The sequence below is a fragment of the Dyadobacter sp. SRI_021 genome (assembly GCF_057586235.1).
In genome coordinates this window covers 57,672-115,342 of record NZ_JBYCZM010000008.1, presented here as the reverse complement: position 1 = coordinate 115,342, position 57,671 = coordinate 57,672, and the positions used below count along the sequence as shown (strand labels likewise).

At 50.6% G+C, this 57,671-nt stretch carries 44 protein-coding genes (2 of these 44 cut by a window edge); 10 read left to right on the top strand and 34 right to left on the bottom strand.

Features of this window, described 5'->3' with window-relative positions; genetic code table 11:
- The 14 genes from AC2YIT_RS23565 to nirB form a co-directional block, all read right to left on the bottom strand.
- Nucleotides 1-344 carry the beginning of an arylsulfatase gene (locus AC2YIT_RS23565; protein ID WP_430843638.1) on the bottom strand. It extends 1,996 nt beyond the left edge of the window, so 344 of the gene's 2,340 nt are visible here — the first part of the coding sequence; it begins with the start codon at nucleotides 342-344; its stop codon lies off the left edge, out of view.
- Between the two features lie 23 nt (nucleotides 345-367).
- The gene (locus AC2YIT_RS23560) at nucleotides 368-1,843 is read right to left on the bottom strand and encodes a sulfatase (RefSeq protein ID WP_430843637.1); all 1,476 of its coding nucleotides are present in this window, start codon (nucleotides 1,841-1,843) and stop codon (nucleotides 368-370) included.
- A 20-nt stretch (nucleotides 1,844-1,863) separates the two neighbouring features.
- Nucleotides 1,864-3,291, bottom strand: a complete 1,428-nt coding sequence (locus tag AC2YIT_RS23555; protein ID WP_487280791.1) for a RagB/SusD family nutrient uptake outer membrane protein — start codon at nucleotides 3,289-3,291, stop codon at nucleotides 1,864-1,866.
- A 182-nt stretch (nucleotides 3,292-3,473) separates the two neighbouring features.
- Nucleotides 3,474-6,503 carry a SusC/RagA family TonB-linked outer membrane protein gene (locus AC2YIT_RS23550; RefSeq protein WP_487280790.1) on the bottom strand — a complete coding sequence of 1,010 codons (3,030 nt, stop codon included), beginning with the start codon at nucleotides 6,501-6,503 and terminating at the stop codon, nucleotides 3,474-3,476.
- Between the two features lie 320 nt (nucleotides 6,504-6,823).
- Nucleotides 6,824-7,504: a hypothetical protein gene (locus AC2YIT_RS23545; RefSeq protein ID WP_487280789.1), complete on the bottom strand. Its 681-nt coding sequence runs from the start codon at nucleotides 7,502-7,504 to the stop codon at nucleotides 6,824-6,826.
- Between the two features lie 57 nt (nucleotides 7,505-7,561).
- Entirely contained in the window at nucleotides 7,562-8,935 is a 1,374-nt protein-coding gene (locus AC2YIT_RS23540) for a sulfatase family protein (protein WP_487280788.1), read from the bottom strand.
- Between the two features lie 18 nt (nucleotides 8,936-8,953).
- Nucleotides 8,954-11,275, bottom strand: a complete 2,322-nt coding sequence (locus AC2YIT_RS23535; RefSeq protein WP_487280787.1) for an arylsulfatase — start codon at nucleotides 11,273-11,275, stop codon at nucleotides 8,954-8,956.
- Nucleotides 11,276-11,344: 69 nt separating this feature from the next.
- Nucleotides 11,345-12,277, bottom strand: coding sequence for a type 2 periplasmic-binding domain-containing protein (locus tag AC2YIT_RS23530; protein WP_487280786.1), 933 nt, complete (start codon nucleotides 12,275-12,277; stop codon nucleotides 11,345-11,347).
- A 364-nt stretch (nucleotides 12,278-12,641) separates the two neighbouring features.
- Nucleotides 12,642-13,289, bottom strand: a complete 648-nt coding sequence (locus tag AC2YIT_RS23525) for a hypothetical protein (protein ID WP_487280785.1) — start codon at nucleotides 13,287-13,289, stop codon at nucleotides 12,642-12,644.
- 312 nt (nucleotides 13,290-13,601) lie between these two features.
- Nucleotides 13,602-14,510 (bottom strand): ThuA domain-containing protein, encoded by a 909-nt coding sequence (locus AC2YIT_RS23520; protein WP_487280784.1) that lies wholly within the window; start codon nucleotides 14,508-14,510, stop codon nucleotides 13,602-13,604.
- Between the two features lie 76 nt (nucleotides 14,511-14,586).
- Nucleotides 14,587-15,249: a response regulator transcription factor gene (locus tag AC2YIT_RS23515; RefSeq protein ID WP_487280783.1), complete on the bottom strand. Its 663-nt coding sequence runs from the start codon at nucleotides 15,247-15,249 to the stop codon at nucleotides 14,587-14,589.
- Between the two features lie 28 nt (nucleotides 15,250-15,277).
- Entirely contained in the window at nucleotides 15,278-16,705 is a 1,428-nt protein-coding gene (locus tag AC2YIT_RS23510; protein ID WP_487280782.1) for a sensor histidine kinase, read from the bottom strand.
- 130 nt (nucleotides 16,706-16,835) lie between these two features.
- Nucleotides 16,836-17,189: a nitrite reductase small subunit NirD gene (gene nirD / locus AC2YIT_RS23505; protein WP_430843626.1), complete on the bottom strand. Its 354-nt coding sequence runs from the start codon at nucleotides 17,187-17,189 to the stop codon at nucleotides 16,836-16,838.
- A 313-nt stretch (nucleotides 17,190-17,502) separates the two neighbouring features.
- Nucleotides 17,503-20,019: a nitrite reductase large subunit NirB gene (gene nirB, locus AC2YIT_RS23500; protein ID WP_487280781.1), complete on the bottom strand. Its 2,517-nt coding sequence runs from the start codon at nucleotides 20,017-20,019 to the stop codon at nucleotides 17,503-17,505.
- A 275-nt stretch (nucleotides 20,020-20,294) separates the two neighbouring features.
- Between nirB and cobA the strand changes: the two genes are divergently transcribed.
- The 6 genes from cobA to AC2YIT_RS23470 all read left to right on the top strand — a co-directional run bounded on the left by cobA (nucleotide 20,295) and on the right by AC2YIT_RS23470 (nucleotide 29,713).
- The gene (gene cobA / locus AC2YIT_RS23495; RefSeq protein ID WP_487280780.1) at nucleotides 20,295-21,053 is read left to right on the top strand and encodes a uroporphyrinogen-III C-methyltransferase; all 759 of its coding nucleotides are present in this window, start codon (nucleotides 20,295-20,297) and stop codon (nucleotides 21,051-21,053) included.
- A 37-nt stretch (nucleotides 21,054-21,090) separates the two neighbouring features.
- A complete protein-coding gene (locus tag AC2YIT_RS23490; RefSeq protein ID WP_487280779.1) occupies nucleotides 21,091-22,449 on the top strand; it encodes an alginate export family protein in 1,359 nt (452 codons plus the stop codon).
- Nucleotides 22,450-22,485: 36 nt separating this feature from the next.
- The gene (locus AC2YIT_RS23485; RefSeq protein ID WP_487280778.1) at nucleotides 22,486-23,796 is read left to right on the top strand and encodes a NarK family nitrate/nitrite MFS transporter; all 1,311 of its coding nucleotides are present in this window, start codon (nucleotides 22,486-22,488) and stop codon (nucleotides 23,794-23,796) included.
- A 232-nt stretch (nucleotides 23,797-24,028) separates the two neighbouring features.
- Nucleotides 24,029-27,571, top strand: a complete 3,543-nt coding sequence (locus AC2YIT_RS23480; protein WP_487280777.1) for a molybdopterin-dependent oxidoreductase — start codon at nucleotides 24,029-24,031, stop codon at nucleotides 27,569-27,571.
- A 187-nt stretch (nucleotides 27,572-27,758) separates the two neighbouring features.
- The gene (locus tag AC2YIT_RS23475; protein WP_487280776.1) at nucleotides 27,759-29,231 is read left to right on the top strand and encodes a rubredoxin; all 1,473 of its coding nucleotides are present in this window, start codon (nucleotides 27,759-27,761) and stop codon (nucleotides 29,229-29,231) included.
- Nucleotides 29,232-29,233: 2 nt separating this feature from the next.
- The gene (locus tag AC2YIT_RS23470; protein WP_487280775.1) at nucleotides 29,234-29,713 is read left to right on the top strand and encodes a nitrate reductase associated protein; all 480 of its coding nucleotides are present in this window, start codon (nucleotides 29,234-29,236) and stop codon (nucleotides 29,711-29,713) included.
- A gap of 16 nt (nucleotides 29,714-29,729) precedes the next feature.
- On the opposite strand, the gene AC2YIT_RS23465 is transcribed toward AC2YIT_RS23470, so the two are convergent.
- The 5 genes from AC2YIT_RS23465 to AC2YIT_RS23445 form a co-directional block, all read right to left on the bottom strand.
- Nucleotides 29,730-30,059, bottom strand: coding sequence for a TlpA family protein disulfide reductase (locus tag AC2YIT_RS23465; protein WP_430843618.1), 330 nt, complete (start codon nucleotides 30,057-30,059; stop codon nucleotides 29,730-29,732).
- On the bottom strand, nucleotides 30,041-30,745 hold the full coding sequence (locus AC2YIT_RS23460; protein ID WP_487280774.1) for a hypothetical protein: 705 nt from the start codon (nucleotides 30,743-30,745) through the stop codon (nucleotides 30,041-30,043). The genes AC2YIT_RS23465 and AC2YIT_RS23460 overlap by 19 nt, the downstream gene beginning before the upstream one ends.
- Before the next feature lie 89 nt (nucleotides 30,746-30,834).
- A complete protein-coding gene (locus tag AC2YIT_RS23455; RefSeq protein WP_487280773.1) occupies nucleotides 30,835-32,889 on the bottom strand; it encodes a metallophosphoesterase in 2,055 nt (684 codons plus the stop codon).
- Between the two features lie 42 nt (nucleotides 32,890-32,931).
- Nucleotides 32,932-35,166 (bottom strand): M1 family aminopeptidase, encoded by a 2,235-nt coding sequence (locus AC2YIT_RS23450; RefSeq protein ID WP_487280772.1) that lies wholly within the window; start codon nucleotides 35,164-35,166, stop codon nucleotides 32,932-32,934.
- A gap of 105 nt (nucleotides 35,167-35,271) precedes the next feature.
- Nucleotides 35,272-35,937, bottom strand: coding sequence for a hypothetical protein (locus AC2YIT_RS23445; protein WP_430843614.1), 666 nt, complete (start codon nucleotides 35,935-35,937; stop codon nucleotides 35,272-35,274).
- Between the two features lie 572 nt (nucleotides 35,938-36,509).
- Between AC2YIT_RS23445 and AC2YIT_RS23440 the strand changes: the two genes are divergently transcribed.
- Complete coding sequence (locus tag AC2YIT_RS23440; protein WP_430843613.1) at nucleotides 36,510-36,701, top strand: hypothetical protein; 192 nt, start codon at nucleotides 36,510-36,512, stop codon at nucleotides 36,699-36,701.
- Between the two features lie 7 nt (nucleotides 36,702-36,708).
- Here AC2YIT_RS23440 and AC2YIT_RS23435 read toward each other — a convergent pair whose 3' ends face one another.
- Complete coding sequence (locus AC2YIT_RS23435) at nucleotides 36,709-36,903, bottom strand: hypothetical protein (protein WP_430843612.1); 195 nt, start codon at nucleotides 36,901-36,903, stop codon at nucleotides 36,709-36,711.
- A 123-nt stretch (nucleotides 36,904-37,026) separates the two neighbouring features.
- A complete protein-coding gene (locus AC2YIT_RS23430) occupies nucleotides 37,027-37,581 on the bottom strand; it encodes a hypothetical protein (protein WP_487280771.1) in 555 nt (184 codons plus the stop codon).
- A 219-nt stretch (nucleotides 37,582-37,800) separates the two neighbouring features.
- Between AC2YIT_RS23430 and AC2YIT_RS23425 the strand changes: the two genes are divergently transcribed.
- The gene (locus AC2YIT_RS23425; protein WP_430843610.1) at nucleotides 37,801-38,577 is read left to right on the top strand and encodes a DUF899 domain-containing protein; all 777 of its coding nucleotides are present in this window, start codon (nucleotides 37,801-37,803) and stop codon (nucleotides 38,575-38,577) included.
- A gap of 205 nt (nucleotides 38,578-38,782) precedes the next feature.
- Nucleotides 38,783-40,960, top strand: a complete 2,178-nt coding sequence (locus AC2YIT_RS23420) for an outer membrane protein assembly factor BamB family protein (protein ID WP_430843609.1) — start codon at nucleotides 38,783-38,785, stop codon at nucleotides 40,958-40,960.
- Nucleotides 40,961-40,962: 2 nt separating this feature from the next.
- Here AC2YIT_RS23420 and AC2YIT_RS23415 read toward each other — a convergent pair whose 3' ends face one another.
- Entirely contained in the window at nucleotides 40,963-41,334 is a 372-nt protein-coding gene (locus AC2YIT_RS23415; protein WP_487280770.1) for a DoxX family protein, read from the bottom strand.
- Nucleotides 41,335-41,434: 100 nt separating this feature from the next.
- Here AC2YIT_RS23415 and AC2YIT_RS23410 point away from each other — a divergent pair, with 100 nt between their 5' ends.
- Complete coding sequence (locus AC2YIT_RS23410; RefSeq protein WP_430843607.1) at nucleotides 41,435-41,845, top strand: winged helix-turn-helix transcriptional regulator; 411 nt, start codon at nucleotides 41,435-41,437, stop codon at nucleotides 41,843-41,845.
- Here the strand turns inward: AC2YIT_RS23410 and AC2YIT_RS23405 are convergent.
- The 12 genes from AC2YIT_RS23405 to AC2YIT_RS23350 all read right to left on the bottom strand — a co-directional run.
- Nucleotides 41,820-42,731 carry a hypothetical protein gene (locus AC2YIT_RS23405; RefSeq protein ID WP_487280769.1) on the bottom strand — a complete coding sequence of 304 codons (912 nt, stop codon included), beginning with the start codon at nucleotides 42,729-42,731 and terminating at the stop codon, nucleotides 41,820-41,822. The genes AC2YIT_RS23410 and AC2YIT_RS23405 overlap by 26 nt on opposite strands.
- A gap of 379 nt (nucleotides 42,732-43,110) precedes the next feature.
- The gene (locus AC2YIT_RS23400) at nucleotides 43,111-43,641 is read right to left on the bottom strand and encodes a hypothetical protein (RefSeq protein ID WP_430843605.1); all 531 of its coding nucleotides are present in this window, start codon (nucleotides 43,639-43,641) and stop codon (nucleotides 43,111-43,113) included.
- Nucleotides 43,642-43,841: 200 nt separating this feature from the next.
- Complete coding sequence (locus AC2YIT_RS23395) at nucleotides 43,842-44,342, bottom strand: hypothetical protein (RefSeq protein ID WP_487280768.1); 501 nt, start codon at nucleotides 44,340-44,342, stop codon at nucleotides 43,842-43,844.
- A gap of 234 nt (nucleotides 44,343-44,576) precedes the next feature.
- On the bottom strand, nucleotides 44,577-45,107 hold the full coding sequence (locus AC2YIT_RS23390; protein ID WP_487280767.1) for a hypothetical protein: 531 nt from the start codon (nucleotides 45,105-45,107) through the stop codon (nucleotides 44,577-44,579).
- A gap of 65 nt (nucleotides 45,108-45,172) precedes the next feature.
- A complete protein-coding gene (locus tag AC2YIT_RS23385) occupies nucleotides 45,173-47,041 on the bottom strand; it encodes a T9SS type A sorting domain-containing protein (RefSeq protein WP_487280766.1) in 1,869 nt (622 codons plus the stop codon).
- A gap of 244 nt (nucleotides 47,042-47,285) precedes the next feature.
- Entirely contained in the window at nucleotides 47,286-48,545 is a 1,260-nt protein-coding gene (locus AC2YIT_RS23380) for an ankyrin repeat domain-containing protein (protein ID WP_487280765.1), read from the bottom strand.
- A gap of 204 nt (nucleotides 48,546-48,749) precedes the next feature.
- Nucleotides 48,750-50,678: a CotH kinase family protein gene (locus AC2YIT_RS23375; protein ID WP_487280764.1), complete on the bottom strand. Its 1,929-nt coding sequence runs from the start codon at nucleotides 50,676-50,678 to the stop codon at nucleotides 48,750-48,752.
- Nucleotides 50,679-50,854: 176 nt separating this feature from the next.
- Entirely contained in the window at nucleotides 50,855-53,821 is a 2,967-nt protein-coding gene (locus AC2YIT_RS23370) for a glycosyltransferase family 117 protein (RefSeq protein WP_487280763.1), read from the bottom strand.
- A gap of 463 nt (nucleotides 53,822-54,284) precedes the next feature.
- Nucleotides 54,285-54,935: a response regulator gene (locus AC2YIT_RS23365; protein WP_487280762.1), complete on the bottom strand. Its 651-nt coding sequence runs from the start codon at nucleotides 54,933-54,935 to the stop codon at nucleotides 54,285-54,287.
- A gap of 82 nt (nucleotides 54,936-55,017) precedes the next feature.
- The gene (locus AC2YIT_RS23360; protein ID WP_430843598.1) at nucleotides 55,018-56,331 is read right to left on the bottom strand and encodes a sensor histidine kinase; all 1,314 of its coding nucleotides are present in this window, start codon (nucleotides 56,329-56,331) and stop codon (nucleotides 55,018-55,020) included.
- Between the two features lie 380 nt (nucleotides 56,332-56,711).
- The gene (locus AC2YIT_RS23355; protein WP_430843597.1) at nucleotides 56,712-56,918 is read right to left on the bottom strand and encodes a hypothetical protein; all 207 of its coding nucleotides are present in this window, start codon (nucleotides 56,916-56,918) and stop codon (nucleotides 56,712-56,714) included.
- A 381-nt stretch (nucleotides 56,919-57,299) separates the two neighbouring features.
- Nucleotides 57,300-57,671, bottom strand: the end of a protein-coding gene (locus AC2YIT_RS23350) for a zinc-dependent metalloprotease (RefSeq protein WP_487280761.1). It continues 2,166 nt past the right edge of the window; only the last 372 of its 2,538 coding nucleotides appear in the window; the start codon falls outside the window, past its right edge — the gene reads right to left on this strand; the stop codon is at nucleotides 57,300-57,302.

Here is a 57,671-nt window from a genome sequence, read left to right as displayed (position 1 = left end):
CTGCCAGTGAGCAGGGCCGCGCGTGTAGGCGAGCAAATGGCCGTGGTATGGAAGTTGGTAAACCGCAGCCCATTATTCGCCAACTTTTCGATGTTCGGGGTTTCTACCAGCCCGCCGAATGCCGTCGTGGCGCCGAAACCCGCGTCGTCAATGAGAATCCACACCACATTGGGCGCACCTTTCGCGGCCTTTTTATTGTATTGAATATGAAATGGCGTCGATTCCTGCAATGTCTTGCCGACCTTTCCATGCCAGGGTTGCTGAGGGCTATGCTGCGCCGTCACCGAGTGAACGGTCAGGCCCACCGCCAGTATTACTGTACTGATTTTAAACAGGTTCTTCATCTTATTGCGATATTAAAAACTGATTACTCCTCGCCTCGGACGCCGGGTGTATCCACGTTACTTGAAGCGTTTCCAGGCTTTCCGGGTGCGTATTCCGGATTCAATTGAGTGGGGATCGGCGCGTTGGTCTTTTGCTTCCAGGCTTCGAGCTTGTCTTTCAACTCTTTGGTTTTGGCCGGATTGGTTTTGGCCAAATCTTTCGTTTCACCGATGTCCGCGCGGATATTATACAGTTCCACATGCCCGTCTTCATAAAACTGGTGCAGCTTAAAATCGCCGGAACGAATGGTACTTGCCGGCCTCGTGCGGAATGCGTCCTTATTGCGCTTGTCGCCCTTATAAGCTTCGAGATAGGCCGGGAAATGCCAGAAAATGTCACGCTGTGCGGCCGTTTTGCCTGCCAAAAGCGGGGCGAAACTTTGTCCGTCCACATCCGCATTCAACGGTTTTTGAATATGAGCCACTTCCAGCAACGTCGGGTAAAAATCAATGCCGATCACGGGCGAGTCAGTCTGTGAGCCTGCCTTGGTTTTGCCCGGCCATTTCACGATCAGCGGCACGCGTACGCCCCCCTCATAAAGCATTCCTTTGGAGCCGCGCAACGGATGCTGGGCGGTCACGGCACCCATCCCGCCATTGTCCGAGAAAAACACGACGAGTGTATTCTTTGCCAGGTTTAAAGCGTCGAGCTGTTTCAAAACACGGCCTATTCCCTCATCGGCACTCTGGATCATCGCCGCATAGACGGGGTTATGATGGTACGCGTTTCCTTTTTTGGATTTGTATTTGGAAATGATATCCGCCTTGGCCTCAATGGGCGTATGCACGGCGAAGTACGACAGGTATAGAAAAAACGGCTTCTGCTTGTTGGCATCCAGGAATTTCACCGCCTCATCGGTCAGCCGGTCGGTGAGGTATTCGCCTTCCTGGCCGCTGGTAATGCCTTCGTGCGGCGACGCTTTACCATCTCTATTATAAGGATAAAAATAGGCACTCGTACCGCCGGTTCCGCCTATCACGTGCTCAAATCCCTGTGCATGTGCATCGGCGCCTTTGGCTTTCCCACCCAGCTGCCATTTGCCGATCAGCCCGGTACTGTACCCGGCATTTTTAAGCTCCTCGGCGATGGTCACGAATGCGGGGTTTAACACAGTATTGTTTTCGACAGGGATCAGCTTGCGGTCCGCCGAATTGCCGCGATCGGCATTACCCACGGTGTAAATACCGTGGCGCGGCGTGTACTTGCCCGTCATCAGCGACGCACGGCTCGGCGCACAGTTCGGACCGACGGAATAGGCCTGTGAAAACCACATTCCCTCTTTCCGGAGCCGGTCGATGTTCGGGGTTTCGTAGTATTTGCTCCCTGCCGAGCTCAGGTCGGTCCAGCCCCAGTCGTCGACCAGGATGAAGAGGATGTTGGGCTGGTCTTTCGCCTGCGCGAAGGCACAGGCGGGTAACAGGCTCAGCAAAACCACGATTTTCAGAATGATCTTTTGCATATTTCAAATGTTTAAGACCGTTATTCCCAGCCCGGGTTCTGCACGAGTTTCGGGTTCAAATCCATTTCACGCTGCGGGATCGGGTGCAGGTAATGCTTCTCGGCGGCATTGGTTTTGCCGGCCGCGTGCAATGCGGTGATCATCCGTTTCGTGCGGATCAGGTCGAACCACCGCTGGAATTCGAACATCAGTTCCAGGCGGCGCTCCAGATAGATCGCTTCGCGAAACGCGTCTTTGCTCAAACCGGACAATGCATCGAGTCCCGCGCGCTTGCGGACGCGGTTCACGGCGGCATAGGCATCGGAAGTGGGGCCGTTACCCTCGTTCAATGCTTCTGCGTAAATCAGCAGTATCTCGGCAAATCGGATTACCGGTATGTTCCTGGCCGATTCCGTCGGATTAGCGATCTGCGCCGGGTCGAAATACTTGAAAAAGCGCGGCGGGAATGTGATCTCCTTTCCGGTGGTAGGGCTTACAAGCGAGGTAAAAAACGTCACATCCCGGCGCTTGTCCTTCTCGCTGAACAGCTTGTATACATCGGCATGAGGCTCGTCCGTCCCCGCCGAAGCCACCCCGGGTATCCCTACCGGCGTGGCCGACGAAGCGAGACGGTTACCCTGCCCGTTGACATTGGATTTACATTGTACCGAGAAGATATGCTCTTTCCCGTTCTTGGTGGCCACATTGAAAACATCCGCAAAGTTCTCGAACAAATCGTAGCCATAAGGCCCATCGATCACTTCGAGGCTTTTTGCAGCAGCCTTGTCCCATTCCTGGCGCGTCAGGTAAACCTTCGCCAGGATCGATTTGGCAGCGCCACCGGTAGCCCGTCCGGCATTGGCACCAGTGAAGGAGTTAGGCAATGCCTCCGCATCGGTCAGATCCTGGATAATCTGCTTGTACACATCCTCTTTCGGTGTGCGCGCCACCTGAATCGCCTCATTACCCAATGAGCCATTTTCTTCAAGGATGAGCGGGACGTCGCCCCAAAGCCGTACCATATTGAAATACAGTAGCCCGCGCAAAAATTTCGCTTCGTTCACGAGCCTGGTGCGCAATGCGGCGTCCATTTCAATGTGTGGAATGCGCGCTATGGCGATATTGGCCCTATTAATAGCCAAATAACTTTCTCTCCACAATTCATCCACGCGGTCGTTGGTCGTGGAATGCGCCAGTACAGAAATCGTGCGCACGTCGGCATTCGTCACACGCAGGCCCGCGATGGCATCGTCGGACATAATTTCGAATGCGAGGTGAAACAGCCGGTTGTACATCGTAAGCCCGCCGTTATTTAGCGCCGCATTGTACACGGCAGTCACGGCGGCGAGCGCGTCGCTTTCGGTCTTGTAAAATTGTTCGGTGGTAATGAGGGAGGCTGGATCCTCGTTCAGGTCCGTGCAGGCCGTGAAGCTGGAAATGCCCATTATCAGTAATAGTATCTTTTTCATATATGGTCAGATGTGGTCATGGAATGTCAGATGTGGTCAGGGATAGTCAGATGTAGTCAGGGATGGTCAGATGTGGTCAGGGATGGTCAGGACTGTCATTTGTTGTCAAGTATTGTACTTCAATGACAATACATGACTATGAATGACTACAAATGACAGGGTCCGACACTTCACAAAAATGTTTAGAACGAAATACTGAGACCGCCGAGAAACGACTTGCTGCCGGGATACACGCTGTAATCGATTCCCTGCGTGAGCGTACTCTGCTCGTTGCGGCTCACTTCGGGGTCGAAACCGGTGTATTTGGTCCAGGTAAGCAGGTTGGCCGCCGATACGTACAACTTGATCTGGCTCGCGTGAATTTTGGAAGCGATGGCTTTGGGCAAATTGTAGCCTAGCGTCACGTTTTTCAGGCGCAGGAACGACGCGTCCTCCACGTACCGGCTGGTATTCACAGCCGCGGGGTCTTCGAATGCCCGCTGGATTACATTGGTCGGATTGGTCGGCGTCCAGCGCTCCAATGCGGTTATAGAAGCATTCTGCTGGCCGGTCAGGAGTTCGAGCTGCTGCCTGTTCTGGTTGAAAAGTTTGTTACCATAGGTCCCTTGGAAGAAAAAGCTGAAATCGAAGTTGAGATAGGACAAGGTGTTGGTAATCCCTCCCTGAAATTTCGGCTGTGCATTACCAATGAGCGTCCGGTCGTCGGCCTGTGTGATTTTACCGTCGCCATTGATATCGACGTAGCGGCGGTCGCCCGGTTTGGTAGTCGCCGGGTTAATGGTCGGCAGGTTGGCGATATCGTCGCCAATCTGGAACAGGCCGTTGGTTTGGTACCCGTAAAATGACCCGAGTGGCTGGCCCACCTTGGCGATATTGGCACCGGAAATGATGTAATTGGCCCCGTCACCGAGGGCTAGCACTTTATTACGGTTAATGGAAAATACAAAGTTGGTATTCCAGGTAAATGCACCGGTGAAGTTCTCGGTATTAATTCCCAGCTCAATCCCTTTGTTCTCTACCGAACCGTAGTTCTGCAATGCGGTCGACTGCCCGGTCGTGTAAGGGATCGGTACATTCAGAAGCAAGTTTGTCGTCTTTTTGTAATAGGCATCAAACACAAAATTGACGCGGTTTTTGTACAATGAAAGATCAATACCGGCATCGTATTGTGCGGTGGTTTCCCATCCGAGATCGGGATTGGCAATGCGGTTCGGCGCGAAACCAGTGTAGGTCTGCCCACCGAAGAAATAGGTGTTGGAATTCAAAGTCGCCAGCGAAAGGTACTGCCCTATCTCCTGGTTACCCGTCACCCCGGCGCTCAGGCGGAGTTTCAGATTGCTGATGGTTTTATAGTTTGAAAGGAAATCCTCTCTCGAAATATTCCACGCAAATGCCGCGGAAGGGAAATAGCCCCATTTCTTATCCTTCCCAAAGCGGGAAGATCCATCGGCACGACCACTCACGGTAAAAATATATTTCTGATCGATGGAATAGTTGATACGCCCTAGCCAGGAGTTCAGTGCCCAGGCCGACGAGCCTGACGACGGCTGGCTGTACACGGAGCCACTTCCGAGGTCGTTGTATTCCAACTGGTCGGTCACAAACGCCTCGGACGCAGCTATGGCGCTTTCGGTTTCAAATGCCTGCTGTGTGTACCCGACTACAATGTTCAGTGAATGCTTCCGGTTAAAAGTTTTGGAATAACTTAATGTATTCTCGTTCAGCCAGGTCGACGAAAACTTGGTTCCCACCGAAGCCTTGCCCGTCGGGTTGGAGTTTGCTCCCTGGTAAATATCCGACGGTACATAGCGGTTCTGCTTGTTGTTGATCACATCGGCGCCAAACGACACCTTTCCCACCAGACCTTCCAGAAAGGTATACTCCCCATACACATTGCCAAGCACACGATAGGTTTTGGTCCGGTTCACTTCTCTTTCCAAAGTGGCGACCGGGTTACCCAGCGGCGTCTCGAACTCGCTTTGATAGGTATATTTTCCGCTGGCATCATACACATTCACCGTCGGCGGCATGGCGAGCAATGCATTTACGACACCGTTGTTAGCCACCTGCGCGGTGATTTTACTGGCCGTGAGGTTTACACCTACTTTCAATTTGGAAGAAAAATCGCGGTCGAGGTTGATCCTCCCCGAATACCGCTCAAAATCGGTATTGCGCAGCACGCCGTTCTGTTTGAAGTAATTCCCGGAAATCGAGTAGCGCGTACGGTCATCCCCACCGGTTAACGACAGCTGGTGGTTCTGGATCGGTGCCGGGCGGAATGCTTCGCTTTGCCAGTCGGTCCCCTCGCCTAATGCATCGATCTGCGCCTGGGTATAATACGGTGCCTTTCCCGAATTGGCACGCGCATCGTTTTTGAGCAATGCCCAGTCCCTGGCGCTGGTAAGCACATCCACTTTTTTCAATACCTTTTGGGTACCATAGTACGCATCGTACGTCAGGGTATTTTGCCCTGCTTTTCCCTTTTTGGTGGTAATAATCACCACGCCGTTAGCGCCGCGCGAACCGTAAATCGCTGTGGCGGACGCGTCTTTCAGCACTTCAATGGATTCAATATCGCTGGGGTTCAGGCTGGAAAGCGCATTGATACTCGGCCCGGCGGTCACACCTGCACTCGCGTCGGCATTGCTATTGTACACCGGAAAGCCGTCGACCACGTACAATGGTTCGTTCCCACCGGTAATGGAGTTGCCCCCGCGTATGCGTATGCTCACGGCCGCGCCCGGCTGCCCCGACGTTTGCGTTACCTGCACGCCCGCCGCTGCGCCCTGCAATGCACGATCGAAAGAGCTGATCGGCTGTTTCAAAGCCAGCTGCGGCACCGACGCTACCGAACCGGTAATATCGCCCTTTTTCTGTGTCCCGTAGCCAATCACGACTACTTCGTCGAGTACATTGGCTGTTTTCAGAACAACTTCCGCGGGCTCGCCGGTCAATTCATAAATGTCGATTTCCTGCTGCTGGTAACCGGTCAGGTTTACTTGCAGCGTGAAGGGAAAATCGTCGGGTGCAGGAATGGAAAACTTGCCGTCGAGATCGGTAGCGGTATAGCGGGCTGTGCCCTTGAGGACGACCGTCGCCCCGGGTATCGTCTGCCCGGAGGCGTCCTTCACCACACCGGTAACCGTTTCCTGGGCGTAGGAATAATGCAAAAAGCCTGTCAGGAACAGAACCACGTAAAGGTACTTTCTCATTGATTAGTGTTAAGCGGGTTTAGTAAATACTCAAAGGCATGGCACGGAGCTACCCCAATTGCGGGTACCGGCGCAGAAACATAACGCTAATTCATATACGCAATTCAACGTACATGCGAAACCCTGCCCCTGTGTTTAAAGCATTACAGGCATTTGTAGATGTACCGTCTGGAAATGGTGGTTATTTCCGGTCGACTGGATTTCAATAAAATAGTTACTCTATAAATTTGATCGGCAAAGTAAACTTACATATCTCAATAATGCAAGCATAATCCCGCATTATTGAGATATTTTGAACGGTTACTTTCAATAGGAACCGATTAATCCAGTTTGGTTACTTTCAAATCGGTAAAGTGCCCGAGTGTACCCGGCCCGATCCATAAACCCACGCCTCCGCGCAAGTCTTTGCCCTGTTTGAGGTCGTTGACGATCAATGCCGGTTGAGGGGCACCATTGATGTAGAATTTAGCAGTCTCGTCCTTCACCTCAATTTTCACCCTGGTCCACTCAGCGGGTACCATGTCGGCATAGGCTTCGTATTTTTCCGGGGTTTCCTTGCGCAGCTTCTCCCAGGGGAACCCGGGCATGGAAACGTATTGCGTGGAATGGTTGCGGCGCACCTGGTCGTTGGCACGGCCGTTGGTAGGGCGGATGTAGAAAAGCTCCATTTTGGAAGTGTCCGCAGCTACCCTGAACGCGATCCCCACAAACCCGCGCGCGCCTTCGCCCGCATTCGCCTGCGGCTGGCCCGAAATTGTTGCTTCGATAGTACCGTTATGAAAATCTATGTCTTTCAACACGGCCAGCGTCTTTTCGTTCGTAGCCATTTTGGGCATTTCCAATGCGACGGCGGATTTCCCTTTGTAATCGGTGGCAGTGACGGTCACCTGAAAGGGTGTAAGCAATGAAGGTTTGAGCGCAATGTCCTGCGCCTGGGCAGAGGTGAGCAGAGAAAACAGGGCAAATGAAAGCCCCAGGGCGGTGGTTGTGATTTTTTTCATGGCTGTTTAAATTAAAATTGGAATGGCTATCAAAATGCATAACCATTCCAAAACTACTTATTTGCCAGTATTTTTTCCAGCGGCCCGCTCAGCTCTTTTTTTGATGTGGCTATCGTCCGATGGCATCCGCTGCACGAGCGGCGGCGGGGTATCGCCTATCTTCTTTTTGTAGGCTTCCAGCGAGGCCAGCAGTTCCTTTGCTTTCGCCGGATTGGATTTCAAAAGATTATGCTGCTCCCCGATGTCGTTTTTGAGGTTAAACAGCAATGTATCCGCAGCGGCAACGATCACCGTATTGCCGGCTTTCACATCCTTCTGCGGCAGCCGGATCTTCCAGTCGCCCTTGCGATATGCTTCGATAATGCCGTTGGAATAGTAGGCAAATTCATCGCCCTTCCGCTTCCCTATATCAAACAGCACCGGGCTGATGTCCTCTCCGTCAAGCGGCTTTTTGGTTTGCGTTTTCTGACTGCCTGTGAGGCTGATAATCGTCGGATAAAGATCGAGTTGCGATGCCAGATCGTCATAAACCGTTCCCGGCTTGATTTTACCCGGCCAGTAAGCTACGGCCGGTACCCGTTGCCCGCCTTCGAAAGTGGTTCCTTTCCCCTGCCGCAACGGCCCGGCCGAGCCGCCTTCCACATCGAATATCAGCCAGGGACCGTTGTCACTTGTGAATACAACCAGCGTATTTTCTTCCAGCCCGTTCTTTTTCAATGCGTTCACCACCTCTCCCACGCTCCAATCCAGCTCCTCGATCACGTCACCATACAAGCCTCTTTTCGATTTTCCCTCAAATTTAGGCGAAGCGTAAATCGGCACGTGGGGCATGTTATGGGTAATATAGAGAAAGAACGGCTTATCCTTATTCTGGTCGATGAAGCGTACCGCCTCTTTGGTGTAGGTCTGGGTGATGTATTTCTGATTAACCTTAATGCTGTCCACATCGTTTCCACGCAGGTACACTACGCCCATCATGTCGTTGCTGTACGGAATTCCATAATATTCATCGAACCCATTCTGTAAAGGCAGAAACTGCCTGTGATGGCCCAGGTGCCATTTCCCGAAGATCGCCGTGCGGTAGCCGTTGCCTTTCAATGCCTCGGCGATGGTGACCTCGTCGGAAGGAATGCCGGTAAAGCTTTCGGGGAAAAACACATGATCGATCCCCATCCTGCGCGGGTACCGGCCCGTGATGAGCGCAGCACGCGTAGGGCTGCACACAGGCGAAGTGGAGTAAAACGATGTCAATTTGATACCGTTCACGGCCAGCCCGTCGATATTCGGCGTGCGGATATCCGTCGCACCGAATGTGCCGATATCACCATACCCAAGGTCATCGGCGAGGATTACGACGATGTTGGGCCTACGTTGCGCCTGGGTCGTCAGGGCGGCCACCAGCAGCGCGGCAGCTATCAGTAATTTTCTCATGGAAGGATCATCAAAATGTTACTTTTCCTTTTGTAATAAACCCACTTTCTCCTGATTCTCCTTGTGTTGTTCGATGACCAGCTCCTTCACCCGACCATTGAAGGCAAAAGTTCCGGGATAATCTTTGGTAACCGGGGAATTGAGGTCCTTCCCAACGCTAAACCCGTCGGAGGAAGCCGAAGCGAGGTATTTGATACCGATACCCGCCTGCTCTGCCGCCTTTTCGCCGTTTACAAGCAAGGTCAGTTTTTGATCGGCGGCAAATTCAATGCGAACAGTGTTCGGGCCTTCTTTCAAGGGTTTGGTGGATGTCAGTACTATCTCTTTCAGACCGTTGTTGAGCAGGTAATGTAGTTTGTTCTCTTTTATATAAAGGCTGCTTCCGCCCAGCAAGCCGCCATTAGCGAAAATCACCCCCTCCGCATTACTGCCCGTCTCTATTTCCGCGGTGATATCCACCGGCCCTTTTCCAATATAAACCCGTGTCTTAATGGTCGTACCTTCATAGATCACGGTTTTGAGCCGAACGGGAGGCGGGGTAAGCCCTGCGCGGAAATTTTTAAGCGGGTACACATTATATTTCTCTGCCTCCTCGTCGAACAACTTTTTCAATGCTTCCAGTTTTTCGGGATATCGGGCGGCGAGGTCGTTGATCTCGTTCCAGTCTTCATTGATATTATAAAGCTCCCATTTGTCACGCTTGAAATCCGTGATGAAATTGACATCCGTCGTTTCCTCCCCGAATGTATTCCTCGGGTGATAAACGCTTGCTTTCCAGCCATCCTTGTAGATGGCCCGACCGCCGTGCAGCTCGTAATACTGCTGTGTATGCCGCGCCGCGGCCTTTGCGTCATTCAGCGAATAGGCCAGCGACGTGCCGTGGAATGGCCATTGTTTGTATCCGTTGATTTCGGTCGGAACCTTCACACCGGTGAGTTCGATGGTCGTGGGCAAAATGTCGGTTACATGCGTGTATTGCGCACGAAGCCCCCCTTTATCGGTAATGCCTTTCGGATAATGTACAATGAGCGTGGTATGCGACGCGCCTTCGGCATTCACATCACTTTTCCAGTAACGGAATGGCGTGTTGGTAGCCTGCGACCAGCCCAGGGGATAATTGGGATAGCTGTATTCGGTGCCCAGTTTGTCGTATTGAGCTAACAGAAACTTGATATCGTCTCCGGCCGACTTCTCGGCCGTGCCCGTGGTACCTGTGTAGGTTCCTTCCTTGCTACCGCCATTATCTCCCACGACGAGGAAAATCAGCGTGTTATCCAACTGGCCAATTTGTTGCAGGTAATTCACTACCCGGCCCACTTCGTAGTCGGTATAGGAAAGAAAGCCTGCGTACACTTCCATAAAACGGGCGTAAATCTTCTTCTCATCGGCAGAAAGTGAGTCCCATGGTTTGATACCCGTCTGCCGCGGAGGTAATTGCGTACCTTTGGGCGCCAAGCCGCCTGCAAGTTGCCGCTGGAAGACTTTTTCGCGATACTCATCCCAGCCTCCGTCGAACTTGCCTTTGTACTTGTCGCTCCACTCACGTGCAACGTGATGCGGTGCATGGGCGGCGCCGGTAGCCAGGTATAGAAAGAAAGGTTTTTCCGGGTCGGCCGACTTCTGGTTCGCGATATAGGAAATGGCCTTGTCAGAAAGAAGCTGGTTCAAATGCTTCGTATTAGGCTCGATATCGATCGGTGAAGTTTCTTCCACCAACTGCGGGTGCCACTGATCGGTAGCGCCGCCGAGGAAGCCGTAGAAATGCTCAAAGCCCCGACCGGTCGGATAGCGATTGTACGGCCCGGCGATCGTGAGGTCACGCGGCTGGTTTCCATGCCATTTACCTAATGCAAAGGTGTTGTAGCCATTTTCCTTGAAAATCTCGGCCACGGTCCCCGCTTCGAACGGAATATTGCCATTATACCCGGGTGCGCCAATTCCCAATTCGGCGTGATGCCCCATCGCTACCGCGTGCGGGTTCCTGCCCGTGAGCAGGGATGCGCGCGTAGGGCTGCAAATGCCGGTGGTGTGGAAGTTGGTGTAACGCAAGCCTCCCCGGGCCAGCTTTTCAAAATTAGGGGTATCGATCAACCCGCCGAATGCGGAGGTGGCACCGAAACCGACGTCATCGAGCAGTATCCATACTACATTTGGGGCACCTTTGGGCGCCTTAGGCTGCTCCTGCCACCATTGTTCGGTCTCTTCGATCGTCTTTCCGATTTTCCCCCTGAATGGTTGAACGGGGTCGTGTTGGGCCGATGCATGGCCAAAAACGGCAGTGCCGAGCACAAAGAGGCTCAGCCGCTGCCTGGTCAGGGCGGATAATAGTCGTTTTGTCATAAAGGTTTTGGAATGAATGGAGTAGAAGAAGCGGGCACGACGTACGTCGTGCCCGCGGGCTTGCAAACCTTATTTTACAGCCTGAAATCTTTCCAGTTTCTCTTTTTCGTCGGCCAGGCGTTTGGCATCGGCTTTCAGATAACCGAATTGGTGGAGGTCCTTGTCGGCATTCGCCGCTACCCAAAGCAGGAATTTCTTGGCCTCAGGATTGGAGTTATTTTTTGCGATCGAAAAATGGATGTTTTCAACCGGTACATTCTTCACTTTTTCGGCTTCCAGCGTCGCAATCACCTGGTCCAGGTTTTCCAATGCTTTTTCCTCTTTGGAGACCCGGCCGTTGCCATCCAGGTCGACAGGAATGATCGTCAGCCCGTCTAGCGGCTTGCGGCTTTGCAGATCATAAGCGAGGCCCGGCGTAGTGTACGTAATGCCCGTCTCGTCTTTCAGGAGCGCCTTGATCAAATGCTCATCGGCGCCGGCAATGGCTTTGCCTTTGATATTCTGCTGCTCGTAACCGAAATATTTCGCGAAAGTGAGCGGTGCCCCGGCCTTCTGCAAGCGTGTGTAAATAGTGTATTGCGTCGTCAGCGACTTGTCTTTTTCTGCGTAAATATCGTGGAAGAAGATTTGCTTGTATGTTTTCTCATTCAGTCCTTTATCTGCATATTCTTTCGCGAAAGCGGATTTCACATTCGCTACCGGCAACAATGCATAGCGACCGATCGAAATATATTCGCGGGTGTCCTTCACTTCCTTGTCCTGATCATAAGCCTCGATCAGCAAGTCATATTTCGCCGGATCCGTGATCGTGCGCGTTTCGATCACGATCTGTGCCTTGGGATTGGCAGCGGTATATTCTTTGATCCATTTGTCAACCAGCGGATAAGCAAACCGCACGCCGGTGATGATCACCTTGTTATCGTTCGCTTCCTGTGCAATTGCATTTGGGAAAGCAGCCAGCGCCAGGCCTGCCGCCAGAAAGATTGTTTTAAAATTCTTCATACTATAAAAAATGGTTGGGAGTATGGACCAGCCGGCCCACAGCTTAATGGATGATGCATAACAGAGTAAAAATCAGAACTACGGCACAAACAACCGTCAGAAGCAGCTCAACAACAGCAACAGGTTGCAAGAGCGAAGGAATAACCGAAAGGGCCCACCATAGGCATACCAATACTGCGCGAAGAATAACGATCCATCGATTTCATGTTTGAAAAAGATTGTGGTATTGATCTCGTCTGCTGGTGGTTAACAGACAAAATCTACTAATTTGATAGACAAAGTAAATTTAAAGAATTTGAAAACGCAAGGGATTGGTTGAAATTCGTGGAAATTTGGGTTTGACACACCACCAGCAAACCCACGCCTAATGTCCAACCGGCTGGGACGCATTATCGAGCGCCTGCGATTTTGATTTTCGCTTGCTCCACTTCTTGAAATCCTGCCAGATCGCCTCAGGATAAAGGTTAATTCCGTAACTGTAATAAAACCCGCTGAAACGTTCGCGGAATTCGCCGGAAGAGAGGGCGTTGCGGTAGCCGATCTGGGAATTGATGCCCGCCCAGCGCAATGCGCGGTATTCGGCGTATACGCCTACTTGCAAGGGAATAAAATAGTCTTTTCGCGAGCCGGATATAACGCTGTCGAACAGGTCGCGGAAACGGGTGCTTTCGTTACCGATGCCAATTTCCAGCGGAGTAGATAACACCCAGCGTTTGTTGCGGATCGCGGTGTGCCAGTAGGCAAAGTTGGCGAAACGGACGTCGGTGGCGGTGTAGTAAGAGAGATTGAGAGGATTCGGAAACATTTTCCGCCAGTTAACCAGCCGCCGCGCTGCATTATACCCCAGCCAATAGTAGCCCGCCGTCAGGCGGTTGCGTTTCTCGCCGAAAGTAATCCCTGCATTGACTCCGAAAACGTTGATATGCTTATGCTGGATAAATGTCCCCCGCGCATCAAAATTGAAAAAGAGCTTGACCTTGTTTTGTGCGGAAACCCGGCTTAAAGTGCCCATTGTGTCCGGTATAGCCTCAATTTTTGGTAAAATAATTGTGGATTGCGTAGGAATACGAGACGGTACTGCGACTGTGGAATCGGTTTGGGCATAGACAGGCCATTGTCCGGCAAAGAGCAGGGTGAGCCACAAAAAAATAGTATTGTTAGGGCGCTTACGCGGTTCTTGGAAACCGTATTTCATCTTGACTTCAACACAAACAGCAATGGGCCTGCTTCGTTTCCGTCGCGTGAGGACCACCGGGTTATTACAGCAAGTAACGCAAAACCCGTGAAAGAAATTTACGGATTAAAAAAATTTAATCCTGACTGCTCAATTCACTCGCTTCGTGAGCGCATTCAACTCATTATCAGTAGGAGTTGCAGAAGGGATGCCATCAGCCGGAACGTCGATTTTTGCCGCCCATGCGATGGCATTCAGTACGAGTTTTCGGAAGTTGTCGTTTTGCCAGTTCTTATGCATATGCCCGCCGGTAAAACCAAATCCCCGGCCGCCATCGGGCCGCTCGAAGGCCCAGGCGAGGGTTTGTAGTTCTTTTCTGGTGATGACCGCCTCGCGTACTGCGGGGTTGTTGGAATGGGTGCCATCGGGCTTGTCCAGTGTGGATTCCGGCGGTAATGCCTGCAAAATGGGCGTCACACCTTTCATACCGGGCGCGAAACGCATATGGTAGTACCATTCGTCGAGAATGCTGAAAGGTTTTACGCCACGCGCAACGGGATGGTCGGGAAAGCGCGCGAAACTGGCTTCCCAGACTGGGTTTACCGACCAGTTGATTTCAAAATATCCTCCTATCCATTTCAAAAAACGGTCGCCGCCAGCCTGGGCGTCCACTTCGAGGGAAAAATGCAGGTTAACAATACCCGTCCCCCTCGCAACGAGTTTTTCCATTGTAGCAGCATGCACCAACTCCAGATGGTCAGCCCCCCCGCCATCAAGGTAGAAAACAATGGCAGCCGCGTTGTCCAATACCGATTCGTCCTGCGGCCAGCCATTGCGTACAATCACGGCTTCCACGCCCGGCAGACTGTCGTTGAGGGCTTTTGCGAGTAATGTGCAACCGCCATTGTGTTCGTGCTCTCCTTTGCCGTGGCTATCGGGACCAGCGATAAAGACGATCCTCTTCTTGGGTACCGTTTTATTGACGGCTGATTTAACCTGTGCATTTGCAATTGCAAAGAGCAATATAAAACTCAAAATGAAGGTGCATATCCTGTCCATTGTATCCCAGTTTGATTGACGGTTCGCTTCCGAAACCGGTAACTGGGCTTGAACAGCATAAAAATCAGGCCATAAGTTACTTCATTGCAAGGCTGATCAGCTCGGCCGTGTTCTTCACGTTGGCCTTTTTCATGATACTCGCGCGCTGATTGGCGACGGTATTGGAGCTGATGTCGAACTTTTCGGCAATATCCTTACTACTCATTCCTTCGGTAAGGCATTTGAGGATCTGCTGTTCTCGTGGGGTTATAATTTTCCAGATCGATTTTTCCTGGACTTCTTCCTGCACGGGCCGTGCGTCGCTTACGCGGGCGAGCTGCTTGAGTAGGTTTTTGATAATCACCGACGACGCGAACGGTGGAAAATAGAGTTCGCCTCTGGCAATAGCGCGGATCGCCCTAAGCATTTCATCACGCCCGGTATCCTTTTCCAGATATCCCGAAGCGCCGTTTAACGCCGACGAAAGCATATAATCGGTATTATTGTGCATACTGAATACGAGGATCTTCGCAGACGGGAATACCGGTACGATCTGCTTGATCACTTCCAGGCCCGGCATACGGGGCATCGTCAGATCGAGCAAGATCACGTCGGGCTTCACTTTTTCGACCATATCCCACACTTCGTCTCCGTCCGAGGCTTCGCCGGCAATGATCAGGTCTTCTTCATCTTCGAGCAGGGTGATAATGCCCTGCCTCACTACCGAATGATCGTCTACAACTAAAATCCGAATAGGCATATATGGTTAGCTAGTCAGCAATAAGTCATTATAAATCAACCCGAACGACCAATCTCGTGCCGCTATCCACTTTGGAACTAATCTCTATTTCTCCATTCAGAAGTCGGGTGCGCGTACGGATATTCTCCATTCCGTTACGGGTCAGGAACTGTCCTTCTGACTTTAAATTACTAATTAAAAATCCTTTTCCGTCATCCGCAATTTCCAAAACGATGCGATTCTTATTTTGTTCCAATTTTATCTTGATCAGATCCGCATTCGCATGTTTCACTGCGTTGTTTAATGCTTCCTGGGCAATTCGGTACAAGCCGATTTCCATCGGCCGGCTCATCGGAATGCGTTCGCTGGTCTCGCCCTCGAACAAAATTTTGATCCCCGACACATCGGCCGTCTGTTGACAGAGCAGTTTCAATGCCGACGCCAGCCCGAAATCGCTCAGTACCGAAGGCATCAGATTAAATGATACCTGCCTGGTTGTCTGAATGATGTCCTGGATCAACGTCACCAGTTGGTCGAAACGCTTCTGGTGTTTCTCATCGTGAAACTGCACAGCTTTCAATTTTTCCGCGTGAAGTTTCAACCCGGTCAGCATCTGGCCTATTCCGTCGTGCAGCTCCAACGCAAAGCGCTTCCGCTCCTCTTCCTGCCCTTCTATCAACGCACCTGCCCTGACGCGGTCTTCGGCTAATTGCAGTTCGTATTTTTCCTCTTCAAGACGCAGCAGCTCTTTCTGCGTTTCGACAAGCTGGCTATTAGCCTCTTTCAATCGCTGATTGGAAAGTTGTAATGCATCTTCCGATTCTGTCAGCATCCGCACAACTCGACGCGTTGTATTCACTACCGGCCTGAAAATCAGCAACCCCTCCGCCACAAGTACGAGGATCGTCATCAAATCCAGTATCCATTCAATGCGTTCCAGGTTTTGAAGCCGTTCAAAACTTTCCTTATCGAACTGGAACACAATACGGTTCATCTGCGACAGAAACCTCGGCTCGTTGTCAAGGACCTGCGCCAATGCCCGCTGCTTTGCGGCTACATCGGCGTCATCGCGGCTGATGATCAATAAATTCTCGTAAATATTGTCAAAAACGGGAGCCAGTTCGTGGAACATAGTGTCCAGAGGCTGGCTCTTCCAGGTGACAAAACCTTTCTCGACAGGCAATTTTCTGGATACGAGGTTCTCGTGGCTATCCTTCCACAATTTGAGCAACGAGCCGAAATTCACGGAGTCGCGATGCTCGAACTCATTGATTTTCAACACGGCCAACTTGGTTAGGCGCTGGCTGAGCATCCGTTGGCGCCCTGCCACGTTTACCAGTCGGCTGTCGTGGTTGAGGCTACGGATCGTACGCCTGATTAGAAACAGGCCACTCACGGTGAGCAAAGCTACCACACACAATGCCACCACATAAAACCGCGTCAGGCTGCCCGCTACGCGCTTGTCGAGTCTCTCCATTTGTTAACTACCAGGGGTCATAGACCAGGGGGCGACCTCCTGGATGATTTAGGTCTGCGACCGGACGGCGCTTCCGTCTTGCGAGGGCTCCTTTGGCCGCCTGTTGTAAGCTAGCCTGGCTACCTAAGGCTTACAGGCCGATGTATACGCGGTTCTCCTTCACCATCACCGGAAAGGTGTTGATCCGGTATTCATCGTCGTTCAGGCACTGTCCGGTTTGCAATGAAAAGGTTTTTTTATGAAAAGGACAAGCCACCTTCGGTTCTTCTGCGTGGCTGCCGATCATTCCGCGCGAAAGGGCCATCTGCTGGCGATGCGGGCATTGGTTGTCGGTGGCATACCACTCTCCCCTTCTCGCAAAATTGTAAATGGCAATTTGCTTGCCGCTGATAAACGCGCAGCCTCCGCCGTCCTCCGGGATATCGTCGACGTAGCATGCCATGTGCCAGGTTACTGCATTAATTGTGTCGGTGATTGTTTCCATTTTGCTGTAAGGTTGATCGTCAAGGCCAGGGGTTGAAACCCCTGGTTAAAAAATCTTTTTGCTATTGATTTGCTATTCTTTTGCTATTGATCCCCCGGGTTAAAACCCGGGGCAATGGATTTTTCATTTTAATCCATTTCCGTTGGCTTTAGCCGACGGGTGGCGTATGCAATGGTTTTATCTTCAATCCATTTCCGTTGGCTTCAGCCGACGGGCAGCGCATGCAATGGATTTTCGATTTTATTCCATTTCCGATGGCCTCAGCCGACGGCAGCGCCCCGGGGAGCCGGCAATGCGCCATGGATCCCGGTCCCTACGCCCATTCGGTAGCGCGCTTCTGGTCGCGCATATCCGCGAATGTGACGCTCGGGTCTTTCATCGGCGTGTTCACGAAATGCGTGAAACGTTTGCGGAGCTCTGGATTTTCCACCACTTCGCGCCACTCGCATTTGTAGACGTCGACCAGGTTCTGCATATCGCGTTCAAGTTCTTCGGCAATGCCCAGTACATCGTCCACGACCACGGCCTTGAGATAATTCATACCACCCTCCATTTTGTTGAGCCAGGTAGCGGTACGCGTCAAAGGATCAGCCGTCTTGATATAAAACATTAAAAAGCGGTCGATAAGACGGAGACAAGTTTCCTTATCCACATCGCTGGCGAGCAATTGCGCGTGCTGCGGTTTGGCGCCGCCATTGCCGCAGACAAACAGGTTCCAGCCCTTGTCGGTAGCGATAATGCCGAAGTCTTTGCTTTGCGCTTCCGCACATTCACGCACGCAACCCGATACCGCCGATTTCAGCTTATGCGGCGAGCGCAGGCCTTTGTAGCGCTCCTCCACTTCGATTGCGAAGGATACGGAATCCTGCACTCCGAAACGGCACCAGGTCGAGCCCACACAGCTTTTTACGGTCCGCAGCGATTTCCCGTAAGCGTGGCCGCTTTCAAAGCCGGCGCCAATCAGTTCTTCCCAGATATCCGGCAAGTCGCCCAAGTGCGCGCCGAAGAGGTCAATGCGCTGGCCGCCGGTGATTTTAGTATACAAACCGTATTTCTGCGCCACCTGGCCGATCACGATCAGTTTCTCGGGCGTGATTTCACCACCGGGAATCCGCGGAACCACCGAATACGTACCGCCTTTCTGGATATTGGCCAGATAACGATCGTTCGAATCTTGCGCCACAGCACGGTCTTTTTCGAGGATATTCTCATTCCAAAGGCTGGCCAGCACCGAGGCTACGAGCGGCTTGCATACTTCGCAGCCATCGCCTTTGCCGTGATGGTCAAGTACCGCGCCATAAGTTTTCAAACCATTCATTTTCACCAGGTCGAGGAGTTCCTGCCGTGAGTAATCGAAGTGCTCGCAGATCACATTGCGAACATAAACGCCCTTTTCCTTCATCACACCGGCGATCAGATCTTTCACCATCGGGATGCAGCCGCCGCAGCCTGTACCCGCTTTGCAGCATTTCTTCAACGCATCCACGGTGTGGTGGCCATTTTCGCCTACTTCATGGCAAATCATGCCTTTGGTAACAGCCTCGCACGAGCATATGAGCGCATCGTCGGGCAGGCTCATTACGCCTGCGCCCGCTTCCTCGCCCCCGCGGGAGCCCAGGATCAGGTCTTCGGAGTCGGGCGGGAGAACGGTTTTGTTCTTGCAGGTTTGCAATAGCATATTATATTGCTCTGCCTCCCCAACCAGGATCCCACCCAGCAAAGTTTTGCCGTCGGTGCTTACATTAATACGTTTATAAATGCCTTTGGCCTTGTTTTCGTAACGGATTGTACGGCAAGCAGGCTCTTCCACGAACGGATCGCCGAAGCTCGCCACGTCGGTACCGATGAGTTTCAGCTTGGTCGACATGTCATAAGGCAAGAACTCCTTCTCGCCGCCGGTCAGCATCGTCGCTACCACATCGGCCATTTCATAGCCTGGCGCGATGAGACCGTAGATCATATGGTGTGCCAATGCGCATTCGCCGATTGCGAAAATGGACGGATCGGAAGTTTGCAGCTGGTTGTTTACGACGATACCGCCACGTGGGTGGGTTTCGAGTCCCGCAACTTTGGCAACCTCATCACGCGGACGGATACCTGCGGAAATCACGAGCATATCCACATCCAGGAAGCTATTATCAGCGAATTGCATTCCTTCAATGCGGTCGTCGCCTTTAATTTCCTGTGTACTCTTCGATAAATGTATTTGTAAACCGAGCGATTCGAGCTGGCTTTGCAGCATGCGTGAGCCGGCGTCGTCGATCTGCCGCGGCATGAGGCGCGGGGCGAATTCTACTACGTGCGCTTCTTCCAATCCCAGGTCCAGCAATGCTTTCGCCGCTTCGAGACCGAGCAGGCCGCCACCGAGCACAGCACCTTTTCTGGCTTTTTTAGCATACGACTGGATCAGTTCCAGGTCCTCGATGGTGCGGTATACAAACACCCCATCCTTTTCGACGCCCGGGATCGAGGGAACGAATGCTCCGGAACCCGTGGCCATTATGAGGTAGTCATAATATACTATATGTCCATGGTGCGAACGTACCAGTTTCTTCTCCCGGTCGATATCTACTATCGGGTCGGACAAAAACAGCCGTATCCCGTTTTCGGCATACCAGTCGACACCGGCCATCGAAAGGTCGTCTGCCGTCTTGCCTGCAAAAAACTCGCTTAAATGTACTCTGTCATAGGCGGCACGCGGTTCTTCACCAAATACAGTGATGGCAAAGTCCTGTCCGTCTTTTTTTCTCGAGAGGAGCTTTTCACAGAATTTGTAGCCCACCATACCATTGCCAACTACGACGATCCGGGTGTTTGAAACAGCTTTCATAGTAATTAATAACTATTTATTTGTGAAAACACGATTATTTTATTGAACTATTCTAATATTGCAGGCGCATCATTACTTTTTCGATAAGTCAAAAGTAAATCGCGTTTTCTTAAATTCCTAACTTTTAATTCGTATTTATGGTTAAAAATAAACATAAATTTTGGCAAAATGATTGTTTTATAAAATTTGACTAGTAAATTTGAACCAATAATTGATATAGTTACAAAATACTATATATAGTACATTTCTAATATTCACCCTATTATATATAAGAGATGGAAGCGAAACTGACACTGGTAGGAGCCGGCCCTGGCGACAGCGAACTGATCACACTCAAAGGCATGCGTGCATTGCAAACGGCAGATGTGGTACTGTATGACGAGCTCGCCAACGCGGCTTTCCTGGAATTTGCGCCAGCCCACGCATTGAAGATGTATGTAGGCAAGAAAGTGGGAAACCCTTCCTTCTCGCAGGACGAGATCAACGGCTTGATCGTACGCCTCGCCCGCAAGCGCGGCCATGTGGTACGGCTCAAAGGCGGCGACCCGTTCGTGTTCGGCCGCGGGCATGAGGAGATCGAATATGCGCAGGACCACGACATCGTTTGCGAAATTGTGCCGGGCATTTCCAGCAGCATCGCTGTTCCGGCTTCGCTGGGCGTACCGGTAACACGCCGCGGGTTAAGCGAGAGCTTCTGGGTGATCACCGGCACGACGCAGAACGGCGAACTTTCGGACGATCTCCGGCTGGCGGCGCAGTCGAAAGCGACGGTCATTGTCTTAATGGGTTTGAATAAACTGGAAGAGATTTGCGCGCTATACAAACACTTCGGACGCGGACATTTGCCAATGGCCGTGATTCAGAACGGCACCCGGCCGGATGAGAAGAGTGTGGTGGGACAGGTCTGGGAGATGCCCCGCCTCGTACGCGAGAGCGGTATCGGCACGCCGGCGATCATGGTAATGGGCGAAGTTGTGGCCCTCAGTCCCGCCTACGCATTCGAATACCTGCAAAATATGCAGATGGCATTTTGACCTGCTTAGCTTTCACTCCAACCTAAACATAATCACAATGAGAAAAGCTGTTTACCTCCTTTTGCTGGGCATTACCGCGGCCGGCCTGTTGGCCCCGACGCGGACGATGGCGCAGTTCAGCCTTTCGGGTCAACTACGGACTCGGACGGAGTTGCTTGACGGACAAGGCACAATGCTTTCCAAAAGCGAAAAGCCTGCCTTTTTCACTTCCCAGCGTACCCGGCTGAATGCGGGCTACAAGGGTTACCGAACGCAGTTTTTCGTTGCCGTGCAGGATGTGCGCGTTTGGGGGCAGGATGCTTCTACAAACAACCGCATTACCAATTCGTCGCTGAATGGGCTGATGCTGCACGAAGCGTGGGGGGAGATCAGCTTGCTGGATACCAACCAGACCAAGCTCGGTAAAGAGTTTGCATTGAAGATCGGGCGGCAGGAATTGCTCTACGACGACAGCCGCGTGCTGGGCAACCTCGACTGGCTGCAACAGGCACGGCGGCACGATGCGGCTTTGATCAAGTACGGTTTCAATGGCTTTACCGCCCATCTGGGAGTTGCGTATAACCAAAACCGTGAGCTCAAAACCGGTACATTGTACGACGGCGTGCCCGTGGGCTACACAGCCGGAACGAACGGCATCGGGACGATGTACAAGTCGCTGCAATTCCTGTATTTGGGTAAAAAATTAAAACAGGGAAATACCTCTTTCCTCGTTGTGAAGGACGATTTTCAGAAATATACACTGGATACGGCGGGCGTGAAGAAGCTGACGAACGGCGTGCGGAGCAGGGTTACGTTAGGGCCTTATCTGCAAACCAAAATCGGTAAAAACTGGACGCTGACTGCCAATGCTTTTTATCAAACCGGCAAGGACAAAGATGGCGCGACATTGAGCGCATATATGTATTCTGTCCGGGGGTTGTATGCGATGAGCCGTGCATTTTCCATTGGTCCCGGCTTTGACTACACCTCCGGCACAGCTACCGGCTCAGCCAGGAACCACACTTTCGACCCGCTTTACGGCACGCCGCACAAGTTTTGGGGACAAATGGATTACTTCTACGCGGCCAACGGCTTCGGCAAGGGCGGGCTTTCGGACCTTTACATCAATACCACCATCAAAGCTTCCGAAAAGCTGTCCATCAATACCGACCTGCATCATTTCGCCAGCGCCGCCGTAGTGCGTGTAGCTGACAATCAGAAACTTTCATCCAGCTTCGGCGAAGAGCTCGATATTATCGCCAACTACAATCTCACGAAGACCATCAGCTTCCAGGGCGGCTACTGCACCTTTTTCTCGACCAAGAGCCTCGCGCAGGTAAAAGGTGTGAAAAATCCGCAAAAAATGTCCAACTGGGCTTACCTGATGATCAACATCAAACCTGAATTTTTGAAATAAGTCTGTCATAACCATCACTTTCAACCTCTTATTACTATGGAAACGACCAATAAGCCGCTTGAAAAACTCAACATTTTCAGTTTCAAAGGCGTGCAAATGCGCACCTTCCACCTGACCTGGATGGCGTTCTTCCTTTGTTTCTTCGGATGGTTCGGACTGGCTCCATTGATGACCGTCATCAAAACCGACCTCGGATTGACCAAGCCTCAGATCGGTAACATTATCATCGCTTCCGTAGCCGCAACGGTCATCGCCCGCATCGCGATCGGGAAACTTTGCGATTCGTGGGGCCCGCGCAAAACCTATGCTGCATTGCTAGGCCTTGGCTCGATTCCGGTCATGACGGTCGGTTTGGTCAACTCATACGAAGGCTTTCTGCTTTTCCGCCTGGCAATCGGCGTGATCGGTGCTTCTTTTGTGGTGACCCAGTACCACACCTCGGTGATGTTCGACAAGAAGATCGTCGGAACGGCCAACGCGGTAGCCGGTGGCTGGGGGAACCTCGGCGGCGGTATCACCAACATGGTTATGCCGCTCATTTTCGCTGCATTCGTGGGCGCAGGTTACGTGCCGGAATCGGCATGGAGAATCGCGATGGTGATCCCTGGTGCTGCATTGCTCATCTTTGCATTCGTGTATTACTTCTTCACCAAAGATACGCCGGCAGGCAACTTTGAAGACCTTGCCATCGCTAATCCGAAAGCAGCCAAAGCGAAGGGTACCCTCGGCATCGCGATGCGCGATCCGCGTACTTGGGCGCTGTTCCTGGCATATGGAGCGTGTTTTGGAATTGAAATTACTTTCGATAATGTAGCAGCATTGTATTTCTCGGAAAACTTCAATACCTCCCTGGCCACGGCAGGTATCCTGGCCGGCACGTTCGGTTTTATGAACATTTTCGCTCGGGCAGTGGGGGGGATCGTCGCGGATAAAGTCGGTAACAAATGGGGTATGCTGGGCAAAGGTCGTTTGCTGGCGCTCCTGCTTGCCCTCGAAGGAATCGGCATTGCATTGTTCGCACAGAGCGGCAGCATTGTGGGCGCGGTAATCACGATGCTTTGCTTCGCAATGTTTTTGAAAATGGCGAACGGCGCTACTTACGCGATTGTTCCTTTCATTAATCAAAAAGCGATCGGCTCGGTGAGTGGCATCGTAGGTGCAGGCGGTAACGTGGGCGCGGTACTCGCGGGCTTCCTGTTCAAATCGAGCTCTATTACTTATTCGCAAGCATTTATGTATATCGGTGTCGCTATTGCTTGTGTGGCTGCCATTGTCGCATTGATCAATTTTGAGAAAGCACAGACCATCACAGCAGAAACTGGAAAATTGGAACCAGCAGAGGCTTGATGGATCTGCAAGATGAAATTCAATTTCAATTCAATCTCAATTCAATTTCAATTCAATCTCAGTTGACTAAAGTCAACTGCAATAGATGGCTGCTGTCAGCAAATAAAGAATCCCCTTGCCCCGGGTTTTAACCCGGGGATCCAAAGCAAAAGAAAAAAAGAAAGATTGATATTAATACCAGTTCTAGTCATTCAATCATTCAATCATTCGATCATTCAATCATTCATTTAAAATGAAACCAGCCCCCAATTCCTACAAATCGACCTGCTGTTACTGCGGCGTAGGCTGCGGGGTCGTGGTGACGAAAGAAAGTAACGGCCAACTAAGCCTTGAAGGAGATAAAGAGCACCCTTCGAACAAGGGAATGCTGTGTTCCAAAGGTATGAACCTGCATTACACGGTCATGGACCAGTCCGACCGCCTGCTCTACCCGCAGATGCGCCTGAACCGCTCGATGCCCTTGCAGCGCGCAACCTGGGATGAGGCCATGGAACGCTCAGCGACGGTTTTTAAAACATTAATCAAAAAATTTGGCCCCGATTCGGTAGCATTTTACGTCTCCGGTCAATGCCTTACGGAGGAGTACTACCTGGTAAACAAGCTGATCAAAGGTTTCATCGGGTCCAACAATATCGACACCAACTCCCGCCTGTGCATGAGTTCGGCGGTGGTGGGTTACAAATTGTCACTGGGCGAGGATAGCGTTCCTGTTTGCTACGACGACATTGAGGCGGCCGATGTCATGTACGTAACCGGCGCTAACCCGGCCTGGTGCCATCCCATTATCTGGCGGCGCGTGGAAGCCCACAAAACGGCGAGACCGGATACCAAAATTATCTGCGTGGACCCGCGCGTGACCGACACCGCCCGCTCGGCCGACCTGCATTTGCAGATCCGCCCTGGCACCGACATTGTTCTTAACAATGCGATCGGCCGTTTGCTGATCGAAAACGATTATCTCGATGAGCGGTTTATTGCAGACCACACCGATGGTTTCGAATTATTCCGGCTACAAGTAATGCAGCGCACTTTGGCGGAAGCGGCCGACATTTGTGGTGTCCCTTCCGCCGACATTGCCTTAGCCGCCGAATGGATCGGCCGTTCGAAAGGCTTTCTTTCCTTTTGGACAATGGGTCTGAACCAGTCGGTAATCGGTGTAAACAAAAACCTTTCGCTCATCAACCTGCATTTAATTACCGGTAAAATTGGGAAACCCGGTAATGGGCCATTCTCCTTAACCGGCCAGCCGAATGCCATGGGCGGCCGGGAAACAGGTGGCCTTGCCAACATTCTCCCGGGCCATCGCGAGGTACTGAATGCCGAACACCGCGAAGAAATAGAGAAATTCTGGAACACGCCCGTCCGCATTGCCGACAAGCCCGGCCTCACCGCCACCGAAATGTTCGAGGCACTTGCTAACGACAAACTGAAAGCGATCTGGATCATCAATACCAACCCATTGGTAAGTATGCCGGACATGAATACCGTGGAAACCGCATTGAAAAAATCGCGTTTCGTGGTAGTTCAGGACGTTTCCAACCGCGCGGATACCGTGCATTTCGCCGATGTGGTGCTCCCCGCAGCCGCGTGGCTCGAAAAAGACGGCAGCATGACCAACGCCGAACGCCGCATTACCTATCTCCCCAAAGTGCTCGATGCACCGGGAGAAGCGCTGCCCGACTCCGAAATCCTCTGGCGTTTTGCGCAGAAAATGGGTTTTGAAAAAGCATTTAATTACAAAACTACCTCCGAGGTTTACGACGAATACGTGAAGGTTACCAAAGGAACAACCATCGACGTGACCGGGGTAAGCCACCAATTGCTGAAAGAGAAACGCAGCGTTCAATGGCCGTTGTCGTCGCTTGATGGTGAGCGTTCGGCAGACGTGCGACAGCCAGGCACCAAACGTCTGTTCACAGATCATCAATTCTACACCAAAAATAAAAGAGCCCAAATACACGCCGTCCCCGACGAAAACCATTCCGAGCCGACAGACAGTCAATTCCCATTGGTTTTAACCAACGGAAGGGTTCGTGACCAGTGGCACACGATGACAAAAACGGGTCGCGTTGCGAAATTAAACAAACACATCCCCCAACCTTTCTTGCAAATACACCCGGAAGACGCGTATGAACGCGGCATTTTGGAAGGCAGCTTAGTGACGGTCAGCAGCCGCCGGGGCGAAGTGCGCGTGAAGGCTCAAATTACCACGGACGTCCGCAAGGGGCTTTGCTTCCTCCCTATGCATTGGGGGAAAATATTAGGAAGCAATCTGCTACGGGCCAATAACCTGACCAGCTCGCTGGTAGACCCAAAATCCAAAGAGCCTGATTTCAAGTTCTCGGCTGTCCAGGTCGCCTTATACAAAAAGCCATTTGAAAAAATCATCATCATCGGCGCCGGGTCGGCCGGGCTGGGCTTTATCAATTCCTACCGCCAACTGAATACCGACGATGAGATCCATGTTTTTTCCAAAGAAATATATCCGTTCTATAACCGGGTCATGCTGCCCGACTATATCAGCGGCTCGCAAACCTGGGAACAGCTCGTGAAGCTTCGTGAAGACCAGTTTGCCGAAAACCGCATTACCGTACACAAAGGTGTGAGTATCATGCACATCGACCGGAAACACAAGACCGTGATCGATAGTAACGGGCTGGAACACCGTTACGACAAGCTCATCCTCGGCATGGGCAGCAAGGCATTCATGCCGAAGGGTGTGCCTAATCTGCCCGGGATTTTCAACATGCGCTCGCGCCTCGACGCGGACTCGCTTCTACCGTTTCTGAAACAGCCCGATCCTCATGCGGTAATCGTCGGCGGGGGAATTCTGGGCCTGGAACTGGCGGCATCGTTCCGGGAAATGGATGTAAAAGTGACTGTGATCCAGCGAAGCGGCCGTTTTATGGAGCGCCAGCTCGACCCGCTAGGGAGCGAATTGCTCTACCAGGAGCTGCTCGACCGTGGAATAGAATGTTATTTCAATGATGAGGTGGCTACCTTCTCGGGTTCGGATACCGTAGAAGGAATCAGGCTGAAATCGGGGCGGAAGATCGACTGCCAGGTGGTTGTACTGGCAATAGGCACCGTCCCGACCATCGACCTCGCGCAGCAAGCCTCCCTCGAATGCAAGCGCGGCGTGGTGGTAAACGATTACATGCAAACCTCCGATCCGGACATTTATTCCGCCGGGGAAATTGCCGAATGGAATGGCCAGATGTGGGGCATTACCCTCGCCGCCGAGCAGCAGGCCGAGGTGATCGCCAACCATCTCGCAGGCGACATTTCGCAGCCTTACAAAGGCAGCACGTCGATGAACATCCTGAAAATGGAAGGGTTGCAGCTTTGCAGCATCGGCATGACCGACGCCCCGGCCAACGATCCAGCCTACGAGCAGATTGTATTTATCGATAAATCAAAGCGTTACTATAAAAAGTGCATCGTGCACCGCGACAAGCTCGTAGGCGCTATCCTGATCGGCGACAAGAACGAATTCCTCGAATTCCGCGACCTGATCGCAGGCGGTGTGGAGCTCTCTGAAAAACGCCTTCAGCTCCTGCGCGCCAGCCAGAAAGCCGAACCGATGATGGGCAAACTGGTATGTTCCTGCAACAATGTAGGACAAGGAAACCTCGAAAAAGCCATTGCAAGTGGCTGCGGCGATTTCCAGAAGCTCTGCCAGACGACTGGCGCCGGAACCGGTTGCGGCTCGTGTCGGCCGGAGGTGAGGTCGATACTTGAAAAAGCGCTGGACGCGAATTTGGCGGCCAATTGAACTTATGCTAGGTGTTGTCAGGAATAGTCATGAATGGTCATCAATAGTCAAATGATCGTTCTCTCCTGATTTAAAAACCATACTTGACAACACGTGACAAATCCTGACAACACCTGACAACACCTGACAACACTTGACAACACTTGACAACATCTGACCACTTCTGACCACAAAACCGTAACACACGATGCGCGACTATTACCACATAAAAATCAACCTGCCGGGCGGCATTGCTTCACCGGGGTACCTGAAAGACATTCTTTCGGCGGCGTGGAATGCGAACGTCCGCAAGGTGCGGTTCGGATCGAGGCAGCAGCTGCTCATGACCGTGCATTACGAGGATATGCGGTTTCTGGAAAGTGATTTCAAAAAACTGGGCATTTTCTATGAGATCAATACCGACCGCCGGCCCAATATGGTTAGCTCGTATTGCGGCGAGGAGGTTTTCCGGACCGGGCAGTGGCTCAATGCCAGCGAATACCATTCCGTGCTCGATAGTTTTGACTTTGTGCCTGGGCTAAAAATCAATATCTCGGATTCCAATCAGAGTTTTACGCCTTTTTTTACAGGCAATCTCAATTTCATCTCTTCGCCAGAGCCCCATTTCTGGTATTTATATGTGCGTTTGAAGCAAACCAACACGGTTTTCAAATGGGATGGGCTGATTTATACCAACGAAATCGGCCGGCTTTCGAAAGTGGTGGAAGAATGCATGCTGGACGAAGGCTTGAATGAAGAAAATGCCTTGAAAGCAGCTGTGGCCGACCGTATCAGCTATGTTTTCCTGCCGTCGCAGCAGGAACTCGAATTGCCGTCGTTTTCCCTGCCCTATTACGAAGGCTTCAACCGCTACGAGTCGCGTACCTGGCTGGGGCTTTACCGTCGCGACGAAGAGTTTTCGATTGAATTCCTGCTCGATGTGTGTGCATTATGCCTCAAAACGCGCGTAGGCGAAATCTGCTCCACACCATGGAAATCACTGGTTATCAAAGGAATTGAAGACCAGTACCGCGAAGCTTGGAGTAACATCCTGGGAAAACACAACATCAATGTCCGCCATGCAGCTAACGAGCTGGCCTGGCAAACGGAAGATCACAATGCAGACGGCGCAGAACTTAAAAACGAACTGATCCGGTATTTTTCCAAAAACGATACCCGCACTTTCGGGCTTTGTTTTGGTATTCAAACACGCCCGAAATCCGAAGTTTTCGGATCGGTGCTCATCCGGAAACGTCCGCTGCTAAAAATCGGGCAGCTGCCGCTGTTCAGCGTCTACGACCTTTACTATACCGAAAATTTCAACCCCAACAGCCGCGCGCAAGTGCTGTTCGAAAGGGGTTTGTTTAAAATACATTTGCCTGCCCAGCTGGAACGTCTTTGCAGGCGGTTTAACAATCAGCGATCGAGGGATACTCTGAAAACTATGCTGTCCGAGCCCGACGAAGCCAAAACGGCCGTCAAAATGGCAAAGACAGTGCACCAATGCCCCGATTGTCTGACCATTTATGATCCCGAGTATGGCGACATGCTCGGTGATATCCCACCCGGGACCGCCTTCGAAGATCTTCCGGCCGGCTATTGCTGCCCTACCTGCGACAACGGCAAGGCCGTTTTCCTGGCCGTCGAACTTACCCGATCATCCAACCTCGAACCAGCCTGACCATGACAACCATATCCGTTATCGAAACCCGATTTTTTGCATTCGAAAGTGATTTTGTAGATAGCCTACGCTGCATTCCGATGATCGTCCGTTACAAGCTTGACGCCTGCCGCGTGAAGCTGCAACTTGCCGACTGGGCCAAATTCAATTACGATGAAAAGGACCTGCTGGCCGAAATGCCGTGTCACACGGAGCTGGAAATCGAAATCTATACGGATTACGTGAATGAACTGGTTTGGAAATACACTAAAACGGTTCCAGGCTTGCTCAAAAACCTCGACCCTGCGTGGATATACGAACATGTACCAGAGGAGGTGCATGAGCGTACGCGGGGATGGAACTGTCCGCTCATTTCTACCAGCCAATGGATGCAGCTCGACGTCCTTGAGCGGTTTGCATTGGTGAAACTCAGCCGTTCGGGGCACGAGGGGCGGAATTTCCCAAGGGCGCTGGCGGAATTTGGATTGGCCGCGGCTTGCTAGGCTTAGGTACTTATGTTTATTTCTGCGCGACGCGATTAACAGTCAGAAGCCTGCGCAATTCAGCCTGAACATCTTCTGACGAAGGCCGCGGCGCGTGTGTTGCTACCATCCGGCCCTGCGCGTCGATCAACAGATAGCGTGGGATACCCCACTGGTGGTCCGCAGCCTTCACACGAAAAAAGTCTTCTATTAACCTGGGATATTTACCGGATTTAATCTTTTCTTCCACCAACGTCGGGAAAATAGGTTCCAGTGAGTCCCAATCCGCCGATTCATGTTCATCGTAAACAGCATTGTAGATTTTATGCTGATAAAAATTAGAAGCAATTAAAGCATAGTCAAACATACCTGTTTTGAGCGCAATTGTACAATTGGTATTCTTTTGATTGCTTCTGCGACAGTTGCGGGAATTTCGGTGGAGTCTTTCCCAATAGAGAAATTCTGCTGATAAAACACAACGCTCATTTCAGTGTAACTTTTCATTAAGCTGAGCATTTCCGCCGACACCTGTTTGTTTGATTTCAGTTTTGCAAATAGCTGTCCATATCCTCTCTGCAACGAATCTTTCGCTTTTAAAAATTCCTCTTTGTTCAAATGAATGGCATGAGTTCCGTCCCATTTCTCCAAGCCATTCCATATCTGGCATGATTCCATGATAAACTGATTGACCGCCGCTCCGTCCCCTTCAAAACTAATCGAAACTTTCGCTCCTGCTTTTGCCGGCACTATCGCCAGCTCGTCACCCGTTGAGACGAAAAATGCTGCCGCAAGGTGTGCAGCAGCTACATGAGCAAAGACTGGCGCATCGAGTTCAAATTCAGCAGTTCCTTTTCCCGCGCTATCCAATATCACTTTACCTAGCTCCACATCATCAAAATTAATCATGTTCGTCCTGGCGACCAATACCGTATCCCCAGCCGCTTTCAAGTGATTAATGGATATTTTGACTAAATTCTTCTTCTTTTGATCGCAACCTGACATTAGGGAAAGAGCAAAACAAAGGCATAAAAAAGAATAGAGTGGATAGCGCATTGGATTTGAATTTAGTTTACTAGATAGTTTCAAACCATTTTACGCTAATGAAATTGATTTTGTGGAATTATATGACTGAATACTTGAATTTATTCAACAATTACTTTCCGCGAAATACTTTCGCTGTTAATAACCAAAGTAACAACGTATGTCCCCGCATTTCTCATCCCAAAAGAAATATTAAGAGGATTTTTGCCTGAAAACACATTCCGTCTTTCCAAAAAATGCCCGCTAATATCTGATATAGTCAATTCACAATTACCTAGCAATTCAGTAATTTGAATAACTATTTCCTTTCCTTTTGATGGATTGGGCTGCACACGAAGCCAATTGTCATTTGCATTGATTATTGATATCGCAATGATTCTTGAAGTCTGCTGCCGGCCATCCAAATCCACCTCTACCAGCCGGTAATATGCTTTTTCCAGGCTTGCCGAGATTCCGGCATCCCGGTATGAGTAGCTCTTCATTTCACGCGAGTCGCCTGCCGCGGCTACCTCGCCAATGGGTTCGAAATGGCGCCCGTCCATCGACCGCTCGATGACAAAATGGCCTGCGTTGGTTTCCTCGCTCGTTTGCCAACGCAGGGTTACAATGCCACGCTCGGATGAGCCTGAGAAACTGATCAATCGTACTGGCAGTGGGTTGGTAACTTCCACTGTGATGCTATCGGCAAGGCAGGCGTACGCATCATGAACGTAGTAATCGGTTGTAGCTGCCGGGCTTACAGTAATTTCACGGGTGGTTTCGCCAGTACTCCACAAGTAATCACCCAGATAGGAAGCCGACAAATTGATGCTTTGACCTTTCTCGATCTCGATCGACGTTTTGGCATTAGCATCTTTCACAATCGTAAACTGGTCACGAACGAGCCCGTCGGAGGCAATCCATTTCGCATCCAGCCGCTTCCCCTCCACTTCCAGCAGCAGGGCGCCGCCGTGCTGATTATCTGCCGTCGGCAATGCGTCATGCGGGTAACCCGCCTGCGTAGCACCCAACTGACCCGCCGAACCAGTGACTATATATACGGTCCCTTCATTGTCAGATGATTTTTTCAGATAGGGACATGAGCCGATCGAACCGTCGTACCTTCCTGACGATTGACTGATATTGTGAATCGCAGCATCAAACGAACTTTCCATGCCATAGTGCCCCTTCATCAGCTTCGAACGCTCGTAGTCGTGGCTGTGACCGCATAGCACCAGGTCAACACCATTTCTTTCCAGAATCCGGATAAAATTCTCGCGGATTTTCACCAATTCTGCTTCGGTGTCTGAGTTATGGGAGCCTTTTGTGAACGGTGGATGGTGCCAGTAAGCCACTATCCATTCTTTATTCGTATTAGCTGCCAAATCCGCCTTGATCCATTGAACCTGAGTACCCAGCGTGTCGTACAACCGGGTCGTGCCGTCCTCTTTGCCATAAGAGTCGAGGGAGAGAAAATGGATATTACCATAGTCAAATGAATAAAAAGCCTCCGTTCCTGACGCAACCCCTCCCGCTTCCCCGGCCGCCGGGACAGTAAAAATCCCGTAGTACGGCACTGCATGATCTACCTGACGCTGGACATTATTGGCATAGTCATGATTTCCCGGACACGGATACAGCGGCGATTGCTTTAAAAATTTCTGTTTATAAACATTAAAAAAACCACTTTGATACTCAGCATCCGTACCTGCCTGATAGGCATTGTCGCCGAGTAAAAGCCAGGCGTTCATATACTCATTTCCCAGAAAACCAGTCAGGTTGTCACGTACGTTGATTTGGTTTACAGAATTGTTGCCGCAGTCACCAAACACCCCGATACGGTATTTCCCCGACTGGCCCGGCGGCGGAGCAGTTTCAAAATAATTATCGGAATCGCCCTGTAATACTTGCTGGGAGGTACCTATCGAATAGTAATATCGCGTCAACGGTTGAAGTCCGGTTAATTTCACTTCATGTTCCGTAACCAATGTCAGGCTATCGACATGCATTATAAGTGAACCGGTCGCAGGGCCGAACGCTACACGACTGTCCGTGGGCACATCGGTACGCCAGCGGATTACAATGCTGGTCGATGTGGCTGATTGAAGATAAGGACCTCTTAAAAGTCCGGGGATGAAATACACCGCAAAGAATGCAGACAGTAATAAAACTTGCATTGTTCATTTGTTTATAGTGTGCGTCAATTCAGATTCGCCAATCTAGTTCTTTAATAACTTCTGGATGACTTGCCCTTTACCGGTTGCGACGTAATACAATCCGGGCGGTAAATGTTGCGCATCGAATGTGCGCGTCTTACCATTTTCAATTTTGGTTTCAAGCAAAAATCGGTCTCCTTTTACATTGTACATCCATAGCATTTGCGGAGACGCTTTGTCAGAGAATACGCCGTTTCCCAAATCTTCAAGTGTAAAAAAATCAGTAACCGGATTCGGATAAATTTTCCAGGCCCTTTCATCCGCGCAATCGGCCACTACAATCCGCGTTTCCTGTGTGCTACCATCCGCATCGTATTCCCTAATGCGGAAATAACCATGGTTTAATACTTGTCCCACATCAAAGATGTACGAATTCACTTGCTTTGAATTTCCCACTGCCAGTACATGCCCGATCGCCTCCCAACTCCGTGCATCGTTGCTTGCGAGGATTTCAAAATAATCTGCATTCACTTCTTCGGTCGTTTGCCAGCTTAGCCGTGCATTGCTACCGCGGCATTCTGCATTGAATTTGCCGAATGTCACGGGCAAGGGCGCCAGGCTCTTGGTAAGCGTGTTGTTCCGCGTGATTAGCCATACGTCCGGGTCGAAAACTACTTCAGTGGCTTCAAAACCAAGATTATCGGTAAAAAACTGCCCGTTGGTGGTGTTATTCAGCACCACCAGTTTTTGCTGGTTGGTATTCGCATTACGAAAAAGCAGCGGGACCGGCAACTGAAAAAAGCTGACGGACGCATGTGATTGCGTCTGGTTCAGCTTCACCTGAACCGTGTTGCCCACCGGGTACCATTCAACCTGGTAGGAAGGATACCCCTGGCCGGTAAACCACTGATCGAAAAAATAGGTCAGATCCTTCCCGCTGGCCGCTTCCAGATGGCTTTTCAGGTTGGCCGTGGTGACGTAACCATAAGCCAGCGCAGGGTCGTTGATGTAATTATTGACTGCCGTAAAAAACGTGGCGTCGCCCAGTATCCAGCGCAGCATGTACAGCAAATGCGAACCTTTTAGGTAACTCAGGCGGTTGCTGAAAATCCGGTTCACGTCGTTTACATTATCCACCCATACAGAACCGCCGGGCTGCGAGGTAATCGTATTGATTTCGTTGGTACGGGCCGTTTTGGTATTGGCCGGGTATTTTGCCTCCGTATAAATGCTGGCGAGGTGCGTTGCGAAACCCTCATTCAGCCAGATATCCTGCCAGCTTCCGCAGGTCACCTTGTCGCCGAACCATTGGTGCCCCAATTCGTGTGCGATGAGCGTCTCGCCCATATTGACCATGAACGAGCAGGTCTGATGTTCCATTCCGCCGCCCCAGCCGAATTGCACATGTCCATACTTCTCATTGTTAAAAGGGTAATCGCCAAACAGGTTACTGAACTGCACCATGGCGTCGAGCGCATTCTGCACACCTCCTTGAAAAGTAGCCTGGCTTTCCGGATAGCAATAAGTTTTGAATGGCACATCCGTGCTTCCTATCAACACACTATTATCGAGCACATTATAGTTTGTGACCGCCATAGCCACCAGGTAACTCGCGATTGCGTAGCGGTGTTTCCAGTGCGTCCGGGTTTTGGAACCCGCAACTGCCGTCTCGCTTTTCAGTAAGCCGTTCGAGGCCGCTTTATACGTTGCAGGGTGCGTAATGTAAATATCCAGTGAATCAGCCTTGTCGTCCAGGCCATTTTTGCAGGGCCACCAGTCGCGGCTTCCGTAAGGCTCACTTAATGTCCAAACTACCGGCGTTGCCGACGGCCCATGCGTAGCTACCACAAAAGCGGCATTCGCTGGCGGTGGGGTACCTTCGTAGCTGATCGTGACCGAATCTTTCGTCCCACTCCCCAGTGGATTCTGCAGCGTGATCGTCAGCGCGTCCGCGGCATGGGTAAAGGCGACGTTACTTCCATGCTGCTGCACGGATGACACAGTCAAAGCACTCGACAGGTCGAGGGTAATGCTGCTTCCCGCGGCGGTCATTACAAAATGTGGCGTCACGACGCCTGTAATGTAGTTCACCGCAGGATCAACTTCCCATTCGCAACGGTAATACTTCACATCGAAATTGTTGGATGCCATGACACGCAGCCCGGGCGCATTCAGTCGCAACCCTGCGCTACGGCTTTCGAGCACAGCAATATCGGAAGTGGAGAAATCCGCGGGAGATTCCTGCCCCATTGCCCGCACAGCGAACAGCCAAAAGAATAACAGAAAAAGTGTTTTCATAGCGCGCAGTTACACGTAAGCACATCACTATCAATACGCTAACTTAACCAATTGAAAACAATTCCCGCCTGTTTTCGTACCGAATGTTCAAACGGAAGGTTTCTGTCAAAGAGCGGTGAGGCTGTCGCAAAATCCGAGCAGCTTCCGCAAATCGTCCGCTCCACCGAAATCGACACGGTTCCCGCGCAGGTAGTGTGTAAGCTGGCGCTTGTTACGCCCGTACACATGCAGGAACGCACGCCTGGACGCCGGGTGTACGATCCGGTTCCGATCGATCAGAAAATAGGTGGTTTTGATCCGGCGCCGGTGGCTCGACGCATTGTTTTCCCATTGGATATGCCCACCCTGGTTGCTTACCATTTGCACGTGCGCAGCGTTTCCTTCCGAAGCAGAATAATGCTGTCCCGAATAACTAAGGCCGTTCCCCACCGTTTCGGGTTGTGTCCGGGAAGCCAGAAGGGCTTTTCCTGCCACGCCAATCACCTCCATATCCGAATGGGCCTCGGTAAGGACAAAGCGGCGCTCCCCTATTTCGATATAGTCTATCAGATATTTGCCGGTAAACAGCAAGGTATCCGCCCTCGGGTTCAGAAACTGCATCTGGCCGTCCTGGCAATGGTAGTTCAGTAGTGCTTCCTGTTTTGTGCCATTCCGGAAATGAACCACCCCCTTGATGAATGCGGGATACAAATAATCAGCGAACTTTTTTTCCCGCGCATTTTCATTCGGCGGGGCGCTCATCTGGCAGCCGGCGTTTAACGGCGCGTTCATAGACAGACTTTGAATTAAAAGGGAAACAAGCAGTACAGTTTTCATCGCAATTCCAGGTTAGCCATTCGTGATACAACCTGCATATAAGACGTTATCCGCTCATTTCCATACCCTTAAAAGCTTATAATTTTTTCTCAGTAAGTTCACCACAGTGACTTATACAGTCTTGTCCAGTGACATTTTGAAGAATTTTTCTACAACATATTGTTAGAATATCCAGTAAAATTCCAAATTTTTAGTAATATTAGTACTACAAATCATTTACCAAACGTATATATTGCCGTTCAAATAGCCTGATACTGCTAGCCAACGTTATTTAACTATTAAAACGGGGTCAACGGCATGGTTTTGGTGCCCGTTTTGGCCTACATCAAAGGAAACGCATGATGGAAATCGGAACAATCAAGGCGGTACATATATTTACCCACCGACGATTATATGTTACCGCCGAACTGGAGTTGAACCTGAAAGGAGTAAGACATACGTTTGGTGGGCACGAAGTCTTCTTATCAGGCATGCATGGTGGTGAATCCTCGGATCCACCTTATTTGGGAAGATTTTTATTCAGGTGTATGCAAGTATGCAGGGTCGACAACTGGGATCAGCTGAAAAGCTCGAAAGTACTCGTAGAAATTCAACACGGTAAGGTCGTGGCCATCGCCGACATTTCCGGCGACAACTGGTTCAACCCTACCAAGGAATTCGGGGCAATGGATATGGAAAAAGAGCAGATGGAATCCGCTTTCAGGGACAATTCCAAATAATAGCTCACTATTCCAGCCTGATTTCATAATTCCCATTCGCACATTTCTCAGGCACAGCCAATTCAAGGTGCTCCTTTTGGTTCACCCGCAGGTAATTTTCAATGGCAAGTACTGCGTCATTCTCCGACTCCGCCCCCGACACTTCCAGAACCACTCCCGGTTCCAGCCGCCCTGTCTCATCACGATTTATTACGCTTGGCATGGTTAATGTTTTTTTGTTTGAAAGAGGTTTTAAAACTGTGCCAGTCAATTAATAAAGCCGGACACCAAAATGCCCGGCTTTATTAATTGCTTCCATTTAAACGGGAATGCTTGCACGCCTACTTCACGGGATTTTACCTGGTGTTGTGGAACTGCCGGGTACAGTCGACGACGGGATGGTTGTGCTTTGAGGAACCTGCGCCGGATCGGCGGTTGTGCTCGGAATGGTACTTCTTGGCACGTTGCTGTTGTTTGGATTCGGGCTTTGTGGCAAGTTTCCCGGCACGTTCGTGCGCGGCACGGCATTCGGATCGGTCGGCGTTACGGGGACTGTCGAAGGCTGCGTACTAGTTGACGGCGTAGTCACGCTGCTGGGTACGGTGCTCGACGGTACAGTCGATGGCTGCGTGGTGGAGCTCGGTACCGTGGTTGGTGACGGCTGTGTCACCGTGCTGCCGGGCTTCACCGCCCCGGGCAAGTCGGACGGCTGCACGATGGCGCCGGGTACCGTTTTAGGCTGCGTAGTATTGGACGGATAAGTCGATGGCTGCGTTGTACTTGGCACCGTGGACGGCGGTGTACTGGACGGTGTGGTAATCTGTGCAAAGGCAGCAGCGTTACCGAAGGCAGCTCCGCCGGCAATAGCCAATGCAATGATATTCAACTTCAAAGCTTTCATGACGATATATATTTAGTTGATGAATCTTTTTCTATAATGTGACCCTGAAGAAAAAGAATCGTACCAGAAGTAATCCTAGCGGGCATTAAATTTCGCACAGTGCCCAGCGCGGTGTGGATGGTTCAGTTTGTCTCAAACACCCCCCGAAATAGACGTTTTTACACTCGTTCTTTCCACGATTTATTCGTGAATTTTGTATAAAACTAAATCCAGAAACCAATGGAAAAACAATTGGACACTATGGCCGGCCGCTTGGAGGAAAGTCTTGCAACGCACCGGATCGTATCCCAGGAAGAATGGACCAAAGCGCGGAAGGATCTGCTCAAAAAAGAAAAGGAACTTACCCGGCTCAACGATGAGCTTAGTCGCCAGCGCAGGGCGTTGCCCTGGGTCAAGGTCGACAAATCCTATATTTTCGACAGCACGGAGGGAAAACTCTGGTTATCAGATCTTTTTTACGGTAAGAGCCAGCTGATCGTTTACCATTTCATGTTCGCCCCGGAATGGGAAGAAGGCTGTCCGGGCTGCTCGTTCCTGTCCGATCATATCGACGGTGCCAATCTCCATTTGCAACACCACGACGTCTCAGTGGTGGTCGTTTCCCGCGCTCCATTGGAAAAGCTCCTCGCATTCAAGAAGCGAATGGGGTGGAAATTCAACTGGGTATCGTCTTACGGCAGCGACTTCAATTACGACTACCATGTATCGTTCACCAACGAGCAACTCAAAAATGGCACGATTTATTACAATTTCGAATATGCCAAACATGACGAAGGCACAGAATCGCCCGGAACCAGCGTGTTTTACAAGGACCGGACAGGCAACATTTTCCACACCTATTCCAGCTATTCCCGCGGCGGAGACATTCTCATCGGCGCACATAACTATCTTGATCTCACACCCAAAGGAAGAAATGAGGATGGTATCATGGACTGGATGCGCCACCACGACAAATATGAAGATTTCAAAGGCGATCAGGGCAGCTGCTGCCATTAATAGCAGTCTCCCGCGCCTGTTTCGGTACGTAATGATCAAAACACTCGAGGCGCTCCTGAAACTAACGGAAGCGCCATAGTTTCCTATGCTCTCCTTTCTCCTTCCCTCCTCATAGTAAAACACAACGTGAAACGCCTTTACAGCATGAGTATCAATGATATCTCATACATCCTAAACCACACGAAGAAGCGTTGCTTCACCTTTTATGTCTGGAATTAAGCAAATTCAAAAACACAGAAAAAATCTGCTCGTTCTTCCTGCTATCGCTGCATTTGTAGGACTAGTCGCTTACCAGAACCGGCAGCAAACCGACCGCTCCTGGGGTATCTACAAAGCCGACGCCGCGAGTACCAGCTATTCGGCCCTAAACCAGATCAACACCTCGAATGTAGACCGGCTGCAACTAGCCTGGACGCATTCCTACGCAGATATGAAAGATGGCAGCCGTGCGGGGAGCAGCGAATGCAACCCGATTATCGTCGACGGCATCATGTACACTACATCCGCAAAGCATTGGGCCTACGCCATTAACGCCCAAACCGGCGAGCAACTCTGGGCCTTCGACCCGTTTGACGGGGCGGAGGGCGGCGGGGTAAGCCGTGGGGTTACCTATTGGGAGGATGGGAAGCGGTCCGGCGCACCGGACAAACGTATCTTCTTTACCGGTGGCGATAACCTTTTTGCACTCGACGCGCATACGGGCAAACCCATTATGACTTTCGGCGACAATGGCCGCGTAAGCATGAATGTCGGCCTTCGCGATGACCCTGCCACGATTTCGGTAATACCGACCTCACCCGGTATCATCTACAAAGATTTGCTGATTATGGGGGCCGAAGTTTCCGAACTGTACGGCGCACAGCCAGGCTATATTCGTGCCTACAATTGCAAAACGGGGAAACTGGAATGGACATTCCACACAATCCCGCTTCCCGGTGAGCCCGGCTACGAAACCTGGCCAAAAGATGCTTATAAATATGCAGGGGGTGTCAACGATTGGGCCGGGATGAGTCTGGATACCCGCCGCGGGATTGTATTTCTGGCATTGGGCTCTCCTTCATACGACTTTTATGGGGCCGACCGCAAAGGTGATAACCTCTACGGTAACAGTGTGGTGGCCCTCGATGCCGCGACAGGCAAATATATCTGGCACTACCAACTTGTCCACCACGATTTGTGGGACTACGATCTCCCTGCCCCGCCGAACCTGGTCACCATCCGCCGCGACGGGAAACAGATCGATGCCGTGGCACAGGTCACCAAGCATGGGTTTGTATTCGTTTTTAACCGCGAAACCGGCGAGCCGTTGTTCCCGATCGAGGAACGGAAAGTGCCGGCATCCCGCATTCCGGGAGAAGTTGCCTCCCCTACCCAGCCATTTCCTTTAAAACCCAGGCCATTTGCCCGACAATGGATGACCGAAGCCGACCTGACACACTACACCGATGCGGGACACGATTCGATTGTTAAAAAATTCCGCTCGATGCGCTACGAAGGGCTGTTCACCCCACCTGATCTCAAAGGTACATTGATGTTACCGGGCTCCCGCGGCGGGGCTGAGTGGGGCGGAGCCGCTTACGATCCGGCTTCGACAGTACTTTTTGTCAAATCCAATGACTCCCCTGAAATCCAGTCAATGAAAAAGGTGGACCTGGAACAGGAAGCCAAAGACCAAACAATTTACGACCAGGGCAAGACATTGTACATGACCTATTGTGTGGCCTGCCATGGCAAAGACAAAAACGGCGACGAACCGAATTACCCGTCGCTGATCGGTCTGCGCAACCGCATGACACGTGAGGCGGCGCTCGACAAGATCAAAAAAGGAGGAGGCAAGATGCCAGCATTCGCCTCGGCGATTAAAGGTAAAGAAAAGGGCATCATCGCATTCCTTTACGACCGCCCCCAGAATTCGGCCAAAGTAACCAAGCAAGAAACCGGCCAGACTCAAAAAGGCGCCGACAAATATCTCAATCTGACCGCCTATGGCCATTTCCGTGATCCGCAGGGGAACCCGGCACTGCGCCCGCCATGGGGGACGCTCAATGCGATTAACCTCAGCACAGGCGACTACGAATGGCAAATACCGCTCGGTAACGACGAAAAACGCTGGGAAAACGGAGGCCCTGAAACCGGTCAGGAAGGTTCGGCCGGGCCGATCGTCACGGCCGGCGGCCTGATCTTCATCAGCGGCACCCAGGACCGCAAGCTGCGTGCACTCGATAAGAAAACCGGAAAGCTCGTCTGGCAAACCACCCTCCCGGGCGTCGCCAATGCAACCGCCTGCACCTATATGAGCGGCGGCAAGCAATTCGTGGCGCTATCCGTCGGCGGCACGAAAGAAAATCCTTCGGGATCTGTAATGGCGTTTGCGTTGCCTTGAAGTCACGCGTTTGCCTGAACGCCCGTCTTCCCAGGAAGAAAAATCGACGAGTCGCGCAGGAAGGCGGCGATCCAGATCAGAGCCAGCGGGAGGGCTGCATTGAATGCGGTGCCGTGTGAAAGTTCGGTAGCGAGAGCGCCGGCGAAATAACAGGTCAGGAGGATGAAACCGATTTTCATGGTTTTCGGGTAAATGAAAAGTGCCGTGAATCCGATTTCCATCAGGCCAAGGGGAACGAGATACTTCCCTACCCCAACTTTCGAGAGCGTTTCAACTATCTCGGGGCTTTGGCTTAGCTTCATTATTCCGCTCAACACCGGCATTGCCGATGCCAGGACTGTCAGGGTGATGGTAGCGATTTTCTTTGCTTTCATGTCTCTTTTGATTTTTTGCCAAAACTAGCTACCTTTACTATACAAATGATAGTAATATACAAAAGGTTAGTAATAACCTTTTAGTTAGCAAGAAATCAACATGGCATTCACTCATCACAACGGCGAAAGACCCAGTCCGGCACAATGCTACAACAAACTCAATGCGGCAGGAGATGCATTGTATGTTATCGGGGGCAAATGGAGGTTACGGATCATCATCGCCCTTTCCGAAGGGCATAAACGGTTCAATGAAATTCAGCGTGCTATTAGCGGCATATCGGCAAGGGTCCTCTCCAACGAACTAAAAGAACTGGAAATCAATGGATTCGTCACCCGAAAAGTGTATACCGACTTCCCGGTTTCGATCGAGTACGAGCTGACACCTTACAGCGATACATTATCCCCGGTAATCGAGTCGCTGATCAATTGGGGGGAAATGCACCGCCAGCGCATCATGCATTCGGGAAAAACGGAAGAAAAAGACGCTACTGTTCTGGCAGAGATACTGTGATGTGCCACATATCGCCCGAATTGCTTACCTTTTCGGTCCCCCACGCGCCCGGGCCGCCATCAGGCCGCAGGTAGACGTTGAACACCAGCGTACTGATCTGCGAACCTTTAATGAGCACACTTCCACAAGCAGCGCCATTGTCACAATTGCCGGTTATCGGTGTTTTGGAGTGCAATATTTTCGTTTTCGTCATGTCGATCTGCATTTCCTCATTGCCGGAAAGCTTCGTCAATGTCAGTGATGGCGTTTGCAATTCAAGCTCCGTGGCGAAACCGAGGCGTTTATCACTGAAATTAGTGGTTGCCCCTAGGCCAATGAACGAAATCACGGGATCAGTCACCGGCTTGCTAAACTGTAACCGCAGCTTTCCGTAATAGTAGCGGCTGGTATCGGTTTTAGGTGCATTGGCAGCGAGCAGCGGCTTAGCTGAGAGAAATACCTGCAGTCCCGCGTTCATAAACAGATTGATCCCCTTCCCCACCGGTCCTTGTGGATGCGCCGTGAAGATCTTCCGGGCCGTATCGGCATAATAATAGTTGGTATTGATCACCGGCACCGAGCGTACGTGCGTACTACTTGCGCCGGAGGCCGCGCCAAAGGTCATGCCTGTTACATGCTGAGGCACATTGATGTAGGGCTGATCGTCAAAACTGAATGTCACCGACAATTCCGATTTCAGTTTCTGAAAATAAATCCCCTCGTCGGTGCTTCCGTTTTTATTGTAAAAGAAAGACATGGTCTGAGGGATCGAAGTGGGCCCTTTGGGGACGGGTAGCTTATAACTGTTATTGACACCGTCCTGAACCAGTTCATAAGTACTCAGAACGTTCGGCCCCTGAGCGAAAGAAGTGCTGGCCAAACCGGCGATGATCATGTATATAAGCACCGACCTTATTGATGATAATGAGCATGTTAGCATGTGTAGGAAATTAAAATCGTTGAGACAAGTGCTGGCAATATATCATTTATGGATGAAGGCTCCCACTGGTCCGGGCACGTCGTTCTCATTTTAGCAGGATAGTTCAAATTTATCTTTATATCCTACCACACAGCCTATCAAAAGCCTCCAATCGCAAACTAAGTAATTGATTATTAATTAAATGTAATGCCAGTATTATTTTCCCTATGCCGTAAAACCAAAGGCAGGTGCCGATTTTTTAAAGGCATAGCCGTTAAGCAAGTACGATTTGAATTATGATGTTGTGAGCGCATAAGTAACCGCCGCGCAGAAGCGCCCGCGCGGCGATTATTGTGGCGACTGGATGCTACCGGGGTTCCGTGAAAACTTCCTGCACGTACATGTTCGAGACGATGAACTTGCCATTGGTGTAGGCGATCGTGTCCACCGCTTCTTTCGCGCGCTGGTGTTTGTTGATCCGCACAAATTTTGCGGCAAATTGTCCCTGAATCTCGTTCTTCTTCGGGTCGTAGTACAAAATTCTGAAGTAATTCCACGGACCTTCGAGGAGCCGGTAATTGTCCGTCGTTATATCGTCTTGTGGAAACAACTTAAAGTATGAACTGATATTAATTGAATCCAACGAGCATACAGCATTTCTCTGATGGATGACAAGAGAATCGGTTGGCACATAGTTGCCCGGCTTGGCATGGAAATAATTCAAAATGATTGTCTGATATTCGTCTTCACTGATTTTCCGGACCAGGCTCATCGCTACCACGATTTTATCGCACCAATCTTTTTTCACAAACGCGCCCATTTCTACCGTGATTGCCGACTTAAAAGGTACGCCGTTTACTTCGCCAGTGATAAGCTGGTTTGTCTTTCTTGGATCCATAGATGGCTGCTTATCGCAAGACAACAAGCCGAAAAGCAATAGTATAAGTATATAGCTGTGTTGTTTCATGATTTCAGCGGCTGTTTCTATCCGGCTTGCCGTTTAAGGCTTTGCGGTCGGATTTGATTTATGATATTTCGAGAACATAAGTAACCGCCGCGCAGAAGCGCCCGCGCGGCGATTATTGTGGCGACTGGATGCTACCGGGGTTCCGTGAAAACTTCCTGCACGTACATGTTCGAGACGATGAACTTGCCATTGGTGTAGGCGATCGTGTCCATCGCTTCTTTCGCGCGCTGGTGTTTGTTGATCCGCACAAATTTTGCCGCAAATTGCCCCTGGATCTCGTTCCTTTCAGGGTCATAGTACAAAATTTTGAAGTAGTTCCACGGACCTTCGAGGAGCCGGTAACTATCCATGGAGTCATCATTTCCGGGGAAGGTAGTAAAACGCGAGTGAGCACTAATCGAATCCAAGGTGCATAAGGTATTTTTACGGTGGCTAACCGCACTATCAGTCAGCGTATAATCACCCGGCTCGGCGTGAAAAAAATTCAGATATACAATCTGATATTCATCTTCCTCAATTTTTCTGACCAAACCCATACCTATTACATCACTCTTGCAAAGAGTCTCGCTCACTATAGCTCCATTCCAAACCGTCATCCCGGATTTGAACGGTACGCCATTTACCTCACCCATAAGCACCTGATTTACCATATGTGGATTCACAGGTGGTTGTTTTTCACAGGACAGCAGGCCAGAAAGCAATAGTATAACTATATAGCTGTATCGTTTCATAGTTTAATAGGGTTACTTACGTGCAGCTGTCGATTTAAGACCTTGCTGCCGAATTGGATTTACAATGTTTTTGAAAAATGGAATTAACAGTCGCCCCAAACAAAACAGGCGACTGCTGACTTTCAAACAAATAGGTTACCGCGGCTCGGTGAAAACTTCCTGTACATAGACGTTCGAGACGATGAACTTGCCATTGGTATAAGTGATCGTATCCACCGCTTCTTTCGCCAGCTGGTGTTTATTAATCCGCACAAATTTTGCCGCGAATTGCCCCTGGATCTCGTTCTTCTCAGGGTCGTAGTACAAAATCTTAAAGTGGTTCCACGGACCTTCTAATAAGCGATAACTGTCCATTTTCATATCGTTTCCTGGAAAGGACTTGAAATATGAACTGATATTGATTGAATCCTGAAAGCACATTGAATTTTGCCGATGTAAAACAACACTGTCGGTAGGTGCAAATTCCCCCTGTTTAGCATGGAAATAATTCAGTATTACCATCTGATATTCCTTCTCGCTGATCTTTCTAACCAAGCTCATTGCGACCACTATTTTGTCGCACCAATCCTTTTTTACAACGGCCCCCATTTCTACCGTGATGGCCGACTTAAAAGGCACGCCATTTATATCGCCAGTGATAAGCTGGTTTGTCATTCTTGGATCCATGGGCGGCTGCTTATCGCAGGACATCAGGCCCGAGAATAATAATATGAATATGTGGCTGTATCGTTTCATGGTTTTAATGCGGGCTGGTAGATGATTTTTTTCCGTATAACCTGATTCCCACCGCGTGCGATTAGGATGTACGTTCCCGGCGCCAGCCCCTTTCCTGCCAAATCAAACGCAATCACGTTTCGACCGGCGGAGCATTTAAAAACCTGCCTTTGAATGTGCACCCGTCCATTAAGGTCTATCAGGCCAATTCCGACCTCCATAGCCTTTTCAGCACTGAAAACGAGTTCCACACGACCGGAAGCCGGATTGGGCTGCAAAACAGCTTCCCCGCCTTCAATTTGAAGTGAATCGCCATCCTTCTGTCCCTTTCGATATCCACCATTAGGGTCGTCATCCACCCATATCTGCATCCAATACTCGATCATCTGCCCGTCCGCGGATGTGATCTTCAATTTCAGGTAAAACAGATGATTACCGTTATGGTACAGTCCAACATTGTAAAATTCCCCGGTGCCGTTACCTGAATAGTTTATTCCATCCGAAGACTCTTTCCACTGGTACGAATAAGGGGGACTACCACATTTGGCGATGGCCTCGTAGGTATAAACCTGATATGCATATCCGCTGGTCGGTCCGGAAATCACGCCGCTCAAAACATTAGGTTCAGGGCGAAACGCCTTCACGATCGGCGATTTATCGGTCATCACTTTCGCGTTATTATGGGTGGCATTGCCCATCGGTGAACCTGCAAAAATTTTGTTCGGATTAGAATAATAGAAGATTTTACTGCCCGGCGCATTTCCATTCGCTACAAGTGTATTGAAACCCAGGAATATATATCCTTGTGCGTATGGTATTCCGAAGTTTTCATTCTCATGGTTACATCCGAACAAATGACTTAGCTCATGCGCACCAACAACCGGAACAATGGGGTAGTTTAAATCTACAATTGCGAAACTCCGGCTGCTATTAGGATGCTTATAAATTGGTGGGTCCGGAACTCCGCCCGCGGCATCATGACCGTCCCAGGAAAACAACAGTACAAGGTCTGCCTTATTCTGATTGCATAGATTTTGAACAGACGCTGTATTACTCAAAGCAAGTGCATCTTCTTTGATATAATGGCTCTTTTTTGTAAAAGTCGTCTGCACTACCCCCGCCATTTGTACATAGGCAGTATTTGCCACCCCGCTATTCGTTACCGTCTGATTGAAAATGTCCAGGGTATTATATGCATGGTTAGTCGCCGAAACCGGGTTCACATTATTTCCGTACAAGAACAGCACTCTAATACTACTAGTACACGGCTCAATCTTCGCATTATCAGCCGGCTTTCTTCCGGTTTTGTCAAAGTCAGGCTCTGGCTGGGTTTTCTGCATCGCCGAACCAATTCCCGAGGCGCAGAAACGCTCTTTCCCGGCATCGTTCCCGTGCCCCAGCAAAAGCTGGCCATCTTCGCCCAGGTCGCAGATTTCGTATGATCGCTCCGGCCCCTGGATGATCCCGCCCTTCATGCCATTGCGGGAGGTGAGCAGCACCGACAGCAGACTTTCCCCTACCGTTCCATAGAGTTTGTAATTACGATCATCCGAGTACTCGATGGTTTTGATGTGTACGTCATACGCTTCGGCACGGCCCGGAATCGTGATTTGCAAGCGATTGTTGGACAATACTTCGGCAATGGGCCGCATCCGCACGATGACCGTTTCGCCGTGGTACTGGCCGTTGTTGGTCAGGCCGTCAAATAAATGCTTACCGTTTTCAGAAAGACTCGCGTAATCCGGCGTATCCGGCAAAAGAAGATCTTCGCGTGCTCCCTGTGCGTGGGCGCGTGTGAATGAAGTGCCCGCAATGGCCAGGCAGGCCAGGCAAACCGCAAAAAAGCGGGAACGCAATACACTACCATTAATCCGAAAAAAGTCCATAGGCATACCTGTTTAAGTTCCTGAAAAAACTGATCGAAATGGACCCGCGGCAAGCCACGGGAGGAACGGAGTAGGTAGGTGCCCGGCCAGGGGTGCCCGGCTAGGGGTGCCCGGCTAGGGGCGACCGGCTGTACGCCGGCCATGGTGTTTCGAATTAAATGGATATTTTTCTCAAATCAATTGGGAAGAGGCTACCGATGATCAAGTAACCGGGATGGATTACCAAGCAACGGTTTTCCGCGTTTTATAACACTTTCTCCTGCAAAATCTTCACCACGCTTTCCTGTAAAGGCGGGTGTAAATCGGCCAACAACCACCAGGTGTGTATTTTGGCTCCGGCGTCAACAAGCCTTCGGACTACTTCGAGATGGTGTTCTCGCACACCCTCGTGCGCAGTGGCCCAAAGCGTCTGATCAAGCACAGTGCCGCCGAATTCATTGCGCGCCTCGAGCGGGGCTTTACGCGAGAGCAGCAGGTCTACCACTTCGGGATAACCGAAATAGCCGGCCCAATGTAATGCAGTCCAGTCGCGGTGGTCTTTTGAAGCAGGGCTTATGCCCTTTTCGAGCAGGAAACGGACTGTTTCCACCCGGTTGAGCATAGCAGCCCATACAAATGCAAGTGCCAGATTGGCCTCGGGCGTCGGGGCAATTTTGAGCCACTCTACGCGCGCCAGCGGCGCGTCGGCTTTCAGCTTACCGTCGTCTCCGAGATAACCTGCGAGTTGGGCCGTTTTCCCCATCGCGGCCGCAGTCACCACGTTATCGACCCTGGCGCCTCTCTCTACCAGTACCTCCGCCGATTGAGGATAATGAAAATAGATGGCCGTGACCAGCGGCCCGCAGTCGTCGCGGACACCATTGATCGCCGCACCATAGTCAAGCAGTTTTTCCGCCAGTGCCGTTTGCAGACCGGCCCGCGATGGATGCACGCTCGACACCAGCAATTCCAGTGTCGTACCCCATTTGGTATCATAAGTATCCGCCAGAGCGTCGGGCGCGGCGCCTGCTGCAAGTAGCGTTTCAGCAACTTCGAGCCCATTATGCGGGGTTACCTGCCTGAAATTCTCGGTCCCGTTGGCGGCAATATAATGCAGTAATGTTGCCCTATGCCCGCGCGACGAGCGCTCATGCACGATGCCGGGATTTTCCTCCAAAAGGGATCTCAACGTCGGCAAATCGCCCTGCACAACAGCGTCCACCGCCTGTTCGAATTTCGCAACCTGCGATCCGGGCTCTTTCAGATCGGCCATGTGCTGCAGAAATGCCGGCCAATCCACAAAACCGTGCTCCCTGGCTATCACGACGCGGGCATCGTCCAGACTGAAATTGGTATCCGGGCGGTTCAGCTGCGTAAGGCGCCCGGGTTCAGGGTGGTATTTTCGAACATATTTAACCGAATCCTTATGGACAGACCGGCAGGCGTCTGCCAGTGCGGCAGCTTGTTTTTCGTAATAGTCCGGGGCCGGATCGGTAGTGAGAGGGATGATATCGGTCGTGTTCATAGGTTCGGTTTGGTAGCGGCTGAAACATAAGACAATTAGTATGTTTTTGAATGAAATACAAAATCAGGTTATTGACCGTATCCGCATTTCTTCCAGGTATCCGAAATCAGAAAAGGCACCGGTCTCTTAAATGAACCAGTACCTTTTCGTATTGTCTTTGTCACTGCCTGATTCCCGAATCACCGACGACGATTTGGGTGCGGCTTACCGGTCCACAGTGAGGTGTTTTTGTATCTCAACTTTCCCGTCAGGACCAGTGACGGTGAGCACATAATTGCCGAGCGGCAACGCGTTCGTCGCCACTTCCATCTGCTTCCCGGTTGCGGTGCTGCGCTTTATAGTTCGTCCGCTATTGTCCCGGATCAGGATAATCGCGCCTGGCTGAATGTTTTTAAGTACGACGCGCTCACGTGCCGGGTTAGGAAATACAATGGCAGCCTCGTTCCCCGCTCTCGTGATGGACTTCATGGACGAAAAACTGACCGTACCGTCGGTGTCTACCTGGCGGATCCGGTAATAGGAAATACCCGGAAGCGGAGCAGTATCCAGGAAGTCGTAGTGCTGTTTGACAGATGTATCGCCTTTTCCTTTCACCTTGCCCAGCGCTCTGAAATGACGTGCGTCGGCGCTCCGTTCGATTTCAAAATAATCGTTCCGTACCTCCTCAGAAGTGGCCCAGCTCACGCGGACTGCGGATTGCTCCACCTCTTTCAATTCCAGTTCTTTGAACGTCACGGGAAGTACCGCACAATCTTCCGTTGAAATGGAGGTAATGTTGGCGTCCATCCAGGCCAAATGGTCGAGCAGCCAGGTTTTCAAGTATTGGACCTCCTTGGCGTAGGTATTGCCGGGTAGTGTATAATGCTCGTTGAACATCACAGCCGTTTCGAGGATATTCCACTTCGAAAAATTGCGTTGCATGGCATTCTGCGCCGTCAATTCTGCCTGTTTCTGGTCGATGAAGGCTGAGATCGACGCATCACTCCACTGTGTCTGCCGAAGGTACTGATAACGCCCCATCAACTTACCCTTGAAATAACAATCGGTAAGCAGCCGCGCCGGCCAGAAAATAGTCATCGGCGGACGGTCCGGGCAATAGATATTGAACTCCCACGCCCATGAGCCGGTCGGAAGCACCGAAAGCTCGTAGCACCACTGTTGGTTCCCCATCGACTTGTCAAAATCCCAGGGAGCCCCCATGACGATCTGACCGCCCTCGTCGTCCCGTTGTTTGTACAGGAACGTACTCGCCCGCCAGTTGTCGGAATTCTTCGTAATTTCCTGCAACAGCAGGTAGTCGATGGCCGCATCTTCATCGAGTAGCGGACGGTAACCGGATACGGCATCCTTGTAATTCGGGCCTGCCAGGATCTGCTCGAAATTGTCAATATGGTTTTTGATGTAATTGAACTGCAAATCCCGGTTGGCAATATTGGTATAATTGTGCAGCTTGGGATATTCGACATGGAAAATAGGATGCGGCTGCGCAGGCGCGTTATTGCCCGCGAAACCGGACGTCCATTTCATATCCTCATCCTCTGCAACCTGCAAGAGGTAACCGCCATTGATTTTCGCAGGATCGGTGTCTGTTTCCGAAAGCTTTTTAATGCTGATACGGTTGGAATTCCGTTTGATCTTCTCCATCAGGATATACACTCCGTGGTAAGACATACCGCCGATTTCGTTCTTGAACACCTCCACATAACGCGTCCTTGGCGAATATCGGCCCGTACGCGTGTACATTTCATGTGCAAACACGTCCCGGATGAACGACTTGTCGCCATAGCAGGCATTCAACACCCAGTCCGACTCCGCCGGCATGCCCAGCAGCGAAGCGTCTACGCTGTTGCCGCCGATGTCCCTGATTTCGACGCTGTAAGATTTCTTATCCCAAAAAATAGACGTGTTCCCGCGGATCTCAATGCCGATATTACTTTCAAACTGGAACACATTCGAGCCGGAGTTAATGTCGTACGAATGAATTCCGCTGCCGTTCGGTGCGGTGATCTTGAATGACGCAGTAATCTTATTGTCGTTCTCGATAACCGCACCATTCGTATTGATCACCACAATGGGCAAGTTAGACGTGATAGAGGTTTGGGCAAGGCTGGTGACACCGTAAAGTATCAGCATTAAACAACCGGTGCAGCAAATCCGGAGGGAGTGTAGAATTGAGGCCATAAACGAACGTTGATTAACTTTATAATTTATTAATATATAAATATAAAAAGTTAATAACCGCTTCACATTGAGGCAGTAAAGTTTCTACTAAGCGGTCACTTCGAACACCAGGCCTTGCCCAAAGAAATTCATCCTCCGTAAATATTAAACGCGATCAGGTGCTTCTTGAAAATCGCCTCGAGGCGGTCGGCCTCCTTGTCCTGCTTTGCCCTCCTGCATTCGCGGACGATTGTTTGCAGGATAAAAAGATCGGTATTCACATCGCGGCCGCGGTTATCCTTCTCCTTGATCCACGAAAGGTTTTCGTCCGAACGAATCGCCATCGCGCGCGCGGAATCCAGTGCCTTTTCGTTCTCACCCACATCGAATAGCGCCCCGACGAAACCCGCTGAAATCTGATCGTACGGAATGGTATCGTCGTGTATGACGGCCATGCCCTTGTCCACGACTTTGCGCGCCTTGTCGATCCTGTTTTCCGCGATAAGCTGCTGCGCTAACCGCAGGAACGAAAGCCTCGCCGTAATCACCGGCGCCCCGCGGTAGGTATCGTCGTAATACACCTGGGGGTTGTTCGTTTCCCGCCATTGCATTTTGTTCATCATGTTGTCGTACATGATGTCGGAATTAACGTAGCCGTCTGTTGCGCCGGCGACCCGCACCGGCAGCAGGCGGTAAGCATAACCTTCTAGTTGAAGGTATTCCTGCAAACCCAGATTGTGGGACGCCCCCATCGTGGACGAGAAATACACCGGCCGTTTCCAGTTGTTGGTCGAAATTATGTCGAGCATTACCAGATCACCTTTCAGCAGGTCGGTTTCCCCGATTTTCCAGCTCATGGAGTCACTAAGATAAGGCGTCAGGTCGCTTTTGATGATATTCATCTTCATGACTTCCTCCGTATCCACTGGCAGGAACAGCGTCGCCGATGGCAGGATCGAGGTCATATCGCCGCTGGTAAGCGGTACCTGGATCGCCTTGTTATCCTGGCGGATCAGATCGAGGTATTCTTTCAGGTTAATGCCTTCTTTCACAGATGGAATCTCGTAAAAAGGCAGGTATTCATTTTTGCCCAACTGGTAATTCCCCGAATCCAGCGACAGCGGCAATGCATCGGATCGGTTGATCTTCCGCTTCAATTGTTCGATGTACCAGTCCGCGCCCAGGAACGTCTGCACACATACGCGCACGTCGGTCCGGAATCCCTCCACTTCCTGCACGTACCACAACGGAAAAGTGTCGTTATCCCCACCGGTGAACAGGATCGCATTCGGTGCGCAGGAATTGAGCAGGTTACGGGCAAAATCCACCGAATGGTACCGGTCGGCCCTGTCGTGGTTGTCCCAGCCTCGCGCCACCATGATCGCCGGTACCAAAAAGCAGGCCAGCCCCGCGATTCCGGCACGCAATACCGGCTTCTGAACGACCTTTTCGAGCAACTTTGCCGCTGCCATCACGCCGAAGCCGATCCACATGCAGAAAACATAGAACGAACCCACGTAAATGTAGTCACGCTCGCGAGGCTCGCTGGGCGGTGAATTGAGGTAAATCACCAGCGCGACCCCCGTAAGAATGAACAAAAAGCCCAGAACCAGCAGATCCTTCCGCCGGTAATAGTACATATATACGATACCCGCAATGCCCAGTAAAAACGGCAGCATAAGAAAGTTGTTATGCCCGCGGTTCTGCCTGATGCTTTTTGGGAACGATTGGCTGGCTTGCCAGGGCATTAAAATACCTGCCCCCTCCAGATCGCTTTCGCGCCCGACGAAATTCCAGAGGAAGTAACGCCAGTACATATGCCCGAGCTGGTGCGAAAACAGGTATGAGAGGTTGTGCAGCATCGTGGGTTTCTGTCCCTCAGCCACACCCGTCATTTGTTGATACAGCTGCGGATGTCCCGGGTTGGAGCTATACATCCTCGGCAACAGCATTTTGCTGCCCGGCTCGTATTCGTACTCGGGCTTATAGTCGATCAAGACATATTTACCGTCCTTTTTTGCATAAACAGGCGCCCCACGCTTTTGGCTGACCGGCCTGGAAACGAATGAAGGTCCGTATAGTAACGGTCGGCTTTCGTACTGTTCCCTTTTGAGATAATACACAAACCGGAGGAGATCGCTGGGATTGTTCTCATTAATAGGCGTATTGTAGCCCGATCGCACCAGTACCAGCGAATAGGAAGCATAACCTATGAGGATAAACGCAAGCGAAAGCAGGCCGGTGTTCAGTAACGCACGCTGGGTACGGTGCGAATACCGTATCCCCCAAACGAGCCCGCCCAGAAAGAGCGTTGTAAAAAATGTAATGCCCGTGTTGTAAGGCAGCCCCAGCGAGTTGACAAAGAAGATCTCGAATTTCCCAGCCAGCCCGGGTAGCCCCGGAATGATGCCGACATTGATAATACCCAGAATTAAAAGACCAGACAGAACAGCAATTGACGCACCCGGAAAGCCGGGTTTCGGGTACTTTTTGAAATAATATACCAATGCCAATGCCGGTATGGTCACAAGGTTCAGCAAATGAACACCGATAGAAAGGCCTACCAGATAGGCGGTCAGGATCAACCAGCGATTTCCTGTGGCGGGGTCCCCGATCGACTCCCATTTAAACACCGCCCAGGCCACAATGGCGGTAAAAAACGACGACAAGCCATAAACCTCGGCTTCCACCGCCGAGAACCAGAACGAATCCGACCACGCATACGCAAGCGAACCCACAACTGCCGCGCCTGTCACGAGTAATACGTCCGCTTTGCTGCCGTTCTCTGGATTCTTTCCTACCAGTTTCCATGCAATCAAACTAATGGTTTTGAAGAGGAAAAAGATGGTAAATGCGCTGCTCAGCACGGAGACCATATTAACCCAATAGGCCACTTTCATAACATCGCCGAGGGCCAGCAAAGCAAATAACCGTCCGATAAGCAGGAAAAGTGGTGCGCCCGGCGGATGTGGCACCTGCAATTTGAATGCGCACGCGATGAACTCCCCGCAGTCCCAGAAACTGGCGGTCCGCTCCATCGTCAGGACGTAGGTAATCAGGCTTACGGCCAACACGGCCCACCCCGCCAGATCGTTCCATTTCTTGAAGGATATCATGTTTGAAGGTGTTTTGGATGAAGGACCAAAACTATTCAACACGACACGCTGGCACTACACCGTCGCTCTTAAAAAAAGTTAATAAAACCAGCTGATAATGAAGCCTTAACTTTATTTAACATCACATACGGTTCACCAGCCGGTTTCCATCAGAAAAGCAGGGAAATGCAATAAATAAGAGAGCTCCAGAGTAGCGAACCCGCGGTAATGGTAATGACAACACCACACAGAAACGGCAATTCAGCTGATTTTGAAAGGTTTACCGATCTTTCCATTCTAAAATAACAACTTTTTATGATAGAGGTCTAAGTCCTGCAACATACCCGTTGCAGTTTCATCAGTAAAAGTAAATATTCAAAATGAAATAGTAAGTAGCCCGACTTTAATTGTAGTTTACTAATATATCGACAGCATTTAGTAGCACTTCTACACTTTTATAGTACAACTTCAATTAACCAATTCATCAGTTGAACCCCGTCTTACGTCGCTTATAGATTTCAACCTTCTTGAACAACTCCAGAATGTTCGTCACTTCGAGTTTTTCGAAGATCCTCGCTTTATAGGTCGAAACCGTGCTCTGCTTGATATTAAGGTCGATCGCAATGTCTTTCGTCCACTTGCCCGTGAGCAGCATGTCCATGATTTCCAGCTCGCGATTCGAGAGGATTTCGAGCGGGCTTTCTTTGCTTTCGCGTTCAAGGAGCGTGTTATTGACGAGCTGGTCCTGGATTACATTACTGATATAAGTTCCGCCTGCGAGCACCGAAGTAATTGCTTTTTCCAGTTCTTCGTTGGAGGTATCTTTGGGCAGATAACCGTTCGCACCAGCCTTTACGTAGTGAATGGCGTACAATTCTTCATCCTGCGACGAAAATATCAGGATTTTCACCTTGCTTTGAATGTCGCGGATTTTCCCGATCATATTAAATGCTTCGCCGCCCGGAATTTTGATATCCAGGATCACAAGATCAAAGAATCTTGATTGCAGAAGTTTGAGTGTTTCACTAAAAGTAGCCGCCTCGATAACCGTTACCGAGGGTAAAAAATCTTCAATCAACATTTTAACGCCCATTCGCACAATGGAATGGTCCTCTACCAGCAAAACTGTTTTCATTAATAATACCTTTACTTCAAATCAGTTTTAAAAGTAGTTTAATATAAATGAAATTTTATGTAGAAAATCGACTACACTTAAATTATTTCGAAAAAATAATGTGAACAGAAGTCCCGATGGGCCGGTTAGGCTTCACCTCCAGACGGGCGCGAATGAGGGTACTGATTTCTTTGACGATCAGTAGCCCCATTCCGAAGTTCTGGGATGCGTTTTCGTTAGCAGGAAGCTGCTTGGCTTCGCTGTTGATCCAGTCGCGCACTGTGCTTTCCATACCCGGCCCGGTATCATTCACAATCAGGTGCAATTCTTCCCGGAAATCCTGATAAGTAACGCTGATCGTGCCGCCATTGGTTGCTTTGTTCGCATTGTCGATCAGATTGTGCAGGATAATGCTCACCAACTGCGCGTTGTTTTTGATGATCACACCCGGCGTAACCCCGTTCACAAACCGGTTGGCGTTCACCTCCGCATCCTGCATAAAAATGGCGAACTTCTGTTCAACCATTTCATTCATATCGAGATACGTAAAATGCACGTTGGTATTTTTATAACGGAACTCCGTGTATTCCAGCAGGTTTTTCATGAAATGATACAATCGGTAGCTCGACTGGCTGATCGCCCGCACGGTCGCCAAATCGGGGTGATTGCGGGCCAGGCGACCGGTGGTTGTCATCAGAAAGCGCAGCGGGCTTTTGATATCGTGGGATATACTCGCAATAAGATGCTTCTGATGGGAATATTCCCTTTCAAGCTTCATGCGGGAATCTTCGAGGTATTCGAGGCTTGACCGCAGCTCGACCGTCTTGGCGTCAAGGTCGCTGATCGTATCGTAGAATGAACTGAAAAAGAAGTAGTTGATTAGTACGATCAGTGTAAAATTCTGCAACAGCTGTATCACAATCGTGATCCTTCCCGAGCCCTGCGGCCCCCAGGAGATATATTCCCCAAAATGATGCCCCAATAACACATACGCAATGAACGGTATCACGGCCATTGTCGAATAAATAACGCCCCAGCGGTTGCCGAGACCATAGAAGGCAGCCACAGTGACCACGACAAGGTATTGCAGCGTCACCAGGTCGAACCCTTTCTGAAAGTAATACAAGTTAGTCCATATAATGACCATGAAGATCAGCATAGCAGCGTGTGCGGCTTTGCGCCATTGAAAGCCATTCGCCACTGCGATATAATAGATCACCACAATACCCAGCAAAACGGCGGCCCGTATCGCCTGCAAACGGTAATGCTCTAACTGGTAGAAAATCAGCAGCAGCGTGGTGGTAACAATTTTCAGATTAAGTGCGTAAGAAAGTACTTTGATGCGCGCCCGGTTAAGGATACTCGTTTCAGCTTCTAACTGTTTTCGGACAGGCCATTCCAGAATCGATCGGATCATGTATTCACGTTTTCTAAACCGCCGTTCGTCTTCGGGGTCGGACGATGCGATAAGATCCAAATCTACCTAAAATACGCAACAGATAATGTAGAGAAATTGCCACAAGTAAAACAATAGCAATCTACAATGGCTATTTAAGGCTGATGCTACATTTGTAAAATCCTGCAAATGACTGGCTGCGGAATTGTATGCAGGCCCTTGGGACTCGAACGTATGAAGTACGTTAATAAACGTTGAGTATAACTTACACCTTCCGGTCCTGCCGAGAAGGTGTTTTGTTTATCAATGTTTTAATGGGGTATTCTGGCTGGCCAATGGCCTGAATGATGACGAAAAGAGGAACGTGGTAAATAACGATTTGTGAGTGCGTGTACCTGGCTTTACTTACCCGGTTTGTCCTGCGTTTGCTTTTTGGATTTCTTCACTTCACCCGGTGTAAACTCCCCGTTAATCCATCTTACAAAATTTTTAGATTGTACCTGATAGACCTGGGCTGACAGAGGTTTCAAATCTGAATTTTCGATTTCGAGAAGATAATCAGCCAGAAGCCTGTTGATCTCTTCCAAATATTTACTTTGCGTCTTCATAAGAGGATTTTGTGTTTTACAAATAAAGAACTATTCTGATACTCAATCAAGTGCGCGATTTTCGTATCACTGTGCAAACATAATCCTTTCCCTCTATTCTGTTTGGGGTTTTGGGGTGAGAACGCTGAATTCTAGGGTGTAACAAGCCCTCGGTGGGGGGACGAAAGGGGACTATCAAATCCCTTCAGTGGCCACTAAATTTTTACTACAAAGCCCTACCCAAGGCCCGCTACCAAAAACTTATAGCATTTACGATACCGGCTTGTAGCTGAGTTAAGGCACGCCAATTTGGCCGTCGGAAAGTGGTCCGGAAGGGTCGCTGAAGATTCAAAAAGGTGGTCAGTCGGGCAATACAACCAGCATTGCCCGACTACCAATTTTTCACTCCAGAAGATCCCCGGAATGCGTCTGCGAGCAACCCATGAAATCCATATGTCCCATAATCGGCGCGCCCGGCGGCATGTCCAGCACGGAGCCTGGTTCGAACTTGATCGGGTTCTTGCCAAACTCGTCGATCTGCGCCAATGCGAACAGCATATTGGCCTTCCGCTTGGGGGCGGCGCCAGCGAGTTGTCCTTTCAGCCAGTCGCTCAGTTCCCCCACTTTCAGCAATGCCTCGCCACGCACATTTTCGGGGGCTTTTGAATCCGCGGCGAGCATGAGCAGGTATTTCAGTGAAAGATTATTGACCAGTGTTTGCAATTCGCCCTTGTAGCCATCCAGCGGGGACGATTTCCAGCTTTTTTCAAATAG

What these genes read in the sequence shown, in the direction of transcription:
- AC2YIT_RS23550 (WP_487280790.1), bottom strand. Translation starts at nt 6,503, where the DNA reads ATGAGAAAGTACCTTTACGTGGTTCTGTTCCTGACAGGCTTTTTGCAT.
- AC2YIT_RS23465 (WP_430843618.1), bottom strand. Translation starts at nt 30,059, where the DNA reads ATGTTTGACTATGCTTTAATTGCTTCTAATTTTTATCAGCATAAAATC.
- AC2YIT_RS23440 (WP_430843613.1), top strand. Translation starts at nt 36,510, where the DNA reads ATGCAAGTATGCAGGGTCGACAACTGGGATCAGCTGAAAAGCTCGAAA.
- nirB (WP_487280781.1), bottom strand. Translation starts at nt 20,019, where the DNA reads ATGAAAGCTGTTTCAAACACCCGGATCGTCGTAGTTGGCAATGGTATG.
- AC2YIT_RS23485 (WP_487280778.1), top strand. Translation starts at nt 22,486, where the DNA reads ATGGAAACGACCAATAAGCCGCTTGAAAAACTCAACATTTTCAGTTTC.
- AC2YIT_RS23555 (WP_487280791.1), bottom strand. Translation starts at nt 3,291, where the DNA reads ATGAAAAAGATACTATTACTGATAATGGGCATTTCCAGCTTCACGGCC.
- AC2YIT_RS23455 (WP_487280773.1), bottom strand. Translation starts at nt 32,889, where the DNA reads ATGCAAGTTTTATTACTGTCTGCATTCTTTGCGGTGTATTTCATCCCC.
- AC2YIT_RS23515 (WP_487280783.1), bottom strand. Translation starts at nt 15,249, where the DNA reads ATGCCTATTCGGATTTTAGTTGTAGACGATCATTCGGTAGTGAGGCAG.
- AC2YIT_RS23360 (WP_430843598.1), bottom strand. Translation starts at nt 56,331, where the DNA reads ATGATCCGATCGATTCTGGAATGGCCTGTCCGAAAACAGTTAGAAGCT.
- AC2YIT_RS23410 (WP_430843607.1), top strand. Translation starts at nt 41,435, where the DNA reads ATGGCATTCACTCATCACAACGGCGAAAGACCCAGTCCGGCACAATGC.
- AC2YIT_RS23530 (WP_487280786.1), bottom strand. Translation starts at nt 12,277, where the DNA reads ATGAAGAATTTTAAAACAATCTTTCTGGCGGCAGGCCTGGCGCTGGCT.
- AC2YIT_RS23375 (WP_487280764.1), bottom strand. Translation starts at nt 50,678, where the DNA reads ATGCTGATACTTTACGGTGTCACCAGCCTTGCCCAAACCTCTATCACG.
- AC2YIT_RS23400 (WP_430843605.1), bottom strand. Translation starts at nt 43,641, where the DNA reads ATGGATCCAAGAAAGACAAACCAGCTTATCACTGGCGAAGTAAACGGC.
- AC2YIT_RS23370 (WP_487280763.1), bottom strand. Translation starts at nt 53,821, where the DNA reads ATGATATCCTTCAAGAAATGGAACGATCTGGCGGGGTGGGCCGTGTTG.
- AC2YIT_RS23445 (WP_430843614.1), bottom strand. Translation starts at nt 35,937, where the DNA reads ATGAACGCGCCGTTAAACGCCGGCTGCCAGATGAGCGCCCCGCCGAAT.
- AC2YIT_RS23545 (WP_487280789.1), bottom strand. Translation starts at nt 7,504, where the DNA reads ATGAAAAAAATCACAACCACCGCCCTGGGGCTTTCATTTGCCCTGTTT.
- AC2YIT_RS23480 (WP_487280777.1), top strand. Translation starts at nt 24,029, where the DNA reads ATGAAACCAGCCCCCAATTCCTACAAATCGACCTGCTGTTACTGCGGC.
- cobA (WP_487280780.1), top strand. Translation starts at nt 20,295, where the DNA reads ATGGAAGCGAAACTGACACTGGTAGGAGCCGGCCCTGGCGACAGCGAA.
- AC2YIT_RS23520 (WP_487280784.1), bottom strand. Translation starts at nt 14,510, where the DNA reads ATGGACAGGATATGCACCTTCATTTTGAGTTTTATATTGCTCTTTGCA.
- AC2YIT_RS23425 (WP_430843610.1), top strand. Translation starts at nt 37,801, where the DNA reads ATGGAAAAACAATTGGACACTATGGCCGGCCGCTTGGAGGAAAGTCTT.
- AC2YIT_RS23450 (WP_487280772.1), bottom strand. Translation starts at nt 35,166, where the DNA reads ATGAAAACACTTTTTCTGTTATTCTTTTGGCTGTTCGCTGTGCGGGCA.
- AC2YIT_RS23540 (WP_487280788.1), bottom strand. Translation starts at nt 8,935, where the DNA reads ATGAGAAAATTACTGATAGCTGCCGCGCTGCTGGTGGCCGCCCTGACG.
- AC2YIT_RS23380 (WP_487280765.1), bottom strand. Translation starts at nt 48,545, where the DNA reads ATGAACACGACCGATATCATCCCTCTCACTACCGATCCGGCCCCGGAC.
- AC2YIT_RS23470 (WP_487280775.1), top strand. Translation starts at nt 29,234, where the DNA reads ATGACAACCATATCCGTTATCGAAACCCGATTTTTTGCATTCGAAAGT.
- AC2YIT_RS23365 (WP_487280762.1), bottom strand. Translation starts at nt 54,935, where the DNA reads ATGAAAACAGTTTTGCTGGTAGAGGACCATTCCATTGTGCGAATGGGC.
- AC2YIT_RS23385 (WP_487280766.1), bottom strand. Translation starts at nt 47,041, where the DNA reads ATGGACTTTTTTCGGATTAATGGTAGTGTATTGCGTTCCCGCTTTTTT.
- AC2YIT_RS23395 (WP_487280768.1), bottom strand. Translation starts at nt 44,342, where the DNA reads ATGGGTGAGGTAAATGGCGTACCGTTCAAATCCGGGATGACGGTTTGG.
- nirD (WP_430843626.1), bottom strand. Translation starts at nt 17,189, where the DNA reads ATGGAAACAATCACCGACACAATTAATGCAGTAACCTGGCACATGGCA.
- AC2YIT_RS23475 (WP_487280776.1), top strand. Translation starts at nt 27,759, where the DNA reads ATGCGCGACTATTACCACATAAAAATCAACCTGCCGGGCGGCATTGCT.
- AC2YIT_RS23490 (WP_487280779.1), top strand. Translation starts at nt 21,091, where the DNA reads ATGAGAAAAGCTGTTTACCTCCTTTTGCTGGGCATTACCGCGGCCGGC.
- AC2YIT_RS23415 (WP_487280770.1), bottom strand. Translation starts at nt 41,334, where the DNA reads ATGAAAGCAAAGAAAATCGCTACCATCACCCTGACAGTCCTGGCATCG.
- AC2YIT_RS23435 (WP_430843612.1), bottom strand. Translation starts at nt 36,903, where the DNA reads ATGCCAAGCGTAATAAATCGTGATGAGACAGGGCGGCTGGAACCGGGA.
- AC2YIT_RS23560 (WP_430843637.1), bottom strand. Translation starts at nt 1,843, where the DNA reads ATGCAAAAGATCATTCTGAAAATCGTGGTTTTGCTGAGCCTGTTACCC.
- AC2YIT_RS23430 (WP_487280771.1), bottom strand. Translation starts at nt 37,581, where the DNA reads ATGAAAGCTTTGAAGTTGAATATCATTGCATTGGCTATTGCCGGCGGA.
- AC2YIT_RS23510 (WP_487280782.1), bottom strand. Translation starts at nt 16,705, where the DNA reads ATGGAGAGACTCGACAAGCGCGTAGCGGGCAGCCTGACGCGGTTTTAT.
- AC2YIT_RS23535 (WP_487280787.1), bottom strand. Translation starts at nt 11,275, where the DNA reads ATGACAAAACGACTATTATCCGCCCTGACCAGGCAGCGGCTGAGCCTC.
- AC2YIT_RS23355 (WP_430843597.1), bottom strand. Translation starts at nt 56,918, where the DNA reads ATGAAGACGCAAAGTAAATATTTGGAAGAGATCAACAGGCTTCTGGCT.
- AC2YIT_RS23525 (WP_487280785.1), bottom strand. Translation starts at nt 13,289, where the DNA reads ATGGGCACTTTAAGCCGGGTTTCCGCACAAAACAAGGTCAAGCTCTTT.
- AC2YIT_RS23420 (WP_430843609.1), top strand. Translation starts at nt 38,783, where the DNA reads ATGTCTGGAATTAAGCAAATTCAAAAACACAGAAAAAATCTGCTCGTT.
- AC2YIT_RS23460 (WP_487280774.1), bottom strand. Translation starts at nt 30,745, where the DNA reads ATGCGCTATCCACTCTATTCTTTTTTATGCCTTTGTTTTGCTCTTTCC.
- AC2YIT_RS23390 (WP_487280767.1), bottom strand. Translation starts at nt 45,107, where the DNA reads ATGGATCCAAGAATGACAAACCAGCTTATCACTGGCGATATAAATGGC.